Source organism: Vibrio sp. S234-5 (genome assembly GCF_000960595.1).
Taxonomy (GTDB): domain Bacteria; phylum Pseudomonadota; class Gammaproteobacteria; order Enterobacterales; family Vibrionaceae; genus Vibrio.
Map to the genome: position 1 here is coordinate 57,672 of NZ_JZAM01000128.1, position 57,671 is coordinate 115,342.

At 49.1% G+C, this 57,671-nt stretch carries 53 protein-coding genes and 1 pseudogene (2 of these 54 cut by a window edge); 23 read left to right on the plus strand and 31 right to left on the minus strand.

The features are described from left to right. Both UF06_RS05045 and UF06_RS05050 read right to left on the minus strand, forming a co-directional pair. Positions 1 to 950, minus strand: the 5' portion of a protein-coding gene (locus tag UF06_RS05045; RefSeq protein ID WP_045569475.1) for a CoA-acylating methylmalonate-semialdehyde dehydrogenase. 544 nt of this gene lie to the left of the window's left edge; 950 of the gene's 1,494 nt are visible here — the first part of the coding sequence; its start codon is at positions 948 to 950; its stop codon lies beyond the left edge, outside the window. An 89-nt stretch (positions 951 to 1,039) separates the two neighbouring features. Further along, a complete protein-coding gene (locus UF06_RS05050) occupies positions 1,040 to 2,254 on the minus strand; it encodes a thiolase family protein (RefSeq protein ID WP_045569476.1) in 1,215 nt (404 codons plus the stop codon). Positions 2,255 to 2,545: 291 nt separating this feature from the next. Here UF06_RS05050 and UF06_RS05055 point away from each other — a divergent pair, with 291 nt between their 5' ends. From UF06_RS05055 to UF06_RS05075, 5 genes are all read left to right on the plus strand, one after another. After that, positions 2,546 to 2,917: a MerR family DNA-binding transcriptional regulator gene (locus UF06_RS05055; protein WP_045569477.1), complete on the plus strand. Its 372-nt coding sequence runs from the start codon at positions 2,546 to 2,548 to the stop codon at positions 2,915 to 2,917. 62 nt (positions 2,918 to 2,979) lie between these two features. Then, positions 2,980 to 4,149 carry an isovaleryl-CoA dehydrogenase gene (locus UF06_RS05060; RefSeq protein WP_045569478.1) on the plus strand — a complete coding sequence of 390 codons (1,170 nt, stop codon included), beginning with the start codon at positions 2,980 to 2,982 and terminating at the stop codon, positions 4,147 to 4,149. 14 nt (positions 4,150 to 4,163) lie between these two features. Beyond that, on the plus strand, positions 4,164 to 5,765 hold the full coding sequence (locus UF06_RS05065; protein WP_045569479.1) for a carboxyl transferase domain-containing protein: 1,602 nt from the start codon (positions 4,164 to 4,166) through the stop codon (positions 5,763 to 5,765). A 32-nt stretch (positions 5,766 to 5,797) separates the two neighbouring features. Next, a complete protein-coding gene (locus tag UF06_RS05070; RefSeq protein ID WP_045569480.1) occupies positions 5,798 to 6,625 on the plus strand; it encodes an enoyl-CoA hydratase-related protein in 828 nt (275 codons plus the stop codon). A gap of 8 nt (positions 6,626 to 6,633) precedes the next feature. Continuing rightward, complete coding sequence (locus tag UF06_RS05075; RefSeq protein WP_045569481.1) at positions 6,634 to 7,566, plus strand: hydroxymethylglutaryl-CoA lyase; 933 nt, start codon at positions 6,634 to 6,636, stop codon at positions 7,564 to 7,566. 10 nt (positions 7,567 to 7,576) lie between these two features. On the opposite strand, the gene UF06_RS05080 is transcribed toward UF06_RS05075, so the two are convergent. Next, on the minus strand, positions 7,577 to 8,359 hold the full coding sequence (locus tag UF06_RS05080; RefSeq protein WP_045569482.1) for a hypothetical protein: 783 nt from the start codon (positions 8,357 to 8,359) through the stop codon (positions 7,577 to 7,579). A 235-nt stretch (positions 8,360 to 8,594) separates the two neighbouring features. Here UF06_RS05080 and ahpC point away from each other — a divergent pair, with 235 nt between their 5' ends. From ahpC to UF06_RS05095, 3 genes are all read left to right on the plus strand, one after another. Further along, positions 8,595 to 9,152 (plus strand): alkyl hydroperoxide reductase subunit C, encoded by a 558-nt coding sequence (gene ahpC / locus UF06_RS05085; protein WP_039427200.1) that lies wholly within the window; start codon positions 8,595 to 8,597, stop codon positions 9,150 to 9,152. 160 nt (positions 9,153 to 9,312) lie between these two features. After that, positions 9,313 to 10,881: an alkyl hydroperoxide reductase subunit F gene (ahpF, locus tag UF06_RS05090; RefSeq protein ID WP_045569483.1), complete on the plus strand. Its 1,569-nt coding sequence runs from the start codon at positions 9,313 to 9,315 to the stop codon at positions 10,879 to 10,881. A 371-nt stretch (positions 10,882 to 11,252) separates the two neighbouring features. Continuing rightward, positions 11,253 to 13,739 (plus strand): hypothetical protein, encoded by a 2,487-nt coding sequence (locus UF06_RS05095; protein ID WP_045569484.1) that lies wholly within the window; start codon positions 11,253 to 11,255, stop codon positions 13,737 to 13,739. A gap of 116 nt (positions 13,740 to 13,855) precedes the next feature. Here UF06_RS05095 and UF06_RS05100 read toward each other — a convergent pair whose 3' ends face one another. From UF06_RS05100 to ectA, 4 genes are all read right to left on the minus strand, one after another. Further along, the gene (locus UF06_RS05100; RefSeq protein WP_045569485.1) at positions 13,856 to 15,283 is read right to left on the minus strand and encodes an aspartate kinase; all 1,428 of its coding nucleotides are present in this window, start codon (positions 15,281 to 15,283) and stop codon (positions 13,856 to 13,858) included. 76 nt (positions 15,284 to 15,359) lie between these two features. Beyond that, a complete protein-coding gene (locus UF06_RS05105; RefSeq protein ID WP_045569486.1) occupies positions 15,360 to 15,746 on the minus strand; it encodes an ectoine synthase in 387 nt (128 codons plus the stop codon). 13 nt (positions 15,747 to 15,759) lie between these two features. Beyond that, positions 15,760 to 17,025, minus strand: a complete 1,266-nt coding sequence (gene ectB, locus UF06_RS05110; RefSeq protein ID WP_045569487.1) for a diaminobutyrate--2-oxoglutarate transaminase — start codon at positions 17,023 to 17,025, stop codon at positions 15,760 to 15,762. A 24-nt stretch (positions 17,026 to 17,049) separates the two neighbouring features. Then, entirely contained in the window at positions 17,050 to 17,592 is a 543-nt protein-coding gene (gene ectA, locus UF06_RS05115; protein WP_082069581.1) for a diaminobutyrate acetyltransferase, read from the minus strand. A gap of 391 nt (positions 17,593 to 17,983) precedes the next feature. Between ectA and UF06_RS05120 the strand changes: the two genes are divergently transcribed. Further along, positions 17,984 to 18,856: a hypothetical protein gene (locus UF06_RS05120; RefSeq protein ID WP_045569488.1), complete on the plus strand. Its 873-nt coding sequence runs from the start codon at positions 17,984 to 17,986 to the stop codon at positions 18,854 to 18,856. A gap of 48 nt (positions 18,857 to 18,904) precedes the next feature. On the opposite strand, the gene cyoE is transcribed toward UF06_RS05120, so the two are convergent. The 5 genes and pseudogenes from cyoE to cyoA all read right to left on the minus strand — a co-directional run bounded on the left by cyoE (position 18,905) and on the right by cyoA (position 23,609). After that, positions 18,905 to 19,771, minus strand: a complete 867-nt coding sequence (gene cyoE / locus UF06_RS05125) for a heme o synthase (RefSeq protein WP_045569489.1) — start codon at positions 19,769 to 19,771, stop codon at positions 18,905 to 18,907. Between the two features lies 1 nt (position 19,772). Continuing rightward, positions 19,773 to 20,093: a cytochrome o ubiquinol oxidase subunit IV gene (gene cyoD / locus UF06_RS05130; protein WP_039436599.1), complete on the minus strand. Its 321-nt coding sequence runs from the start codon at positions 20,091 to 20,093 to the stop codon at positions 19,773 to 19,775. Then, positions 20,093 to 20,683 (minus strand): cytochrome o ubiquinol oxidase subunit III, encoded by a 591-nt coding sequence (cyoC, locus tag UF06_RS05135; RefSeq protein WP_045569490.1) that lies wholly within the window; start codon positions 20,681 to 20,683, stop codon positions 20,093 to 20,095. Before cyoC ends, cyoD begins: the two co-directional genes overlap by 1 nt. A gap of 43 nt (positions 20,684 to 20,726) precedes the next feature. Then, positions 20,727 to 22,706, minus strand: a pseudogene (cyoB, locus tag UF06_RS05140) (cytochrome o ubiquinol oxidase subunit I); the annotation flags it as partial. 3 nt (positions 22,707 to 22,709) lie between these two features. Further along, positions 22,710 to 23,609, minus strand: coding sequence for a ubiquinol oxidase subunit II (gene cyoA / locus UF06_RS05145; RefSeq protein WP_082069579.1), 900 nt, complete (start codon positions 23,607 to 23,609; stop codon positions 22,710 to 22,712). A gap of 759 nt (positions 23,610 to 24,368) precedes the next feature. Between cyoA and UF06_RS05150 the strand changes: the two genes are divergently transcribed. The 3 genes from UF06_RS05150 (at position 24,369) to UF06_RS05160 (ending at position 27,870) form a co-directional block, all read left to right on the plus strand. After that, positions 24,369 to 25,724 carry a diguanylate cyclase gene (locus UF06_RS05150; protein ID WP_045569492.1) on the plus strand — a complete coding sequence of 452 codons (1,356 nt, stop codon included), beginning with the start codon at positions 24,369 to 24,371 and terminating at the stop codon, positions 25,722 to 25,724. A gap of 96 nt (positions 25,725 to 25,820) precedes the next feature. Then, positions 25,821 to 26,555 (plus strand): transporter substrate-binding domain-containing protein, encoded by a 735-nt coding sequence (locus UF06_RS05155; protein ID WP_045569493.1) that lies wholly within the window; start codon positions 25,821 to 25,823, stop codon positions 26,553 to 26,555. Between the two features lie 46 nt (positions 26,556 to 26,601). Next, on the plus strand, positions 26,602 to 27,870 hold the full coding sequence (locus tag UF06_RS05160; RefSeq protein WP_045569494.1) for an HD domain-containing phosphohydrolase: 1,269 nt from the start codon (positions 26,602 to 26,604) through the stop codon (positions 27,868 to 27,870). Here UF06_RS05160 and UF06_RS05165 read toward each other — a convergent pair. Then, entirely contained in the window at positions 27,867 to 28,793 is a 927-nt protein-coding gene (locus UF06_RS05165) for an EamA family transporter (protein ID WP_045569495.1), read from the minus strand. The genes UF06_RS05160 and UF06_RS05165 overlap by 4 nt on opposite strands. A 273-nt stretch (positions 28,794 to 29,066) precedes the next feature. Here UF06_RS05165 and rnk point away from each other — a divergent pair, with 273 nt between their 5' ends. The 3 genes from rnk (at position 29,067) to UF06_RS05180 (ending at position 31,223) form a co-directional block, all read left to right on the plus strand. After that, positions 29,067 to 29,474, plus strand: coding sequence for a nucleoside diphosphate kinase regulator (gene rnk / locus UF06_RS05170; RefSeq protein ID WP_045569496.1), 408 nt, complete (start codon positions 29,067 to 29,069; stop codon positions 29,472 to 29,474). 249 nt (positions 29,475 to 29,723) lie between these two features. After that, positions 29,724 to 30,542 (plus strand): transporter substrate-binding domain-containing protein, encoded by an 819-nt coding sequence (locus UF06_RS05175; RefSeq protein ID WP_052702524.1) that lies wholly within the window; start codon positions 29,724 to 29,726, stop codon positions 30,540 to 30,542. Positions 30,543 to 30,686: 144 nt separating this feature from the next. Continuing rightward, entirely contained in the window at positions 30,687 to 31,223 is a 537-nt protein-coding gene (locus tag UF06_RS05180; protein WP_045569497.1) for an RNA methyltransferase, read from the plus strand. A gap of 15 nt (positions 31,224 to 31,238) precedes the next feature. On the opposite strand, the gene UF06_RS05185 is transcribed toward UF06_RS05180, so the two are convergent. Beyond that, a complete protein-coding gene (locus UF06_RS05185) occupies positions 31,239 to 31,745 on the minus strand; it encodes a hypothetical protein (RefSeq protein ID WP_045569498.1) in 507 nt (168 codons plus the stop codon). A 348-nt stretch (positions 31,746 to 32,093) separates the two neighbouring features. Between UF06_RS05185 and UF06_RS05190 the strand changes: the two genes are divergently transcribed. Then, the gene (locus tag UF06_RS05190) at positions 32,094 to 33,032 is read left to right on the plus strand and encodes a LysR family transcriptional regulator (protein WP_045569499.1); all 939 of its coding nucleotides are present in this window, start codon (positions 32,094 to 32,096) and stop codon (positions 33,030 to 33,032) included. Between the two features lie 2 nt (positions 33,033 to 33,034). On the opposite strand, the gene UF06_RS05195 is transcribed toward UF06_RS05190, so the two are convergent. The 3 genes from UF06_RS05195 to UF06_RS05205 form a co-directional block, all read right to left on the minus strand. Beyond that, positions 33,035 to 34,492 carry a glycoside hydrolase family 32 protein gene (locus UF06_RS05195; protein WP_045569500.1) on the minus strand — a complete coding sequence of 486 codons (1,458 nt, stop codon included), beginning with the start codon at positions 34,490 to 34,492 and terminating at the stop codon, positions 33,035 to 33,037. Positions 34,493 to 34,573: 81 nt separating this feature from the next. Beyond that, entirely contained in the window at positions 34,574 to 35,758 is a 1,185-nt protein-coding gene (malE, locus tag UF06_RS05200) for a maltose/maltodextrin ABC transporter substrate-binding protein MalE (RefSeq protein ID WP_045569501.1), read from the minus strand. Between the two features lie 521 nt (positions 35,759 to 36,279). After that, positions 36,280 to 37,326, minus strand: a complete 1,047-nt coding sequence (locus UF06_RS05205; protein WP_045569502.1) for a GMP reductase — start codon at positions 37,324 to 37,326, stop codon at positions 36,280 to 36,282. 491 nt (positions 37,327 to 37,817) lie between these two features. Here UF06_RS05205 and UF06_RS05210 point away from each other — a divergent pair, with 491 nt between their 5' ends. Continuing rightward, entirely contained in the window at positions 37,818 to 38,372 is a 555-nt protein-coding gene (locus UF06_RS05210; RefSeq protein WP_039427167.1) for an outer membrane beta-barrel protein, read from the plus strand. A 31-nt stretch (positions 38,373 to 38,403) separates the two neighbouring features. Here UF06_RS05210 and UF06_RS05215 read toward each other — a convergent pair whose 3' ends face one another. From UF06_RS05215 to narQ, 6 genes are all read right to left on the minus strand, one after another. Continuing rightward, the gene (locus UF06_RS05215) at positions 38,404 to 39,900 is read right to left on the minus strand and encodes a bifunctional ADP-dependent NAD(P)H-hydrate dehydratase/NAD(P)H-hydrate epimerase (RefSeq protein WP_045569503.1); all 1,497 of its coding nucleotides are present in this window, start codon (positions 39,898 to 39,900) and stop codon (positions 38,404 to 38,406) included. Positions 39,901 to 39,986: 86 nt separating this feature from the next. Beyond that, complete coding sequence (locus UF06_RS05220; protein WP_039427165.1) at positions 39,987 to 40,430, minus strand: PAS domain-containing protein; 444 nt, start codon at positions 40,428 to 40,430, stop codon at positions 39,987 to 39,989. Then, positions 40,430 to 41,434, minus strand: coding sequence for a response regulator (locus tag UF06_RS05225; protein ID WP_045569504.1), 1,005 nt, complete (start codon positions 41,432 to 41,434; stop codon positions 40,430 to 40,432). The genes UF06_RS05220 and UF06_RS05225 overlap by 1 nt, the downstream gene beginning before the upstream one ends. Before the next feature lie 249 nt (positions 41,435 to 41,683). Further along, positions 41,684 to 41,929 (minus strand): hypothetical protein, encoded by a 246-nt coding sequence (locus UF06_RS05230; RefSeq protein WP_039445121.1) that lies wholly within the window; start codon positions 41,927 to 41,929, stop codon positions 41,684 to 41,686. Positions 41,930 to 42,005: 76 nt separating this feature from the next. Further along, a complete protein-coding gene (locus UF06_RS05235; protein ID WP_039427161.1) occupies positions 42,006 to 42,638 on the minus strand; it encodes a response regulator in 633 nt (210 codons plus the stop codon). Continuing rightward, positions 42,635 to 44,350: a nitrate/nitrite two-component system sensor histidine kinase NarQ gene (gene narQ, locus UF06_RS05240; protein WP_045569544.1), complete on the minus strand. Its 1,716-nt coding sequence runs from the start codon at positions 44,348 to 44,350 to the stop codon at positions 42,635 to 42,637. The genes UF06_RS05235 and narQ overlap by 4 nt, the downstream gene beginning before the upstream one ends. Positions 44,351 to 44,591: 241 nt before the next feature. Here narQ and napF point away from each other — a divergent pair, with 241 nt between their 5' ends. The 6 genes from napF (at position 44,592) to UF06_RS23735 (ending at position 49,179) form a co-directional block, all read left to right on the plus strand. Further along, complete coding sequence (gene napF / locus UF06_RS05245) at positions 44,592 to 45,074, plus strand: ferredoxin-type protein NapF (protein WP_045569505.1); 483 nt, start codon at positions 44,592 to 44,594, stop codon at positions 45,072 to 45,074. A gap of 14 nt (positions 45,075 to 45,088) precedes the next feature. Continuing rightward, entirely contained in the window at positions 45,089 to 45,394 is a 306-nt protein-coding gene (locus tag UF06_RS05250; protein WP_039427157.1) for a chaperone NapD, read from the plus strand. Beyond that, positions 45,391 to 47,880: a periplasmic nitrate reductase subunit alpha gene (napA, locus tag UF06_RS05255; protein ID WP_045569506.1), complete on the plus strand. Its 2,490-nt coding sequence runs from the start codon at positions 45,391 to 45,393 to the stop codon at positions 47,878 to 47,880. Before UF06_RS05250 ends, napA begins: the two co-directional genes overlap by 4 nt. Positions 47,881 to 47,953: 73 nt before the next feature. Then, on the plus strand, positions 47,954 to 48,427 hold the full coding sequence (locus UF06_RS05260; protein WP_039427155.1) for a nitrate reductase cytochrome c-type subunit: 474 nt from the start codon (positions 47,954 to 47,956) through the stop codon (positions 48,425 to 48,427). Between the two features lie 30 nt (positions 48,428 to 48,457). Further along, positions 48,458 to 49,033 (plus strand): NapC/NirT family cytochrome c, encoded by a 576-nt coding sequence (locus UF06_RS05265; RefSeq protein ID WP_045569507.1) that lies wholly within the window; start codon positions 48,458 to 48,460, stop codon positions 49,031 to 49,033. Between the two features lie 11 nt (positions 49,034 to 49,044). Next, on the plus strand, positions 49,045 to 49,179 hold the full coding sequence (locus UF06_RS23735) for a TIGR02808 family protein (protein ID WP_061895957.1): 135 nt from the start codon (positions 49,045 to 49,047) through the stop codon (positions 49,177 to 49,179). Between the two features lie 325 nt (positions 49,180 to 49,504). Here the strand turns inward: UF06_RS23735 and phaC are convergent, their stop codons facing one another. From phaC to UF06_RS05305, 8 genes are all read right to left on the minus strand, one after another. Further along, positions 49,505 to 51,277: a class I poly(R)-hydroxyalkanoic acid synthase gene (gene phaC, locus UF06_RS05270; RefSeq protein ID WP_045569508.1), complete on the minus strand. Its 1,773-nt coding sequence runs from the start codon at positions 51,275 to 51,277 to the stop codon at positions 49,505 to 49,507. A 61-nt stretch (positions 51,278 to 51,338) separates the two neighbouring features. Then, the gene (locus UF06_RS05275; RefSeq protein WP_045569509.1) at positions 51,339 to 51,686 is read right to left on the minus strand and encodes a phasin family protein; all 348 of its coding nucleotides are present in this window, start codon (positions 51,684 to 51,686) and stop codon (positions 51,339 to 51,341) included. Positions 51,687 to 51,725: 39 nt separating this feature from the next. After that, on the minus strand, positions 51,726 to 52,934 hold the full coding sequence (locus UF06_RS05280) for an acetyl-CoA C-acetyltransferase (protein WP_045569510.1): 1,209 nt from the start codon (positions 52,932 to 52,934) through the stop codon (positions 51,726 to 51,728). A 12-nt stretch (positions 52,935 to 52,946) separates the two neighbouring features. Then, positions 52,947 to 53,687, minus strand: coding sequence for an SDR family oxidoreductase (locus UF06_RS05285; protein ID WP_045569511.1), 741 nt, complete (start codon positions 53,685 to 53,687; stop codon positions 52,947 to 52,949). Between the two features lie 556 nt (positions 53,688 to 54,243). Further along, a complete protein-coding gene (secF, locus tag UF06_RS05290) occupies positions 54,244 to 55,146 on the minus strand; it encodes a protein translocase subunit SecF (protein WP_045569512.1) in 903 nt (300 codons plus the stop codon). Positions 55,147 to 55,148: 2 nt separating this feature from the next. Beyond that, positions 55,149 to 56,978: a protein translocase subunit SecD gene (gene secD, locus UF06_RS05295; RefSeq protein ID WP_045569513.1), complete on the minus strand. Its 1,830-nt coding sequence runs from the start codon at positions 56,976 to 56,978 to the stop codon at positions 55,149 to 55,151. A gap of 71 nt (positions 56,979 to 57,049) precedes the next feature. Further along, positions 57,050 to 57,517, minus strand: a complete 468-nt coding sequence (locus UF06_RS05300; protein WP_045569545.1) for a hypothetical protein — start codon at positions 57,515 to 57,517, stop codon at positions 57,050 to 57,052. Between the two features lie 116 nt (positions 57,518 to 57,633). Beyond that, on the minus strand, positions 57,634 to 57,671 hold the 3' portion of the coding sequence (locus tag UF06_RS05305) for a hypothetical protein (RefSeq protein WP_045569514.1). The gene runs 625 nt beyond the window's last position; the window shows 38 of its 663 coding nt (coding positions 626-663); the start codon falls outside the window, past its right edge — the gene reads right to left on this strand; the stop codon is at positions 57,634 to 57,636.

The window sequence follows — 57,671 nt, forward strand, 5'->3', positions numbered from 1 at the left end:
TCACTGTCGTTCCACGCGCCGGGCTGAACGCGACTCATCGCCGCTTTTAGCTCAGGAAGCCACGCTTTCGCCCCGCCCACCAGCACCGCGACCGAAATCGCCATGCAGCGCTGACCGGCTGCGCCGACCGAGGCTCCGACTAAGTTATTGATCACTTGATCTTTGTTGGCATCTGGCATCACCACCATATGGTTTTTCGCCCCAGCAAACGCTTGTACCCGTTTAAAATGCTGCGTGCCTTGCTGATAAATGTACTGCGCCACCTTCACCGAACCGACAAAAGAGATGGTTTTGATCTCTGGATGTTGCAGCAGAAAATCGACCTGCGCTTTTCGCCCGTGTACGATTTGCAATACGCCTTTCGGTGCGCCAGCCTGCGCAAACAGCTCGGCCAAACGCATGGAAGTGAGCGGCACTTGCTCGGAGGGTTTAAGGACAAACGTGTTGCCAGCGGCAATCGCCAGCGGGAACATCCACAGCGGGATCATGGCCGGAAAGTTAAACGGGGTAATGCCGCAACACACACCGAGCGGTTGGATCACCGAGTAGGTGTCGATGTCGGTCGCAACGTTTTCTACCATTTCGCCCATCATATTGCTGGCAATATTGGCCGCCTGCTCCACTACTTCGATGCCGCGCCACACATCGCCTTTCGCGTCAGCCAGCGTTTTACCTGTCTCTTGAGACAGGGTCTGCGCTAGCGAATCATGATGTTCTTTGAGCAGATGTTGATAACGTAGCATCAGACGAGCGCGCTCAGGCAGTGCGACGTGTTTCCAAGTTTGAAAAGCCTCTGCTGCGCTGGCAACCGCTTGTTGCATCTCTGCGTCGCTGGCGCAAGGCAGCGAGGCGATCACCTCATTGGTCGCAGGATTAGTGACCTCTAACCATTCGGTGGTGGCCGACTGACGAAATTCGCCATCAATCAATAAAGGAACCGGGTTTAGCATAACGTTGTCCTTGTCAGTGTTAGGCGCTGCACGCGAGTAATGGCTTTATCGTCCAGCGCATTCAGTTTCACGATGTGGGTGATTGGTCTTCAGGGTAATGGGATCTCAATGCCGATAGCGGTCGCTTCACCGCCGCCGATGCACAGTGAGGCGACACCACGCATCACTTTGGGCTGGGTGCGGTCACCATCAACGCCGAGCGCTTGCAACTGGCGCAAACTGTGGATCAGCGTGACCAGAATGCGCGCCCCGCTGGCACCGATAGGATGGCCTAAGGCGCACGCTCCGCCTTTGACGTTGACTTTTTCCATCTCCAAGCCAAGTTGTTTGACGGCGATTTGCGTCACCACGGCAAATGCTTCGTTGATCTCCCACAAATCCACTTCGTCGCTCGACCAATCGAGTTTGGAGAGCAGTTGCTCGATGGCGTAAACCGGCGCTAAAGTAAATTCGGCCGGTTTTCTCGCATGGGTGCTGTGGCCGCGAAGAATGGCGAGTGGCTCTAAGCCTTGTGAACGGGCCGATCCTTCATCCATCAACAGCAGCGCAGCGGCACCATCAGCAATGGCGCTGGCGTTAGCGGCCGTGACACTGCCGTCTTCGGCAAAGGCGGGTTTGAGTAACGGGATCTTTTCAAGTGTGATCGAACGTGGATGCTCGTCGTAATCCAGCAGCTCGCCATTTTTACCAAAGGCGAGCGGCGCCATCTCCGCGACAAACAGCTGTTGCTCTTGCGCTTCCCAAGCACGCTTGGCCGAGAGCGCTGCCCATTCATCCATCTGCTGACGGGTAAATTGCAGCTTGTCAGCGATCTGCTGCGCATAAACACCCATCAGATGGCCTTCATAGGCATCTTGCAAACCATCATAAAACATGTGATCGAACGTGGTTTGATGGCCCATACGCATGCCGCTACGCGCATTGCTCAGTAGGTACGGGGCATTGGTCATACTCTCCATTCCGCCAGCAATAACCGATCGCGCACTGCCCGCTTTGATCAGATCATGTGCCAACATCACCGCTTTCATGCCAGAACCGCACACTTTGTTGAGCGTGGTCGCGCCCACCGAAAGCGGTAGCCCGGCATTGAGCGCCGCTTGACGGGCAGGCGCTTGTCCGCAGCCTGCGGGCAGCACACAACCCATCAACACTTCATCGACGTTTTCAATTGCTTTGCTGGTGGCGCTCAGTGCTGCTTTGATCGCAAAGCCGCCCAGCTGAGGAGCAGAATACTCTTTGAGTGCGCCTTGGAACCGCCCTTGCGGGGTTCGTTTGGCCGACACTATCCATATGGCTTTTTCCATGTCTCGTTCTCTTGTGACGAAAGTGGTGACCACAAATTGATAGCGATGCGGGTAAAACTGAATACGGCGACGGACGGGCAATGCCCTGTCTAGTCATTTCAACCCGGCGATTTTTCGCCCTGTGGTTTCTTGACGTTTACGTAAGCATAGCACTAACATTTACGTAAACGTAAAGAAACAAAATAACAACAACGATAAATTTTCACCTGAACTGTAACAGGTGATTGACAGTACCGTCGTTCCTCATCGCTGAAAGTCGGACAGCTACAACCAACCGTTGGAGGAGACCAGGTGGAAACTTTTAAAATCAGTGATCTCGCGAAAGAGTTCGAGATTACCACCAGAAGTATTCGCTTTTACGAAGATATGGGATTAATACAGCCAGAGCGCAGAGGCACAGCGCGCGTTTACTCACGCCGGGACAAGATTCGTTTGAAATTGATCCTGCGCGGCAAACGTTTGGGCTTCTCTCTGGCGGAGATTCGCGAATTGTTTGAGCTTTACGATGCTCAACAAGGTGAAACACAGTTGGTGAAAATGCTCAACATCATCGATGAAAAGAAGGCGCTATTGCAGCGCCAACTTGACGACATCGGCGTGGTGATGGGTGAACTGGATGCGGCAAAAGAGCGCTGTGAACTGGCGCTCAAAGGCGCTCGCTGACGCATTTTTACCTTTCGTTCCCCTCTCCTGCACCACTCAAAACAGGAGAACACGGAGGTGTTATGAACAGCCAGTATCAGATGCTCAACTTTGGGCTTGGTGAAACATTAGAACTACTGCGTGAGCAGGTCAGCGCATTTGCCAGCGAGCATATCGCACCGATCGCCGCGCAAATTGATAAGGAAAACCAATTTCCTAATCACCTATGGCCATTGTTTGGCGAGATGGGTTTGCTGGGCGTCACAGTGGATGAAAGCGATGGCGGCGCGCAAATGGGTTATCTCGCCCACGTAATCGCGATGGAAGAGATCAGCCGCGCCTCGGCCTCGGTTGCTTTGAGTTACGGCGCGCACTCCAATTTGTGCGTCAACCAACTGTTTAGTAATGGCACAACCGAGCAGCGCAAAAAGTATCTGCCCAAATTGCTTGATGGCTCTTGGGTGGGCGCGCTGGCAATGAGTGAACCCAATGCCGGCTCGGACGTGGTCAGCATGCAGCTGAAAGCGGAGCGCCATGACGACCATTTTGTGCTCAACGGCAGCAAAATGTGGATCACTAACGGCCCGGACGCCAACGTTGTTATCGTCTACGCAAAAACTGACCCGAGCGCCAAATCCCGCGGCATCACCGCGTTTATTGTCGAGCGTGATTTCCCCGGGTTTCACCATGCGCAAAAGCTCGACAAACTCGGCATGCGCGGCTCCAACACCTGCGAGCTGGTGTTTGAAAACTGCCGCGTTCCGGCTGAGAACGTGCTGGGCGAAATCAACCGCGGCGTTGAAGTGCTGATGAGCGGGCTTGACTATGAACGGGTGGTGCTCGCGGCTGGGCCGCTCGGCATTATGCAAGCCTGTCTCGATCTGGTTTTGCCCTATGTGCACGATCGCAAACAGTTTGGTCAGGCGATTGGCGAGTTTCAGTTGGTCCAAGCCAAAGTCGCCGACATGTACACCCGCTGCAACGCGGCGCGCGCTTATGTCTATACCGTCGCGGCGGCGTGCGATCGCGGTGAAGTGACACGCAAAGATTCCGCAGGCGCCATTTTATACGCCGCCGAACTCGCCACGCAGATGGCACTGGATGCGATTCAACTGCTCGGTGGCAACGGCTACATCAACGAATTCCCGGCAGGTCGTTTGCTGCGCGATGCCAAGCTCTACGAAATTGGCGCGGGAACTTCCGAGATCCGCCGTATTCTGATTGGCCGTGAGCTGTTTGCAGAATCGCGCTAAAGAGGCAAGAAACAATGGCAGTCATTACCAGCAAAACCAAACTCGAATCGGATTTGTACCAAGCGAACTTTGCCCGCATGAGCGAACTGGTGGACCAGCTACTCACTCACCGAGAAGCATTGAAACTCGGCGCGGGAGAAAAAGCCATCGAACGCCAGCGGCAAAAAGGCAAGCTTCCGGTCCGCGAACGCGTGCAGCGCCTACTCGATGCAGACTCAACTTTTCTCGAAATCGGCCAGTTTGCCGCGTGGCAAGTGTACGATGAGGCCATCCCCTGCGCAGGTGTTGTCGCCGGAATTGGCAAAATTCACGGCATAGATTGCATGGTGATCGCCAACGATCCGGCGGTCAAAGGCGGTACTTATTATCCTCTGACCGTGAAAAAGCACCTGCGCGCGCAGCAAATTGCCGAGCGCTGCCAACTGCCTTGCGTCTATCTGGTCGACTCTGGCGGGGCAAACCTGCCCCATCAGGCGGAAGTGTTTCCTGATCGCGACCATTTTGGCCGCATTTTTTATCATCAGGCGCGCATGTCGGCAAAAGGTATCCCGCAGATAGCCGTGGTGATGGGGCTGTGTACCGCAGGCGGCGCGTACATTCCGGCGATGGCGGATGTGGCGATCATCGTCAAACAGCAAGGGACCATTTTTCTCGCGGGCCCGCCGCTGGTGAAAGCCGCGACCGGGGAAATCGTCACTGATGAAGAGCTGGGCGGCGCGGATGTGCACTGTAAAAAGTCTGGCGTGGCCGATTACTATGCACAGGACGATGCGCACGCGCTGGCGCTGGCACGTCAGGCGATTGCCAGCGCCAATCAGTCCCCTTCTCCAGTGAATCACGATGTCTTGCCGCCACGTTACGATGCCAAAGAGATGTACGGCATCGTTAACGCCGACCTGCGATTGTCATTCGATGTGCGCGAAATCATCGCCCGTTTGGTCGACGATTCAGCGTTTGATGAGTTTAAAGCGCTGTATGGCAGCTCACTGGTGTGCGGCTTTGCCCAACTTCACGGCCATCGCATTGGCATTGTTGCCAACAACGGCATTCTGTTTTCCGAATCGGCGCAAAAGGGGGCGCACTTTATTGAGCTCTGTGCCAAACGCAAGATCCCGTTGCTGTTTTTGCAAAACGTCACTGGATTTATGGTGGGGAAAAAAGTCGAAGCGGAAGGCATTGCCAAGCACGGCGCCAAGCTAGTAATGGCGGTTGCCTGTGCCGATGTACCGAAATTCACCGTGATCATTGGCGGCTCCTACGGCGCGGGCAACTACGGCATGTGTGGGCGAGCGTACGATCCGACCATGATGTGGATGTGGCCGAATGCGCGTATTTCTGTGATGGGCGGCGAACAGGCGGCGGGGGTACTGACGCAGGTGCGGCGCGAAGTCAAAGCACGTCAGCAGGAAGCTTGGCCCGATGAGGAAGCCAAAGCGTTTCGCGATTCGATTGTCGAGCTGTACGACACCCAAGGCAGCCCCTACTACGCCAGCGCAAGATTATGGGACGACGGCATTTTGGATCCGGTCGAAACCCGCGATGTACTGGGCCATGCACTGAGCGCTGCGCTGCGCGCGCCCATCCCTGAAAGTGAGTTTGGTATCTTTCGCATGTAAGCGAGCCATAGAGCTCGACCAAGGAGGCAAAGATGAACGAGCGCCAACACGATGTGCTGTGTAACGTATCCGCTCTGGGCGTGGCAAGCCTCACGCTCAACCGAGTCGAGAAACACAACGCTTTCGATGGGGTGATGATCGCCCATTTGCTTGTCGAGCTTGAACGCTTAAGCGCTGATCCGTCGGTGCGTGTATTAGTCCTGCAAGCCAACGGTCAGCATTTTTCCGCAGGTGCCGATTTGTTGTGGATGCGTTCAATGGCTGGGCAGTCAAAAGAGCACAACTATCAAGACGCGTCCGAGCTCGCGCGGCTGATGCAAACGCTCGATTGCTTCCCTCATCCCACCATTGCGCTGGTGCATGGTAGCGCTTTTGGCGGGGCGCTCGGGCTGATTTGCTGCTGCGATATCGCCATCGCCACCCAAGATGCACGCTTTTGCCTCAGCGAAGTCAAGCTTGGCCTGATCCCTGCCACCATTGGACCTTATGTATGCCGTGCCATCGGCCAGCGTCAAGCAAGGCGCTATATGCTGAGTGCGGAAACCCTTGACGCGGCCAATGCACTGCGTTTGGGGCTGCTGCATCAGGTCGTGGGTTCGCAGCCACATGCGCTGCACGAGGTACTGGATGAGCTGTTGCATCGCTTGCTGCACAATGGACCAAACGCGTTGACTCAGGCCAAACGCTTGTGTCAGCAGTGCGATAACCAGCCCATCACTCCTGAACTGATTGAACACACCATCGCCTTGATAGCCCAGATCCGCGTATCGCCAGAAGGCCAAGAAGGACTTAACGCCTTTTTCAGCAAGCGCGCGCCTGCTTGGGTGCCAAAAGATTGGTCAGCGAAAGACACCCCGTGAGGTAGCCTATGAACAGTTTGTTAGCAAAATCGGTCAAGATTGTCGAAGTCGGCGCACGTGATGGCTTGCAAAATGAAGCTCGCATCAGTACCCAGAGTAAGATCGCGCTGATAGATCAACTGTCTCGCACCGGCCTTAGGCAGATCGAATCGGGTGCGTTTGTCTCGGCCAAATGGGTACCGCAAATGGCCGACTCGGCAGAAGTATTGGCCAAAATTGAACGCCGCGCAGGAGTGGTTTATTCGGCGCTGACCCCCAACCTGCAAGGTTTTGAGCAGGCACTCGCCAGCGGCGCTGATCAAGTGGCGATTTTCACTTCCGCATCACAAGGTTTCTGCCAGCGCAACATCAACTGTTCCATTACTGAAAGCCTCAAACGCTTCGAGCCTTTGATGCAGGCAGCAAAAGCGCATCATATTCCGGTGCGAGGCTATCTCTCTTGCGTCGCTGACTGCCCTTATGACGGCGCGACGAAACCCGAGCAAGTCGCCAGTGTGGCCAGCGATCTGCTGGCGTTGGGCTGCTATGAGATTTCCCTTGGCGATACCATTGGCACTGGCACGCCGCTGCGCATTGCGCGCATGTTAGACGCCGTTAAAAAGGAAGTCTCTGTGGCACAACTAGCGGTGCATTTTCACGATACGTGGGGACAGGCACTGGCTAACCTGTATCAGGCGCTCACCATGGGCGTTGCCACCATCGACAGCAGTGTGGCAGGCCTTGGCGGCTGCCCGTATGCCAAAGGGGCAGCAGGCAACGTGGCGACCGAAGATGTGCTTTACCTCTGTCAAGGGCTCGGCATCGAGACTGGCGTCGATTTACCCGCGGTTGCCGAAGCTGGTTGGCAAATCTGTCAAGCACTTGGACGCCTTCCGACCTCCAAAGTCGCGTTAGCGTTAGCCAGTCAACGCATGAATCGCGCAGCCAAGCCCCGGCAATAAGTGACGCCTATCAAACCATCTTCGGCAACTTAAGGTAGGCCAGCACGGCTTGGTCTCGAAACAGCAAGTCTTGAGAACGATCTTGATACTCGATGCACATTTGTTCGCTATCTCCCGCGTCCGTAAGCAAAGGGTCAAGCTCGGCATTGGCGTGGCTCAACCATTTTTGCGCAATCGTCTGAGGTAGCGTCGGCAGCTGTTGCAGTATCTGTTGGGAAGCCGAAAACTGGCTGTTCATCGCCACGGCAATCATGTCGTCGTTAGCGGCAGCGAGCCAACTGGCGCCACTCTCTTTACTCACACACACTAAAGGAAAGAAGGGAGCCAACGCCGGAAAGAGAGTGTTCTTATACACATCAACCTGCCAGTACTTCTCTGCTACTTCGATAAATTTCTCAAACGAGCGGATGGGATGAAAATCGGCCTCACTGAGGCGCACAATCTCGACGCGAGGCTTGTTGGGATTGACGGTATCGTTGGAAACATCAATGTACCACTCCCCGAGCACCATGGCATTTTGAAAGTACTCATCCCGCAGAGAACCCCAGACAGGCACTAACTTCTCGCCATTTTTCAGCGCCTCACGCAGCGGCTGCAATACCTCATCGTGCTTGGTCTCCAAATGCACTAAAAGCATCTGATAGACCAGATCGCGGATCTCTTTGCAACGCCCAAGCGGATAGGGTTTGCCCGCAAAGTGGGTATATTTCGGCAAGAGGGTTAAATCGGCTTCAATTCTGATCTTGGCTAAGGCACTGCAAATTAGGGGAATTTGTTCGGCTTGCAACTGCATGTTGATTTCCTTATCTCTCAAAAGCGTTTGGCTGCTTATCCTAAAACATCTCAGCCAACAAAGCGGCTAGTAATCTTGTTTCATCAGAAAATTGTGACATCAATGATTTTTACTTTTATAGATAGCATCTATCAATAGAATAGCCACAAGCGATTTTCCAAAACGGCGTTCGGATGGGAATATACATCCCGAAGACAAAACATTCCAAACCAATAACTTAAAGGAAACTCGCAACATGATTAATACTAAAATCAAACCATTTAGCGCAACGGCATTCAAACAAGGTGAGTTCGTTGAAATCACTGAACAAGACGTTCTGGGCAAATGGGCAGTATTTTTCTTCTATCCAGCAGACTTCACTTTCGTATGTCCAACCGAACTTGGCGACCTAGCGGATCACTACGCAGAGCTTCAATCACGTGGCGTTGAAGTGTACTCAGTATCGACTGACACGCACTTCACTCACAAAGCATGGCACGACAGCTCTGAGACTATCGGCAAAATCAACTACTACATGGTAGGCGACCAAACTGGCAACATCACCAACAACTTCGGTGTGATGCGTGAAGGCCAAGGTCTGGCAGACCGTGCAACCTTCCTGATTGACCCACAAGGCGTGATTCAGGCAATGGAAATCACAGCAGAAGGCATCGGCCGTGACGCAGAGGACCTGATGCGCAAAGTGAAAGCCGCACAGTACGTTGCTTCTCACCCAGGCGAAGTATGTCCAGCAAAATGGAAAGAAGGCGAGCAGACTCTGGCTCCTTCACTAGACCTCGTTGGCAAAATCTAACCAAGCCTGACCAGTAATCTTCTGATTAAGACGATCTTTTGATTACTAATGAGTTCGAGAGCGAGCTGGGTATTTGACCTGACGACCTAAATGTCCGGTTCGCTCTCCCCCCTTTTATCCAGAGTGACCACTCTCATAATTAATAAAAAAGGTATTTCGTATGCTAGACCAAGCGATCAAGCAACAACTCTCACAGTATCTAACCAACTTAAAAGAACAAGTCCGTTTAGTGGTCAGCCTAGATGAAAGCAAAGGCTCACAAGACATTTTGGCACTGGCCAATGAAATCGCGGAACTTAGCTCACTTATCAGCGTAGAGCGTGACGATACCGCGAGCGATCGCAAGCCAGTAATGACGGTGACCAACCCAACCAAAGGCACACAACTGCGTTTTGCGGGTGTGCCGATGGGGCACGAATTTACCTCTCTGGTTCTGGCGCTGCTGCACTCTGGCGGTCACCCAATCAAACTGGAGCAAGAAACGATTGAGCAAATCGCCAAACTCGGCAAAAAGCTTGACGTCGAAGTGTTCATTTCTCTGTCTTGCCAAAACTGTCCTGACGTGGTGCAAGCGTTCAACATGATGGCGGCGATCAACCCGGACATTCGCGCAACCATGATTGACGGCGCGCTGTTCCAAGATGAAGTTAAAAATCGTGACATCATGGCCGTGCCAAGTGTGTTCATTAACGGTGAACTGTTTGGCCAAGGCCGTATGACGCTGACTGAAATCCTCAACAAGCTGGATGACGGCGCAGCAGAAAAAGCAGCCGCCAGCCTCAACGAAAAAGACCCATACGATGTACTGGTCGTCGGCGGTGGCCCTGCGGGTGCAGCGGCAGCGATTTACGCCGCGCGTAAAGGCATTCGCACCGGTATCGTGGCGCAGCGTTTAGGTGGTCAGGTGATGGACACCATGGCGATCGAAAACTTCATCTCGGTGAAACACACGGAAGGTCCAAAGCTGGCGGCGAACTTGGGTGAACACCTGAAAGAGTACGGCGTGGAGATCATCACAGAGCAGCAAGCTGAGAAGCTGATGGGCGCTGAGTTCACGGCAGATGGCAAAATCCACGTCAGCCTGCAAAGCGGCGCGACACTGAAAAGTAACAGCGTCATCTTAAGCCCGGGAGCTCGCTGGCGTGAAATGAACGTTCCCGGCGAACAAGAATACCGTAACAAAGGGGTGGCTTACTGCCCGCACTGTGACGGCCCACTGTTCAAAGGCAAGAAAACCGCGGTTATCGGTGGTGGTAACTCAGGTATCGAAGCGGCGATTGACCTGGCGGGTATCGTCGAACACGTGACCGTACTGGAATTTGCTGACGTGCTGCGCGCTGACCAAGTACTGATCAACAAAGCGAACTCAATGCCAAACATCGACATCATTACCATGGCTCAGACAACCGAAGTGGTCGGTGATGGTACTCGTGTGACTGGCTTGAAATACAAAGACCGCAACACGGATGAAATTAAGCAGCTTGAGCTGTCTGGTATCTTTGTGCAAATCGGTCTGGTGCCTAACACCGAATGGCTGAAAGATTCCGCGGTTGAACTCTCTGCTCGTGGCGAGATTGAAATCGGCAGCCGCGGTGAAACGAGCATGGATGGTGTGTTTGCGGCGGGGGATGCAACCACAGTCCCTTACAAACAGATCATCATTGCGATGGGTGAAGGTGCGAAAGCAAGCTTAGGCGCTTTTGACTACCTCATCCGTAAACAAAGCTAAATCGTTCTTTATTGAACACCGTCCTTTATGACCAAAAGGTGTCGATCGCTCGACACCTTTTTTATTTCTTTCAATAGCTTGTCTTCTGATGCTTATCCGTATTTCATCTGCCAACAACGTCAAGCATTGATGTGGCAATGTTAATATATTTATGTGCGAATAGTGCAAAGATTGTTTTTAATCATCAATCGCTCAATCTTTATTCTTTTCAACGTCAACCGATACTTTGTACCTTGGGCAGTTAATGCTCATAACTTGAACTCACTTCACACAAACCAGCCAAAGCAATCGATTACATATTAACCCCGTCAATATGGCGATGGTTTTATATACAGAAATTACTTTTTATAAAAACATCAAGCGAGAAAGTCATGCTGAAAAAAACCTTACTGGCGACAACCGTCAGCGTACTGAGCGCCTGTGGTGGTGGCTCCGGAGGCTCTGCCGATAACCCCGCCACACCGCAAAACCGCCCACCGTCAGTTGAACTGGGCCAAGATATCACCACCGAACCTTTACAACCGATCGAATTACTGGCTCAACACAGTGATCCTGATGGCGATGTACTAACATTCCAATGGAAACAAATTGAAGGCCCTGCTCTCAACCTTCAAGGCATCGACAGTGAACAACTAACCTTTGAGACACCTCAAGTGGTGGTTGATACCCGTTATGCCTTCCAATTAACCGTCACCGACCCGAAAGGGCAGAAAGCGACCGACACCGTTGCCGTCATGGTCAAATATCAGCCAGACAACAGTCAAAACCAAGCGCCCGTTCTTTATCTTGAAAAACCTTTTGCGGTGCAAGAAGAAACCCAAGAAGTGCGCTTACATGCCCGTGCCACCGATAGCGACGGCAGCATCGCCAATATCTATTGGCAGCAAGTTGGCGGACCACCAGTCACACTTTCAGATCCAACCTCATTTAACACCACCTTTACGGTTCCCGACGTCGATGAAGACGAACTCATTCAGTTTGATGTCAAAGTGACCGACAATCTTGGCGCCAGCGCCAATTCTGGTCAGGTGATTACGGTGCACGCCAACAACGGCAACCAAAGACCCGTCGTTTCACTTGGTGACAACCTCACGGTGCAAGAAGGCACCCTGTTGACAGTAACGGCCAACGCGAGTGACAGCGACGGCACAATCACAGAGTACAGTTGGGCGCAATTATCAGGGCCAGAGGCAAGCCTGAGCAATAAAGATAGCGCTGAGGCTCAACTGACTGTCCCCGCGTATCAAACCGGGGCCGCCAATAAAATCCGCATCTCAGTGCAAGTGGTCGACGATCAACGCGGGCGCAGTGTGAGTTCGGTTGATCTCACCATTGTGCCCAAAAATGGCAGTTTCTCTTCACTCCGCTATCGTGACCCAGAAATGCAACGCTGCGTCGAAGACCTGCGAGATTTTCATCACTGGAGCGCAATCACCGACGTGGTGACTCTTGAATGCCCTATCCGGTATGAAATCAGTACCACCATGGATCTCGCCGCTTTTCCGAATCTGCGTAATATGATCATCCGCTCACCTAAACTCAGCGATTTCAATGCCAACTACACCCCTGACATTGAGCAGCTTACCCTGTATCTCAGTGCGTTGAGTCATGTCGATCTGAAACCACTGGCCGACTTACAAAGCTTGAGAATACAAAAACTCGCACAGTTGCAAAGCGTTGACTTGTCTTACAACAGCGCACTGACTCATTTAGACATTCGTGAATCAAAACTACCTGCGCTCGACTTGACCAACACAACCGCATTGGAAGCAGTCGAGATTCGCTCCACGGAATTAGCCACGCTGCAATTGGCTGACATGCCTTCTTTGCAGCGTTTAGTCTTGACGCAGAACCAGTTGTCTGAGCTCAATTTGACTAAAATGCCGGCTCTGACTGCGTTGGCCGTCAATGGTAATCAGCTCACTGAACTTGATCTTTCAGAGCTCACCGCGCTGACAACCTTCTCCGCATCCGATAACCAACTCACTGCCCTTACTTTTGCCGAGGGGCTGCCACTGAAGTATCTCATGCTGGATAAAAACCCAATCAGCACGTTAAATCTGCGTCCTTTTGTAGAGCTGGAACAACTATTGGCCAGTGACACCAAGCTGAAAGCGCTCGATTTCAGCCACAACGAGAAACTGACAACCTTGCTAGTGGAAAAGATGCCAAGTTTGACTCAGCTTACTGGCGATGTAACGCAGTTGCACAGTTTGGATATCAGTTACAGCAGCGTGACCAGTGTGGATTTTGCCGCGCTAAACAATCTAGAAATACTGGGGGCGTCCGGAATGGGCCTTAAGCAGTTTGATGCCAGTAAGCACCCTAAGTTGCAACAACTGATGTTGGCAGACAATCAACTGTCGACGCTGGATATCTCCGCTAATCCTGATCTGGTCGTGCTTGATGTAAAAGGGAACCAGCTCAAAACGCTGGATCTGACTCACAATCCTGAAACCTTTGAGCTGACCGCAAACGATAACCAGCTAGAAAACGTGACATTGCCAGAAGGCAGCCGACTCAGTTACCTCTCTTTAGCTAATAACCATTTGAAGAATGTGGATGTCGTTAAGGCGATTAACGTGTATGAAGTGGAACTAAACAATAACCCATTGACCAGCCTAGATATTGGCGAGCTGCTTCAACTGCGAGCGCTGGATATCTCCAACACGCCGATCAGCGATTTTGAGTTGGCCGTATCAAGCGGCTTCTGGTGCTTGGTGGCCGAAAATCATCAGTTCAGCACCGCGATGCAAGATAAAGTGGCGGAGTTTGCGGCGCAATCTGGGCATCTGTTTTCTACTCGGCCCCGCGGCGAGCTAAACGTGGCCGATTTTTGCCATCAGCAGTCACAGTAAACGTGTTTTAGGGCTGAAACGCATTGACCATGCGCGATCAAATAAGGGAGGCTTGCGATAGGCAAGCCTCCCTTTTTTTACTAGCACAATCTGGATGAACCTTGTAACTAGGCGGCTTATGCCACCTGTTCGGTTTTGATTGGCGCGGCCATTTGCGCTTCAAAAAACGTCTCATGCAGGGCACAGATCGCTTTGCGATACTCTTTGTCACTCACCACAAACTGCACATTGACGTTGCGCATAGACGAGTGCAGTGCCGCTGGCGTCACGCCGTTATTCATTAAGCAGCTCACCCCTTTGGCCAGCGTTTTATTGGTATCCATTTGCGAGCCGATGGCGGAAATCAACGCCACCATGCGCCCTTTTGTCGATGCTTTGGGATAGCGTTTTTCCGCTTTGTACAGCACTTGGTTAAGATTTTCAGCACTGCCCCCCAGATAATAGGTGATTGAGTTAGCGTTCATCTCTTTACCAATCAAACTCACTCGTGCCTCGGAGATGATTTCCATCAACTCATAGCTGACATTATCCACCTGACCGACCATGGTTTGATCAAAAAGATGCAGTGCAAATACCTTCTCTTTGCCTGCAATGATCTCCACTTTCTCCGTTTGTGGTACGTAGTCTGCCGAGATCAGCGTGCCCGGATGTTCAGGTTCAAAAGTGTTTTTGATTTGCAGCTCAATACCACTTTCACGCAGACCCGCCGCCGCATTGGGGTGGATCGCTTCCATACCCAAATTCGCCAACTGATCGGCGACATCATAGTTGGTGTGGCCAATGGGTAACACTTTGCCCGGGCCAACCATACGCGGATCGGCGGAGCTCAAATGGTACTCTTTGTGAATCACCGCCAGATCAGCATTGGTGAGTGAGGCAATACGGCTAAAAGTCATCTCGCTGTAACCGCGATCATAGGTGCTCATCAACCCCTCTTTACAATACGCGTAGCCGGTGACGATCGGCAGCTCTTGTGTCAGGTCGATGCTGGCAAACGCCGCGTTGATCGTCTCATCCAAAGATTTGGGTTCTTCGGTATTCCAGCCAGAGAGATCGACAAAACGCGCGTTGATGCCGACGCTTTTTAACTTGAGCGCGGTATTAAACGCACTGTGCGCTTCACCAATTGAGGCGAGAAACTCGCGAATTTGTGGTAAATAGTGGCGCAAAGAAAACTGCCCGTACTGACAGGTTTCCAAAATATTGGTAATGCAGTTACGCGCTTCGGCGATGCGCGAGCGGATGAACTTGTCAGCACGCAGTCGATTCATCGGATCGGCAAAGATGTTTTCATTCGTCAGCAGCATGCGCTGCTCCACTTCACACAGCGACTCCTGCCACTCGTCGTTGCGTTTGGCAATGTGTTGGTAAACGCCCGGTTTGGTGGTTTTCTTGCCTTCGAGGAGCGCGTCAGTCATGCCGCTGTAAGCCGAAACGACAAACACGCGATGATAAGGATTTGCGGGGCGCAGGATGATGTTGTCTAACACAGCGTCAAACGCTGTCATTGAAGTACCGCCGATTTTTTCTACGGTATAAATCATGAAGATTCCTTGGTTAGTTACTAACGTGGGGAGAGAGAAGAAGTGGAACAGCAAGACGCTCCACTTCAAGGTTGAATCAGTCAACCAGCGGGTAGACGCCGTGCTCGTCGTGCACCTCTGCGCCAGTGATTGGCGGATTAAACACACACGCCATCACCATCTCTTTGTTTTTATAGGCGCGCAGGAAATGTTCGTCATGCTTATCGAGGATGTACAAAGTGCCGGGTTTGATTGGGTAGGTCTCGCCACCCACCACTTCGATCTCACCTTCGCCGCTGATGCAGTACACCGATTCAAGGTGGTTTTTGTAGTGGATATGGGTTTCGCTATCTTGATAAATCGTGGTGATATGGAACGAAAAACCCATATTGTCGTCTTTAAGTAGCATGCGCACACTTTCCCAGTTTTGCGCAACCACACGACGTTCACTGTTTTGGCACTCTTCTAGCGTTCTTACAATCATTGTTCTTCCTTAGTTAACCGACGTTTTTAAAATGGCTGGCTGCGACGGATTCGACCGCCTGTTCGAAAATCTCTAGCCCTTGTTTGAGCTCGCTTTCGGTGATGGTCAGAGGCGAGAAAAACTTCACCACTTCATCATTTGGCCCGGCGGTTTCAATCACCATTTTTTTCTCAAAGCAGCTGGCGGCAATGGCTCTAGCGACTTCACCGTTTTGGCACTCAATGCCACTCATCATGCCGCGCCCTTTTTGACGTACGAACAGTTCTGGAAAGCGCTGCACCGCTCTAGTGACAACGTCACTCACTTGCTGCGCACATTGCTGAATGTGACGGCTAAAGTCATCATTCGACCAGTAGATTTCCAGTGCGCTGGTCGCAGTGACAAAAGCGTGGTTATTGCCGCGAAACGTGCCGTTGTGTTCACCGGGTTTCCAAACATCAAGCTCAGGTTTGAGCAGCACCACCGCCATCGGTAAACCATAACCGCTGAGTGATTTCGACAGCGTCACCATATCTGGCACGATGCCCGCAGGTTCAAAGCTGAAAAACATTCCTGTGCGACCACAACCCGCTTGAATGTCATCGACAATCAGTAAAATATCGTGGCGCTTACAGAGCGCACTGAGGCGTTTAAGCCAAGAGCTCGACGCGGCGTTTAAGCCCCCTTCCCCCTGCACGGTTTCTAACAGAACCGCCGCTGGTTTATCCATACCCGCAGAGTTGTCACCGAGCATGGTTTCAAACAGCGCCAGACCGTCGACGCCCGCATAGCCTTCAAACGGAATACGAGTGATGTTAGGCAAAGTTATGCCCGCGCCTTGACGATGGTGCTGGTTACCTGTCGCCGCCAGCGCTCCTGCGCTACAGCCGTGAAAACCGTTGGTGAAAGCCACCACATTGCTTCTGCCTTTCACTTTACGCGCCAGTTTCAGCGCCGCTTCCACCGCGTTGGTCCCTGTTGGACCTGTAAACTGCATTTTGTAGTCAAGCGATCTAGGTTGCAGAATTAAGCGTTGGAAGGTGTCCAAAAAGGTGGCTTTGGCACTGGAGTGCATGTCCAACCCGTGGGTTAAACCGTCCATTTCAATGTATTGAAGTAGCGCTTGTTTTAGGACAGGGTTGTTGTGGCCGTAGTTGAGAGATCCTGCACCGGCAAGGAAATCTAAGTAGCGCTCTCCATTTTCCGTTTCCAGCCAACACCCTTTAGCTTTGTGAAAGACCACCGGAAAGTGGTTTGAATATGAACGAACGTTGGATTCTTGCTGAGTAAAAATATCCATGTTGAGACCGTTTTTGATTCCTATTTATTGAGGAGTGTCTAGCGGAATACGATAGAGATATTCCGTATCGTGTTTGCCTTTGAAATGGGCGTCTTCATCGAGAAAAGTAGTCACTTTGCCTCGTTTGCCGTGCTGCTCATCCAGCTTTTCAAACAGCGCCCAAGAGGCTTGATTTTGTTCGGTAATGGTGGTTTCGACCGCTCGAACCTGTTTAAGCTGCTGACGATTGAGTAGCTTGTCGAGCATGCGAAATGCCAAGCCCTTACCGCGATAGCGAGGCGCCACCGCAACTTGCCAAACGAACAGTACGTCAGGCTCTTCCGGTTTCTGATAGCCGGAGATAAAACCCGCGACATCGCCTTTGTGTTCGGCAACGATGCAGGTTTGGCGAAAGTGGGTCGATTGCAGAAAATTGCAGTAGGATGAGTTCATATCCAGTGGCGGACAATCGGCGATCAAACTGTAGATCGCATCGCCATCGGTCACTTTCGGTTGTCTAAAGGTCCATTTATTGGCTGAGTGTTGTGCAATTTCAGGGTACATCACCCAGGGAGCAGAAGTAATCATATGCAGATACATTTCCATCGAGCTCTAATTAAAATTCCTATTTATTATGGCCATTATCGGCGGTTAAAAAAAAAAAAAATGGCCTTTTCATTGCCAAAATCGTGATAACTATCACACAAAATAACCCATAAACGCAAATTAAATAATTAGAACACAAAACTTTAATCTAACAACAAAACGCTTATTAAAAGATGAGGGAGGATTATCTAAGTGACTTGATTACTCAGAAAAATCCTTTATACCTTAACGTTAAACACCTCATTTCGTGACTTAGATCACACTTAACGGGATGGTTGTCCGTTTTTAAAATGATTCGTACTCTAAATTTATTATCCTAATCAGAAGGGGTCACTCTCAGAAAACAATCAAGACAAAACAATGGGATATCGATATGCGAATTTTACTCACTCTGATCGCGCTGATGAGCTTGCTCGTGCCAGCCATCGCAGAAGAGCAAAGCTATTCACAAAGCGAACTGCTCGACCGACCACTGATGGAAAGGTACATACTGGATGAACTCAAAGCGCTGCGCCAAGACCAACAGGATTTGGAAAGACGCCTAACGGTACAGATCACCGATCGCGAGCTGACCGTGGCGGATAAATCACTCAACTATGCCAACGTCACGGTCACCTACTTTTTCTACATTATCGCTGGGGTTGCGTCGCTGATCGCTTTTGTCGGTTGGCAATCACTGCGTGAGTTTAAGCACAACACCATAGAGATGGCGGACAAGCGTTTGGAAACCATTGCAGAAAAATACGAGAAGAAGTTCATCGCGCTTGAACGAGATTTGAAGCGTAAAACTCGCATCATCAGCGAAAACAACCGAGAAATTGAGATCATCAACGAGATCCACAACTTGTGGCTGCGCGCACAAAGCATGCCTACCGCAGAGCAAAGAATCGATGTGTACGATGAAATTCTTGCCATTCGGCCGGGCGATTTGGAAGCGTTAACTTATAAAGCCGACGCTGCGATGGAGATCAGAGAATACAACTGGGCACTGAGCCTGTGTAATCGTGTGTTGGAGATGGACAACACCAACGGCCCGGCGCTCTATCAACGTGCTTGTGCCTATTCGCGATTGGGGGTGGAGGAGCAAGCGATTGAAGATCTGCAACGTGCGATTGACGCCAGTCCTTCCATCCGCGATTTGATCAACAATGAGCCCGATTTAGAAAGCCTGCAGGGCAATCCGCATTTTGACCGTCTGTTTAGTCGTAGCAGTGAGCGAATGACGCAAGAAGGCAGTTTGGAATGAAGCGATGGGCGCAGCGAAACACGCTGCGCCCATGTAAAAGCGGAAAGTTTAGATCGAGAGCGGCAACAGTTCCATGCCTAACACACCGCTGATGCTCATCACCACCAGCAGCGAAATTTTAAACACCGAGCGCGCCCAGCTTTCGTAATTCTGCTGCGTTACAGGTTTAAATGTAACAAGCAGCCAATAGCCACTCACCAACGACGCCACGGCCAGATACTCATACCCCGCACTGCCAAGTGCAAACAAGGCGAACGCCACAACGGCAAACGCCACCACATACGCCTTCATATGGCGCTGCGCTTTTTCAATCCCGTCAATCACAGGCAATACCGGAATGCCCGCTTGGCGATAGTCATTTAAACGGAACATGGCGATGGCGTAGGAGTGCGGCATTTGCCACAGGCAGAACAAGACGAACAGCAGTACGGCTTCAATATCGATGTAGTTGGTGACGGCTAAATAGCCGACCAGCGGCGGTACGGCACCAGAGATGCTGCCCACTAGCGTGCCGTACACTGAGGTGCGTTTGTATATCATGGTGTAGAAAAAGACATAAAACACGTAGCCAAGCAGCACGATCACCGTCGAGAGCGGATTGACCAAGGTATACAAGGTGGCGGTCCCGGCCAGCAGCATCACCAAAGCATAGACAAACGCGTGGTCGCTGTTGACTTTACCCAGCACTAAGTCGCGCTTCGCAGTACGCGCCATTTTGACATCGATATCGCGATCAAAAATATTGTTGATCACGCAACCAGAGGCAATCACCAGCGCCACGCCAAGTAAGGTTGGCCACATCAGATCCCAGTTCGCCCCTTCCGTTTTTGCAGCGAGGAAAAACCCCGCTGCAACGGAAATCAGATTACCGAAAATGATGCCTGGCTTAGTAATAGACAGGTAACTTTTCAGCATCTCACACCTTTAACATCATGTTTTGATGCAAGTGCCACATGATCCACAGAGAGCCCGCGACCAGAATAAGCACCACAATGGCACTGAACACTAAGGAGACCATGTTCCAACGGCCATCTTCACTTTTCACTTCCATGTGTAGGAAGTAGGCAAAGTGAACGACGATCTGCACCACAGCGCAGCCAAGCAGCACAGCGTAGGTTACCGCTTGTGGCAGGCTTTGTGACCACGCAAAATAGAAAGGGATCACGGTTAGAACCAGTGCAAACACAAACCCTTTCACGTAGTCACGCGCACCTGTATCTGCATGTTGATTGCTCATTACATTACTCCTAACAGGTAAACGATGGTGAAGACACAGATCCAGACGATGTCAAGGAAGTGCCAGAACAAGCTCAAGCATTGGAAACGCGTTTCCATCATGGCGTTGAGACCTTTAGTGCTCAGTTGGTGGTAACACACCGCCAGCCAGATCAAACCAAAGCTCACGTGCAGACCATGCGTGCCCACCAGCGTGAAGAAAGCAGAGAGGAACGCGCTGCGCTGCGGGCCAAACCCTTCTTCAATCAGGTGATGGAACTCGTAGATCTCCATGGCAATAAAGCCCAAGCCGAGCAAGAAAGTGATGGCGAGCCAACGCTTCATCATCGTCACATCGCGACGTTTCATCGCGATCATGCCAAAACCAAAGGTGATACTGCTCAGCAGCAGTAACATGGTTTCGGTGAAGACGAACGGCAATTCAAAAATATCTTTGCCGATCGGCCCGCCCGCGTTGGCAGAAACCAACACGGCGTAAGTGGCAAACAGAGTGGCAAACAGAATGCAGTCACTCATCAGGTAGATCCAGAAACCGAATAGCTTGTTGCCACCGGTATCGTGGTGATCGTGAGCGTGAGCATCAGCGTGCATAGGTCACCTCCATCTCATCTTTCTTCTCTGGCGCGTTGTGAGCCTGCTTCGCTTGTGCCCATTTTGCACGTCGCTCAGCTTCAATCGCTTTGATTTCGTCCACTTGCACGTAGTAGTCCACGTCGTCGTTGTAGCAGTGTCTGATACAGGTGATCACAATACCGACCAAGCTTGCCGCCGCCAGCCACCAGATGTACCAGATCATCGCAAAACCAAAGGCCATTGCCCACGCGGAAACATACATCCCCGTTGGGGTATTTTTCGGCATGTGGATTGGCTCGTACTCGACCTCGTTCATTGGATCAAACTCACCACGCTGCTTCTGATACCAGAAGGCATCAATCTCGTCGCCTTTCGGCAAAATGGCGAAATTATAGAATGGCGGTGGAGAAGAGGTTGACCACTCCAGCGTACGTGCATCCCACGGGTCGCCAGTCAGGTCAAGGTTCTGCTTGCGATCGCGAATGCTGACAAAAATCTGCACGAACTGGCACAAAACGCCCAGCGCGATCACTGCCGTACCTGCTGCGGCAATCGCCAACAGAGGGAAGAACTCAGGGTTAAGATCTTGGCTGATACGACGCGTCATGCCCATAAAGCCGAGCGCATACAGCGGCAAGAAGGCCATACAGAAGCCGATAATCCAGCAGTAAAATGCACGTTTGCCCCACGCTTCGTTGAGCGTGAAACCGGTCGCTTTCGGGAACCAGTACGTTATCGCTGCGAAACAGCCAAACACGACCCCGCCGATGATCACGTTATGGAAATGCGCAATCAAAAATACCGAGTTGTGCAGCACGAAATCGGCGCCCGGAACAGACATCAACACACCGGTCATGCCACCAATGGTAAAGGTGATCAAAAAGCCCACCGTCCAAAGCATGGGCGTGGTGAACTTGATGCGGCCTTTGTACATAGTGAACAGCCAGTTAAAGATTTTCACCCCGGTCGGGATGGAAATGATCATGGTCGCGATACCAAAGAAGGCGTTCACGTTTGCGCCAGAGCCCATGGTAAAGAAGTGATGTAACCAAACCACGAAAGCCAGCACGGTAATCACAATCGTTGCCCACACCAAAGAGGTGTAACCAAACAGTTTCTTGCGCGCAAATGTCGCGGTCACTTCCGAGAACACACCGAACACTGGCAGCACAAGAATGTACACTTCTGGGTGGCCCCAAGCCCAAATCAGGTTGACATACATCATCATGTTGCCGCCCATGTCATTGGTGAAGAAGTGCATGCCGAGGTAGCGATCCAGCGTCAGCAGCGCGATCGTCACGGTCAGGATCGGGAACGAAATGATGATCAAAATGTTGGCGCAGAGAGAAGCCCAAGTGAACACGGGCATCTTCATCATCGGCATGGATGGCACACGCATACGCAAAATGGTGACAAAGAAGTTCACCCCAGAGAGCGTCGTTCCCACACCGGAAATTTGCAGCGCCCAAATCCAGTAGTCGACCCCGACGCCCGGGCTGGCATCAATACCAGACAGCGGCGGATACGCCAGCCAACCCGTACGGCCAAATTCACCGAGACCAAGCGACAAGTTCGTCAGCACCACACCGACCATGAACAACCAGAAGCTCAAGTTGTTCAGGTATGGGAAGGCAACGTCACGGGCACCGATCTGCAGCGGAACAATGATGTTCATCAGACCAATCACCAGCGGCATGGCAACAAAGAAAATCATAATCACACCGTGCGCGGTGAAGATCTGATCGTAGTGGTGCTGCGGTAAGTAGCCCGCCTCGCCTGCCGAGGAGAGCAGTTGTTGGCTACGCATCATTACCGCATCGGCAAAACCGCGTAGTAGCATCACCATCGCAACGGCAATGTACATAAAGCCCAGTTTTTTGTGGTCTACCGAGGTAAACCATTCATTCCATAAATATTGCCATTTGCCTGCTTTGGTGACTAAAGCCACCACTGCAAGACCCGCAAGGGCAACTACGGCCAACGTAATCATGATGATAGGTTCATGATACGGAATCGATTCAAGCGTTAATCTACCAAACATGGGTTATCCTTCATCTTCGACCAGACAAGCCGCATCAAAGCTCGCGTTCATTGAGCCCGGATACTGAGTCACCACGTTGGCGAACAGTTCTGGGACGACGGTGGAGAAGTACTTCACTGGTGCATCAATGGTTGGCTGCGCCAACGCCTTGTATGCAGGCAGATCCGGCAATTGATCGGGGCTCGATTTCACTTGGTTAACCCAAGCATCAAAGCTCGCCTGATCGGCCGTTGCGGTCGCGGTAAACTTCATGTGCGAGAACCCTTCACCGCTATAGCTCGCGGCAACACCATCAAAATCACCATCATGATTGGCAATCAAGTGCAGGCGCGTCACCATGCCTGGCATCGCGTAAATCTGGCTGCCCAAACTTGGAATGAAGAAGGAGTTCATGATGTTGTCTGAGGTGAGTTTAAACTCGATAGGCACATCTTTAGGAAAAACAACATGATTGGTGGTCGCGATATGCCGCTCTGGGTAGATAAACAGCCACTGCCAATCCAAGGAAACCACTTCGATGGTCATCGGTTTGACATCGCTGACCAGCGGTTTTGAGGGCTCCAATTCATGGGTAGAACGCCAAGTGATGGTGGCAAGCACCGCGATGATGATGATAGGAATCGTCCATACCACCACCTCAATTTTGGTCGAATGAGACCATTCAGGTGCGTACTCTTCTTCCGTATTCGCTGCGCGGTATTTGAAGGAGAAGTAGATAGTCATCAGGATCACGGGGATCACCACAATGAGCATCAACAACAGAGCTGTAATGATCAACTCTTTTTCCTGAACACCAATAGCGCCTTTCGGATTGAGCAAAGCATAATCGCATCCACAGAGCATGAGCGCGGCAATAGCAAGCCCAGCCCTCGACAAGATGCGTATATATCTTGAGGCTTTCATTTACTTTCTCGATGTCTTGATGACCTTTATTGGTTGCGCTTGTACGTTGCAAGCTCAGTGCAATAAGGTCGTTATAGTCATTAGAATTATATTTTGTTGAGCATATGCAACATCGACAATGAATCGTTCACAATTGGCAACATGAAATAAAAACCTATATTTCATGTGGTTAAATTGTTACACGATGCAATACTTTGTTACATTCGCGCAATTATGCTTGTATCAAAAATGAAGCTCACCACCTGATTGCGAAAACTTACATTTCACAAATAGTGTTTTAAACGTTAAAAACATTACTTTTTAGAAGGAAATTCTTCATCACCGAACAGATTTGCTTGCAAACAAACAATTCACCCTATGTATTGATTGCAAGTGCAATATTGAAAATAAAAATCCCCTGTCGAAAATAAAATCTTTCTCTCTTTTAGAAAAGCAGGTAAACACTCATCTTTCATTGCTAATAAAATAGAAATCGCCTAAAAGAAATAGGTAAAAACATCATCAATACTATCTGATAAATTAATTTTATTTTAAGAGAATAACGTTTTTAACTGTTCATATAGGAGCAAGTAATTCGATTCGTTATCTTCTTTGCATGGCAGATCTACCCAATATTTACTTTTAGTGATCATTTCCACTGACTTGGGTTATCAAATAGCCTTCACCTGAGATACCTGACTGAAATATTTACGCATTTTAGCAAACTAGACTATACTCAACACATTTCAATCATCGCGAAGAGAGAAAGGACAAACAAGCATGATAAGACTGGTTGATCGCAGCTTTGTTTCCACAAGATCTGTGTTATCCGTTATCTCTTGGCTATTTTTCATGCTCGCTGTCGCTATCATTGGCAGCCTCTATTACCTCCTTATTTCTTTGGACGATATGTCTGCATCTGAGTTCAAACAACGCGTTTCACTGGCATTAGACGTAGAAAAAAAGCATCATCAAGATATATTGAGTGAATATACTTATTGGGATGAAGCCTATTTTAAAATATTTCACGAAAACGACGAAGAATGGGTAAGAATCAATACTGGTAGCTTTTTAATTAATAGCTATAATTTATCTTTTAGCTTGGCATTTGAAAAAAGGCTCAATAAGTCACTGTTAGTCAATAATGAAAATAGTCAAGCATTAACCGTTGATGAGATTATGAACGATGATTTTAATCAACTCAGTGACACAAACTATCCAAATGAAGAAGAAAAAAAGCTCACCAGCGGCTACATCACGATCAATAACGATCTCTATCTAATCGTTGTTGGTCCTTTTATTGACGAATCCACCTACCAGCCACGGGAAAACGGTTTTCTGGTGATTGGAATAAAGATGGACAGCGATTACATTTTATACTTAGCCAAAAAGTATAATTTGGGTCATCTTAGTGTTGCGTCAAGCACTCACGTTGCCAGCAAAGATGAAGAGAGCATGATACTGCTTTCACCAACAGGCACACCAGCGGCGAAGATCATTTGGATGCCGAATTTGCCCAGCACCGCCGTGCTGCCAAATATTACGCTGATCATTATTCTCTTTTCACTAGTGGCGATTGTTGTTACTCGCTATATTCTCTTGGCTGAACAGAAAAATCGCACCGCCTACGAGAATAAAATTTATCTCGAAGCCACACGAGATAGCCTGACCAATATTAGTAATCGGCGTCATTTTATGGAGCAAGCCAACAAAGAGTTCACCTCCGCACGTAAGAATAATGAACGTTTCTTTGTGCTTGTTTTAGACCTCGACCACTTTAAAGCCATTAACGATACCTATGGACATAGAAGTGGTGATAAAGCGCTGATTCATTTTGTCCGCTTGTGCGAACAACATTTATCTGAAAGAGACATTTTTGGTCGCATTGGCGGTGAAGAGTTTGCACTAGTACTCTCTCGTTACAATCGCAGCCACGCGATGTACAAAGCTTATGCCATTCGCAAAGCGGTGATGGAAAACCCTCTTCACGAAAAACGTCAAACCATCAGCATGACCGTCAGTATCGGTGTGGCTGAATGTACCAACCAAGCTACGCTGGATGAACTGTTGGAAGAGGCAGATAAGGCCATGTATCAGGCCAAACACGCTGGTAGAAACCAAGTAATCCAACTTTGACAATAAGCTTTTAAGAAATCGAAAAGTGACCAGCAAGCGTTTGATTCTCGTCTAGCTTTAACTATGCTCAAAGAAACCCTGACTGAGGAAAATCGTATGACACTATTAAAACAGACATTGATTTCACTGGCCTTGCTCTTTTCTCCCTTGCTCAAAGCCGATGTACTGACTCTCACCTCGCTTGACTGGCCGCCTTACTCTTCTCAACAGCTAAAACAGAAAGGTGCTTCGATCGCGGTCGTTAGCGCTGCGCTTAAAGAGATGGGGCATGAACTGAAAGTCGAGTTCTATCCGTGGGAACGGGCTGTTCATTTGGCAAAAAACGACGCTCGCTACGCAGGTTACTTTCCTGAATATTTGTTTGAATCCAGTGACCTACTTTTTTCAGATTCCATTGGCCTTGGTCCTCTAGGCTTTGCCGAAAACAAAGCTATGCCTGTGCAATGGTCCACACTAGCGGATCTTAAGCCGTATACTATCGGCGTGGTACGCGGTTACGTGAATACTGATGAGCTCGACCAAATGATCGCCAACGGCACGTTGAAATCCGAAGCGGTAAACAGCGATAGCCAAAACCTAACTAAGTTAGGGCACAAACGTATTCCGCTGGCCGTCATCGACAGTAACGTTTTCCAATATTTGATCGACAACACGCCCTCTTTGCAAGCTTTCAAAGCCGATTTACAGATGAACCCGAAACTGCTGGTCGAGAAATCTCTCCACGTTGCTTTTACTAATAACCAAGATGGCCAACGTTGGCAGGAGATTCTAAATCAAGGCCTAAAACGCATCGACGTCGACAAAATCATGGCGGATTATTTGGCAAAATAGCGAGTGTCGTTTGCAATGGTTTCACTAAATCAGGGAGAACATATTCATGCATTTTGCTCGAGAGGCTTTGAAGCGGATAGTCGTCTCTAGCCTTTTTATCAGCGTGTTAGCCGGTTATGTCGCATGGACGATTGCCGTCGAGAGCGCAGAAAAGGAGACGGTCAATTTAGCCATAGAAGCCTCTTATGGAGCCGTCGCGCATTTTCAACTTCCCGTTTCGAACGATGCCGAATTTAAACAAAAGGGGTTACAGACTACCAACAGCTTAATCTTAGATTGGTTTGACATAGCCGAAATGTATGACCGCTCAGGCAAAAAAATCGCAGAATCTTTAACACCAACAGGGCACGCGATCGAGAGTGCCCTTCCTCATCATGTGACTCCCACCAACAACACCGCATCCTATGAAAGCCTTCATCTAAAGAGCGGAGAGTGGATTTTGCGCACATTCGTTCCGCTTGAAACAAACAACCAGCGCTGGGGTTACCTTGAAGGGGTACGGGTGGTTCCTGATTGGCAACGCAATGACATACGCAACTTTTCACTTTGGGTGTCCGTGATTGCAGCCAGTTCAGCTTGGCTTTGTGCCATCATCATCTATCCCCTTATCCTCTTCCTCAACAAACAGAATGTCCGCTACACTGCTGCGATGAAAACAGCCAATATCGATATGATGTTCACGATGGGGAAAGCGATTACCCTCAGAGATTGCGATACGGGCGCTCATAACTACCGCGTTGCATGGTTAGCCAGTGAGCTGGCGGAAGAAAGTGGCCACGATCTCAAAGCGATGAAAGCGCTCATTTTAGGTAGCTATCTTCACGATGTCGGGAAGATTGCTATTTCAGACCGTATTTTGCTTAAGCCCGGAAAGTTGTCTGACAGTGAAATGGACATCATGAAATCCCATGTTAATGAAGGTGTTAGAATGATAGAAGGCATTCCTTGGCTCGAAGACGCCAAACCCATCATTGAATCACATCACGAAAAATGGGACGGCAGTGGCTACCCGAACCGACTTTCTGGCGAAACCATCCCACTGAACGCACGTATATTTGCTATTGCCGACGTCTTTGATGCCTTATGTGCTAAACGGCCCTATAAAGAACCCTTTAGCTTTGAGAAAGCACTCTCGATCATTGTTGAAGGGAAAGGTTTCCATTTTGATCCCACCCTAGTTGAACACTTTCATCGCATCGCTAAACGCCTGTACGACACTATCTGCATGGCAGACGAAGAAACCTGTCGGAGCCTAATGAGCGCGAAAATAGAGCAATATTTCTTTATTGATAACCACGGCGACACTCTTCGTTAATCGCTATTTTTAACAGCCAAGACTTCCTTGTTGGTGACTTTGCGAGAAAACAGCGATTGCCCGAACACGTTAATCACCAGACCAAGCGCAATCACCACAACGCCGAGTATTTGGAACACGCTGAGGTTTTCGTCCAACAATACCCATGCACTAAGCAAACCAAATACCGGAACCAAGAGTGAAAGCGGAGCAACCATGGCGGTTGGATAGCGGCTTAACAAGTTGCTCCAGCCGCCATAACCAACGATGGTCGCGAGCAACGAAAGGTAAACAATTGACAGCACATTATGCCACTCAATATGCACCAATGAATCGACGATCTGCGACTGCCCTTCGACCACAAAAGAAGCGATAAAAAATGCAACGGTTGGCACCAAAGCACTCCAAACGATCAGAGACATCGTCGGTACTGCGTAACGTTGCATGATCACCTTGTTGGTAATGTTGCCCAGCGCCCAGCACGTCGCAGCCCCCAAAATCAGCACCAAGGTAAACAGCGTGACAGAAGCACTGCCTTGCTCTTGAGCAGCCGCCAGTAAATAAATACCAATACCAGCAATGCTCACCGCAATAACATTGTGCATGCGAACGCGCTCTTTAAGCAGCACTACACCCAAAAGCAAGGTGATAAAAGCTTGTGCTTGCAATAGTAGCGATGCTAACCCAGCCGCAAGTCCCACATTCAACGCCCAGAAAAGCAGCGCAAATTGCCCAAAGCTGATGGTCAGCCCATAAGCGCACAGCCATTTAAGGGGTAGCTTGGGACGTGGAATAAACAAGATCGCCGGGAAAACCACCACAGCGAATCGTAAGCCCGCCAAGAGTAGCGGCGGCATGCCCTGCAAACCCACTTTGATCACCACAAAATTCACGCCCCACACCATCACAATAGTTAAGGCCAATAATCGGTCACGAAAAGACATGTTTATCCTTATGTAAAGTGCGGTATCTGAAAGTAGAACGCGAATCTCACCGGCCTTTAACAAACCTTGCGCTCAAACAACTGATAGGACAGACTGCCCTATTTACAATTGGATAACAAGCCATCAGGCCGTTGTACAGAGATAGAAAACAAAACACATATCGATTACAATGGCACGGCTTGTTTGTGTTACTCACATGAAGTGACAAAATTACCTGTATTTCCTATGCCGCCCTAATTTTATTGGGGCGGCATTTCATTTAGGAGCAAATCAATGACAAACAAACCTTCGATCATCGTATCGACACTCGATATGGACCGTATTAGCACATTACTGGAAAAGGCAACCCAATGGTCTGTAGAGCTAGAGAAATTGGAAGATGAGCTCGACCGAGCAACCGTAATGGCTTCCAGTGACATGCCAAGCGACGTGGTTACCATGAATTCCACGGTCTGCTTTAAATTTGTTGGTAGCGATAACAGTATGGAAAAAACGCTGGTTTACCCTGATCAAGTTCGCAGTAGTGAAGACATCTCGATCTTTGCCCCTGTCGGAAGTGCCCTGCTTGGCTTGTCGGTCGGCCAACAGCTAACCTGGCCAATGCCAGGCGGACAAGAAAAAACCATCGAAATCATTGATGTCGTTTATCAGCCAGAGCGTGCTGGTGATTTTCACCTCTAAACGTTAGGCTGTCTGGTGCAAAGAACAACCGCTTTGCACCAGGAGAGCTCAATTACAATCAACATTAAACCACTGGTTCAATGTACTGCATAGCATTCATGCAGACTCCGTCCTGATACTCACCGAACATTCTCAAGTTAACTCTTTGACGCTGTGATAGATTTATCAAAAACACAACCGCCTAAGCTCGCTAATGTGAAACATCAGCAGTAGACTACACTTAGTAAAAATCAGATACGGGCGTAATTGATGAAATACATATCGAATACAAGTGCCGTTCTGGCCATTTTTTTAGGTGCCGTTACCAGCGCGGCAGCTTCTGCCCGTCAACCCGTTGCGCTGGATCTCTACACTCAAGAGTTCCCGCCACTGCAATTTATGCTGGATGGTAAACCGCAAGGTTATGTGATCGAGTTTGTCACTGCACTCGTGCAAGACGCGTCTAAAACGATACCACTTGAGATCAAACAGATTCATTTCGCGCCTTGGAATCGCGCGATAAAGACCACCATAGAGACAGAGAACACGCTGTTTTTCTCCGTGTCACGTACTCCCGAGCGTGAAGATAAATTTCAATGGATTGGCCAAGTTTCGCCTTACAAAGTCGGCTTATATCGGCTGGCAAGCGGCCCTCAAGTCAGCGCCAAAAATTTAGAGGAATTGAAGGGCTATCGTTTCGGTTCGCAGGTCGGCAGCTCGTTTAGTGAACTGCTGGCAAAAAACGGCTTAGGTCAGGTCATTCCGGTAGAAAAGGGCAAAGAAGCCATCAGGCTGCTGCACACTCACCGCGTCGATTTTGCTCCCATGGTTGAGGCCAGTTTCCACTATCGAATGCAAGAATATGGCTACGACCCACATGAGTTTGTCAAAGTCATGAACGTTACCCCTTTGTGTCAGGATCTATGGCTGGTCACGGGCAATCACACTTCCGCTTCCGTGGTTGAGGCTTTGAGAAGCAGCTATAACAACTTGCAGCAACAAGCCTATCTCGAGCGACTCGTGGCAGAATTTACCCCGACCAGCGCTATCATGCTGCGCTACAGCGAGAGTAAGGCGACTCCGCGATAATGCCTTCACTGCTTCATTTTGACTCTACCCTGAAGTGAATTCATCACTGGCACTCCTACCCCGTTAGAGCGATAATCCCGCCCTTTGCGAGCAACCAGCTCAACGATAGCAATACATAAGCAATACAGAAGTAGAAAGAGAGCAATGACAACTGAGCCAACGGTCATAATTGGACTGCATAATCCCAAAAGCCCCACCAATGTCGGCGCGGTAATGCGCGCGGCGGGTTGCTACAACGCCACTCAGGTGCGATACAACGGCAGCCGTTATAGCCGCGCGGCAAGATTTCAGACCGATACACAAAATAGTCATGAGCGGATTGCTTTGCTGGAGATGGACGACCTCACCGCCAGCCTCGAAAGCAATGTGGAAATCGTCTGTGTCGAACTGGTGGTCGGTGCCACTGCCCTGCCGCATTTCGCTCATCCTGAAAAAGCCATTTATCTGTTTGGCCCGGAAGATGGCTCATTGCCGCAAGAGGTGGTCGACAGAGCACATCATGTTGTTTATGTACCCACTCACGGCTGCATGAATCTCGCCGCGACCGTCAATGTGGTTATGTACGATCGCTTAGCAAAAACACTCGGCGCGATTGACGATAACGCGCAAGTCATCGCCAACCGCGATAACAAAAACCGTTTACGAGTCAAAGAAAGCGGTTATAAAGAAAGCGGTTATTAGGGTAGCTCTAATAAATCAAAGCCACGACATCTCTCTGATCCATTTTTGCATATAAGGGTAGCCTTTTTCTGAGTCCGTCATTTCCCAGGCGACCAGTAAAGGAAAACCGAACCCTTTCCCTTGTGAGAATGCATCAATTAAACTGTTGCTTCCACCTCGATAACCTTCTTCATGGAAGACGAGATTCAGCGGTAGCTCTAAATGCGTTACGGCCGCGACCGCCCATGCTGTTGCGGCCATCTCTTCCCCATGCATACGTTGCGATTCACGCCCGTTAAGCAAACCATTTTTATAGATGTCGCCATGTAGGAACTGGCGCTCTTGTGGCTCACAAACGGCAATGTGCCCGGCTTCATGCAAAATATCCCCCGCAAACGCCAATTTATCGAGATCAATCTGCAAAACGCCATGGTGTAAATGTAAACCGGGCAAAAACGTTTTTTGCTCTATCGAAGCGCGCTCAAAAGGCACACCAATTTGAGTCAAAAAGCCCATGATTTTTTCTGCTATCGCCCTATCCATCTGCCGTTCCTTTGCCTTCACGCTGTTGTATTTCTGACCATTACCTTCGCGTATGCGTGGCGATTTTTCAATTCGACAGCGGTGTTGTCGTCAGATTTAGCCGGACATATCTCGTTTTTAGTTGCCTTTTGGGCCAATTAATCTAGTTAGGCTAACGAGCCTTGCCAAGTTTGCAAGACTCTAAATAGTTGCATTTTTATCACCCATAATCACCGTTGGGGAATCGATGCAATATTACTTAATGTTGATGCCTCTATGTAGACCTTATTAGATAGTGCGTGCTATCGATAGAAATGCTATTTTTTGCATCTATTATGTAAAAACAGACATCAAAACATAGCGAAAATCATGGACAGAATTTGGCGTCAATATTTGGAAGTGGCTTCTTGTAAAAATGTTAGCCACGCTGCAAAAAAACTCTGCATCAGCCAGCCTACACTGACCCACAATATGAAGAAGTTGGAAGCCGAGCTTGATATTGTCCTGTTTAACCGTTCATCAAAAGGTATCACATTGACAGAGAGTGGCGAGTTACTGCTTGAGCAGACTCGGATCATGCAGCGCCTTTATGACAACACTCTGAGTAAACTGGCTCATGTTAACAAACGTCAGGAACGAGAACTGAAAGTTGGTACCGGCCATGCCTGGTGGCATCTTTTCCTTAGAGAGGCCGTAAAAGATTACCGTCAAAAACACCCTGGAGCTAATATTACGATTGATGTGGGAAACCATTTACCACAAATGGACTTGCTACTAAGTGGTGATATCGACTTGTTCATTGGTCACGAAATTACCGGATTAAGCAGAAAGGCAGAAGTGAAGTTTCTCCCGTTGCGTATAACCGAAAACAGCGTATTTGTTCGCAAAGAGCATCCACTGACGTACAAAAAAAATTGCACTCTTCAAGATCTCGTCGAATTCCCTACACTGGAAGTAAAACCAAGCGAAGATCGGTATCAACATCTGATAGAAGATCCTCAAGAGATCAAACTGTACCGCTCCATACATCAACTGACCGAAAAAATAATCTATGCCAGTAATTCACTCAGTGTCAGTATGGACCTAGTCAAAGACAGCAATGCCTTGCTGCCTTTTCCTGAAGTCATGGCGGACTATTTTTCTGATTTTGGATTAGTTCCATTACCATTGAACGAAACGTACTCAAAGGCATCCTTCGGTATCTACTTACTTAGAGAATCCAGTGAAGATAACCATATATGTGAGCTCGTGGCACTGATAAATCATTATATAGATGGAAAATTTGGTTATCTTAAAGCGGCAAACTAATTCTACGTTACTCGCTGAAAGCGACTTTCCGCCACTGAAACCGAGCCTTTAGTACAAGCCAATCTTGGTGATAACGGCTCCGGGCAGAACACGAGGTTAGTGAAAGAATACAACCCATCTAACAACTGCATTTCACTGGAACAGGCATCAGATACATGGAGTAAATCCACAAGTTCACGAGCCGGCAGTTTTAGTTCACTCTCATAAGCGAAATGAATCTCGTACTTATTGCTTCCGTTCTGATCAAGAACATTTCGTTTGGTCGTCACGGTTAAACCGGACTCACTGCGGGAAAATGTATAGCAGATTGCGTCATTGCCGAGAGGGTAATATTCAATATCACTACCGACACTAAGTGACAACGAGAACCTTGTGATACCTACTTGAAAATCACTTGATAGCTGTAAAGTATTACCTTCACTTAATAAGACATTACTCTCAAGATCCGAAGGTTGTGCATCTAGCCACTGATGAGGGAGCTTACTAACCAAGCGTAGTCTACCCTCTATGTTCGTTAACTCTAGTTCTCTCGGGACACTCATCGCTCCTCGCCAATGGGAGGTAGGGATGCTATCTGCATATAAATTATTGCTCATCCAAGCGATAGCGATACGTCGACCATCCGCAACATCAGACCAACTTTGTGCTGCATAGAAATCACGGCCATGATCCAACCACAGCACACTTTCATCTGAGTTTTCATTCACAAATTGATACCCATCGAAGGCACCTACAAAATACTGAGTACCAGTTCCGCCCGTCGGTCCGCAATGCTGCACACCGGCAACCAATACCCAATATGTTTTATTCTCAAATGTAAGCGGAAAAAGATCAGGACATTCCAGTGCACTCTCGTCATGAGCTCCAGCAGTAGCACCAAATACGCTGGATTTCTTCCAATTTTGCATGTCTAGTGAGCGGTAAATTCCAATATCCTGTCCTTCTGAAACAACCATAATCCATGCCTCTGACTCATCATGGCGGAACACCTTGGGATCACGAAAATCAAGTAACCCAGGATTCTCTAATACAAGGCTGCTTTCCTCCTTGATCCAACTTTTGCCACCGTCACGGCTGACGGCAACATGTTGGCTCTGAATCCAAGCTGAGCCGTCTTTGGGCTGAAAATTTGCCGTATAAAATGCAACTACACCTGGGTGAGTATTCTGCTTATCAAAAAAGCCACTTGAATTTTTCCAGTCAATAACAGCGCTACCGGAAAAACAAGCACCAAACCTATCCGGTTTAAGCGCGACTGGCATATGAATCCAGTTTAAAAGATCTTTAGATACTGCATGTCCCCAGTGCATGGGCCCCCATACAGTGTCAAAAGGGTGATACTGATAAAAGAGATGATATTCGTCATTAATACAAACTAGGCCATTGGGGTCATTCAACCAGCCAAAAGGCGGTGTAAAGTGAAACTTAGGGCGATAACTATCGCTGGTTAGAGGTCTCATCGAGGTATCCTTAAACCAATAAGAATTGGCCCGCAAAGAAAATTGCGGGCTAAAGCGAGTGGATAAGTGAAATAACGTTGATTATTTGGTCATTTGTTTTTTGGCATCTTCAAGAGCCGCGTCTACAGTTTGACGGCCATCAACAATATTAACAATGGCACTCTTAACCGCACCCCAGAACCCATTCATTTCTGGTATATTGGGCATAATTTCACCATTGATAGCATTATCCATTGTCGCAGCTATACGTGGATCTTGTTCAAGTTCTTGCTGAAAAGACTTTAGTGCTACTGCCCCCAAAGCGGAATCGTTATTAACCGTTCGTAAACCTTCTTTGGTTAGCAGGTAGTTCTCCAAAAATTCGATCGCCAGATCTCGATTGGGAGAGGCAGTGCTAATACCTGCAGCCAACACACCTACAAAAGGTTTTGAATCTTGACCATTGAACTTCAGCAACGTGGTTACACCGTAGTTTACGCCTGATTTGTCCATATTGGTCCAAGACCAAGGACCGTTGATCGTCATAGCAACACGCCCCTGATTAAATTCAGCTTCTGATACGGAGTAATCCATATCGGCGGAGATGACTCCTTTGCTTACCAAACTTTTCACCAGTGACATTGCGTTTTTTGACCCCGAATTCGCTACACCAGCATCCTTGACGTCATAACCAAAAGCAGTTTTCTTAAAGGCATAACCACCATTTGCAGCCATCAAAGGCCAAGTGAAATACGGCTCTTTCAAATTCCACATAATGGCTTTCTTGCCATCCTTTTGCAGTTCTTTATCTAGAGCTTCAATTTCTTCCCAGTTCTTTGGAGGATTAGGAAGTAGGTCCTTGTTATAGATAAGAGATAACGATTCAATTGCGATTGGATAGCCGACAATCTTACCTTTGTAGTCCACTGCATCCCACGCAAAATCTACGATACCCTCTTTAGTGGCTTTTGAAGGCTTTATTTCGACTAGAAGGCCAGCTTCAGCATATCCACCAAACCGATCGTGGGCAAACAGCATGATATCTGGACCATCTCCTAATGCTGCGGTTTGAGGAAATATATCTTGCAGAGAACCAGGATGAGCAACTGTCACCGGAATACCCGTATCTGCCTCAAAGCGTTTACCGACCTCAGCCATTCCCTTATAGCCTTTATCACCACTCATCCAGATTGTTAACTGCCCCTCTTGAATCGCTGCAAAAGAGTTCATTGGACTGATTGCTACAAAAGTACTTAGTGCAATCATGCTTAGGTTCATCTTCTTCATCATTGGATTCCATTTCACGTATATTATCGGTTTGCAAAAATTCGGTTAAGACCACTGTTTATTGTATGTTAAATAGCCAACCTTGATTTCCCACCCATAATATGAAATCTACTCAAGGGGATGAAATGCATATTTCCTAGCACTTCCATAGAAAAATTCTATATCAAACCTAAATTAGGTGATCGTTGGCAAGGTATTCTTATTTAAATGGCAGGAGTTCAATCTAAAAAGCGTGAATTGTTTATCAAAATGTAGGCCTGCTAGCAGCGCATGGGCAGGAAGGGAAGTGATTGCCAGCAGTTCCTTGAAGGAAAGTTAAAGCTCACTCTCACCGTCGAAAAGCCATCTCAAACATAGGCACTGGGGCTCCTTATCTTTGAGGTAGAAGTTATCTACCAGCTTCGGTGATAAGTTCCGAAAAATAGTAAAAGCTTGTCTCTGTCGCCACTTACCCTTTTTGACGTAAAAAAGAGCCGCAAAAAGCGGCCCTTAATTGTGCATTATTTTTTCGATGTGTTGGCTTACTTCTCTTTACCAAACACATTGTTCTCTTGCTCAAGAACTCGGATGAAAGTGGTGCGTTTGGTAAGCTCGCGAAGCTCTGCTGCGCCTACGTAGGTACAGGTTGAACGCACGCCACCAAGGATGTCTTGAATGGTGCCGTGGACACTGCCGCGGTATGGCAATAGTACGGTTTTTCCTTCCGCAGCGCGGTAGCCCGCAACGCCGCCGGAGTGCTTGTCCATCGCGCTCTTTGAAGACATGCCGTAGAACTTCATGTAGCTTTCGCCATCTTTCACCACTAACTCACCGCCTGATTCCTCATGGCCAGCGAGCATGCCGCCTAACATCACGAAATCTGCGCCGCCGCCGAAGGCTTTCGCGACATCGCCAGCACATGCGCAGCCACCGTCACCGACAATGCGGCCACCAAGGCCGTGCGCGGCATCGGCACACTCAATGATGGCAGAAAGCTGTGGATAGCCAACGCCCGTTTTCACGCGAGTGGTACATACTGAACCTGGGCCGATACCCACTTTAACGATGTCTGCGCCAGCAAGGATCAGCTCTTCGCACATATCGCCAGTGACAACGTTACCTGCTGAGATCACTTTGTCTGGGAATGCGGCACGCACTTGCTGAACGTACTCCACCAAATGCTCAGAGTAGCCGTTAGCGATATCGATGCAGATGAAAATCAGCTCGTCAGAAAGCGCCATCACATCTTTGGTTTTTTGAAAATCCGCTTCTGATGTGCCGGTTGAAACCATCACTTTGTTGAGCGTTTCACGGTTCGCCCCTTTGACGAAATCGGCCCAATCTTGCACGGTATAGTGTTTATGAACGGCGGTCATGACACCATGTTCAGCCAAGGCTTTCGCCATTTCGAAGCTACCCACCGAGTCCATATTGGCGGCAATCACAGGTACACCAGACCATTGACGACCACTATGTTTGAATGTAAACTCGCGGGTTAAATTTACTTGAGAACGGCTTTTCAGGGTAGAACGTTTCGGGCGAAACAGGACATCTTTAAAACCTAACTTAAGTTCTTGTTCGATACGCATTGTGTAATTCCTTGATTCATAACTGTATGTGTCATCGCAGAGTGCGTAGTAACCAAGTTGGCAGACGAGGTTACTGTTTTTCGGACACAAAAAAACCGGAGCGTTGGCAGACGCTCCGGTTTTCAGCATTATAGGTTGTGATTTTTTTTCGACAAGTCTGATTTTTCACTTTTTTTTGTGCTACCATTGCCGAGTTTTCATACCTTAAACACCCTCAGTTTTCTTTCTTCCATTTTTCCTTTTTTATTTCAGTACGTTATCATCAAACACCTGAGCAATCGCTTGCGCAATCCTTTCCCCGCTATTTCTAATCACTTGATGGTTTTTGTCAAAGTGCGCAGTAAGTCGACGCGGCTTCGATGTGCGTAACAAACTTCTCTCCGAGAAAAAATAGGCAATTTATAGGAAAAAAGGACTGATTCTTGCTAAGTATTATTTAACGTACCTATTTTTTGCCACTCGGCAAACGGACAACGAAGGCTGTGTTGAATATGAAAAAGATGACTCTTGTAACGCTGGCATTGCTGGCTACCCTACCGACAGCGATGGCGCACGCCAAAGGACAACGAGGTGCTCTGTATACCAATGTCGGAGCGACCATGGTCACCAACAACTCAAATGATGAACTCGCTTACTTTATTCAAGCCGGTTACAACCACCAACTAACCGACTTTCTCTCGGCCGATCTGAGCTACAAAAAAGTTGAAACCTTGAACAAAAGTGTCTCGGCGACTTCTAACGATTTCGCGCAAACATACAACTCTTACGGCCTTGGCCTGCGCGTTGACCAACACCTCGGCATTTTGAGCGTGTATGGAAAAGCAGGGGCGAGCTACATTGAGTCAGAGCTGACGACGTGGGATGCAACCAATTCGGTGGAGAAAGTGGATAAGGACAGCAGTGTCAAGCCTTATGCCAGCGCCGGGGTCAGTTTGGCGTCGCCGTTTGACCAGCGCTTGACGCTGGATGCGGCGGTCACATACCAAATGCTACCAAACGATGAGCATGCGACCTCGATCAGCGCGGGCGTTAACTTCTCGTTCTAATGTTATACCTTGTTGCCTGATCGCCGATTGATCAGGCTTTTCCATTCAGTAAGCGGCGAATTTCATCCGGCAAATCGGAAGCGAGCAGCCCTATTTCACCGTGGCGCTGCGCGCAAAGATCGGCAGCGCAGCTATGCAGCAACACCCCAAGCCTAGCCGCCGACAGCAGTGGTAACTTCTGCGCCAGCAATGCGCCAATCACTCCAGCTAGCACATCCCCCATGCCGCCACTGGCCATGCCGGGATTGCCTGCATCACACACGTAGGTTTTATTGCCATCACAAATCAGAGTCCCTGCCCCTTTCAACACCGCTACGCCGCCATATTGCGCTTGCAGCACTTGAACAGCAGCAAAACGATCCGCCTCGATTTCCGCGACACTGCAACCAAGTAAACGCGCCGCTTCGCCGGGATGGGGCGTAATGACGCGCAGATCATTGTGATCCGGGTGCCTTGCCAGCCAGTTGAGCCCGTCTGCATCCAGTACACACGGTCCATGGAACGCTTTTATCGACAACCAAAGACTCTTCGCCCACTCATCCAACCCCAATCCAGGCCCTGCGACCAACACATCAGCCCAACCGATGCGCTTTTCCAACTCCGCCGAGTTTTGCATCCAAGCGGCGGTCATGACTTCAGGGCAACTCACTTGCAGCGGCAAAGCGGATTCAGGGTGCGTCAACGCCACCAACAAGCCAGCGCCACTTCTTGCCGCCGCACCGGCAGCAAGGCGAATGGCCCCCGCCATACTGCGATTTCCGCCCATCAAAAGCAGTTTGCCATGATCGCCTTTGTGCGCAACGGGCGAGCGTTTTGGCAGCCAATCCGCCAAGCTGTTTTTGTCCATCGCCTCAATGTACGTCTTCACCTGCCGAGCAAAGTGATCAGCGACCTCTAATCCAGCAAAATGGAGCTTGCCGCGGCATGCTCTCGCTTGCCCGGTCATGAGGCCTTGCTTGATACCAATAAATGTGATGGTGTGTGCTGCGTGCACCGCTGCGCCAAGTATTTGCCCGCTATCGGCACACAAGCCCGACGGAATATCAATGGACAACACAGGTTTACCACTGTGATTGAGCATGTCGATCAGTGTCACCAGCTCACCGCGAACCAAGCCGCTTAACCCCGTACCAAGCAGCGCATCCACCACCACATCACATTGATTCAACAAAAGTGGTAACGCTTTTTCACTCATGATGGTTCCGCCGCCGCGCTGACATGCCAGCATCGCCTCACGCGCATCGCCTTGCAATCGTTCCGGCTCGCCAACTTGGACTAAATGCACCACCATTCCGTGCTCTTTCGCCAAACGAGCCACTACATAGCCGTCACCACCGTTGTTGCCTTTGCCGCACACCACGCACAGCTCACGCAATGATGGGTACTGTTCCATCATCAGGGCAAAGGCCGCCGCTCCCGCGCGTTCCATCAACTGATATAAGCTGACGCCCTGCGCTTTGGCGACCACAACTTCTCCCTCTCTCACTTGACGAGCTTGATAAAGGCATTGAGTGTTTTGTGATGGCATACCATCGCTCTCCCGAATCCGTGACTGGTGATGAAGTAAAAAGCCAAGGAGTTCCTTGGCTTTTGCTGGCATTTGACGATTTTTTACTACGAGTTCTGCTGCTGGGCCATGATCGCCTCGGCAGTCGCATCCTGAATCGATAGAAAGAGCGATTTCACTTGGCCCGTAGGGGTGCGCATTGGATTGAGCGTCACGTTCTGATACATGAAGTCGGCCTGCTGGGTAACAGGGCGCACGTTGCGACAACGGAACAAATAGGGGCGCTGACGCCAAGTGATAAAACTGCGACAGCCTAAGTTATACACTGGCTTCGTTTTCAGCCTAAACCACTCTTGTGGGATCTCAGGAAACAGCTCAAAAATCGATTTGCCAATCGCATCATGCGCTTGCTTGCCACTGTGGTGGGTCATAAAACCGTTCCATACCTGCACATTGTACTCGGTATCCAGCACAATCAAGCCCATGTCGACATTTTGTACCATATCCACCATCCAGTGGAATTGTTCAAACTCTGCAGGAAGATTAAGCATTAAAAGTCCTCCATCAGGTACGCGAGTTTATTGTCTAAAAGCGGTAAAGACTCATCAACGAACATAAACAGCAGATCGCAACGTATGCTTGTGCCTTCGATGGTGTAGCTCACTTCAAAAGTCATGGTTTTGGTAAAAGAACCTGTGGTATTTTCGATAACGGAATCAATCGAAATATGTTGCCCTAACAACACCGGTGAGCTTTGGAAAAAACGCACTTCCGCCTGCTGGCCAAGGCCGTTGAGAAAGGAACCAACCAGAATGTTAGAGACATCCATCAGCAGTTCCAACTCCTCTAGCTCTTCACTGTCGGCGGGCACCTTCATCAGTTTTTTCAGGTCGGCCACACTGGAATCACTGAGCAGAACCAGCGCTTCACCAGCAATCCCTTCACCGCTAAACCCTTGGCACACTCCAGAAACGTTGGCGCTTTCTGCTAAATCTCTTAGTGCCATGTGCAGTTCACTGAGCTCAAAAATATTCACATTGGGCAGCGGCAAATGGACAAACACGTCAAAATGTCGCGCCAGTGCATCGGCTGCACGACCAATCGAAACGTTCGCCACTTCCATGTAGATATCTCTTCGACGCAGAATGGGCAGTTCCAGCGTTTTCGGCGTGATCACTTGCGGCACTGAGTCTGGCTCAACCAACTCTCTCAGCGTCGCTTTAAGTTCGTCTGGCGCAATCGGCTTTTGAATAAACGCTTTCGCCCCGAGGGCAAACACCCTCTCTTTCGCTTTGGGCTGGATATCACCGGAAACAACAATCACCGGGGTGTCATCACCTCGGCTGCGCATGGCTTCAAGCGTTTCAAATCCATCGAGCTCTGGCATGGTGAGATCGAGGAACATAAACTTAAATTTTTGCTTGCCCAACTCCTCTAGCGCATTGAGTCCATGCACTGCAAAGGTTATGTCGGCATTAAGTGAAGCAGGCAGTGAGCGTGCCATCTGCTTTCTTGCAAGCGCTGAATCATCACAGATGAGAACAGGAAAAGACATTCAACCACCCTTTTTAATAATTATTGCCTGTCTTTAAGTGTAACAGACAACTCAAGAATTACGTGTGGAACTGACGTGATTGTAGTTATTGTTCGGTTTTAAGTATGAACCGAATTGGCAAGAATACGAAATTAGATCCGGCGTGAAAATGAATTTATATGAAGGCGATAACAAAAATGTTTTAAATAAGAATTAGTTACATACCGAGATGTATCAAAACAGGCAAAACCCGCTCAAAAGCGGGTGAAGTTAAAGCGTGTAAACGGGAAAGATGACCATTAAACCAATGCGCATCACTACCGCAAACAGACACAATCCAATGCCAAGACGGTACCATTTATATTCACTCACCGACATCGGAATGCGTTTGTAAAACATGGTCACTACGCCTCGCCAATCTTGGCTGCGCTTGCCATATTGGATGATGCCAGTCAGCACAAACAGTATCCCCACCAACAAAAAGCCTTTTTCGGCCCAGAATAAACCGACTTCCATGTTATCCCTCTTCTACCATTGCGCTGTTTTATTTATAGTAGCGGCAAGCAAGCGACAGATCTGTTGGACTTAAGTCTTATCTCACCTCACCGTAGCGCTCTAGATAGAGAATAGTCGCGGCAGTGCGAGAAGGCACATTGAGTTTTTTCAGCAAACTTTTCATGTGCACTTTGACGGTCGATTCAGAAATAAAGAGACGATCGGCGATCTGCTTATTACGAAATCCTTGCGCCACCTCTTGCAAAATTTGCGTCTCTCGGTCGGTGAGATCGTCAAACGCATCGTGGTTATCGTGACGAGCCTGTAAGTAGCGAGCCACCGCTTGACTATACGCTTTATCGCCTAGTCGAGCCTGTTTAAGCAGTTCGACTAACTCATCCGGTTCGGTGTCTTTCAACAGATAACCGTCAGCGCCCGCTTTCACAATCGCTTCAATATCGGCCGGGCTGTCGGAAACGGTGAGAATAACGATCCTCGCTTCACAGCCGTCAGCGCGCAGAGCTTTTAGGGTATCTAAGCCCGACATGCCTTTCATATTGAGATCAAGCAGAATCAAGTCCAGCTCGGTTTCGTGCGCTTTGGCAACGGCGTCGGCTCCAGTTCCAACTTCGGCAATCACCGCAAATTCATCTTCGAAACTCAGTAACTGGCTGATGCCACGACGCATCAATGGGTGGTCATCGACCAACATTACTTTGCACACTGTCACGCTTTTTCTTCCTTCATTCTCTGATACTTCAATACTACCTTACAACCTTGCCCCACTGCTGCGCTCACAGTCAAATCCCCATTAAGTCGTGCAGCACGCTCTTGCATAATCGACATGCCGTAATGGTTGAGCTTGCTGTTGTTGGGATCAAATCCCGCTCCATCATCGGTAACCGACACCGTGACCCAATTGTTCGCTTCTTTACACTCAATATGAATCGTGCTCGCGTGGGCATGCTTGATGGCATTAAGCGTCGCCTCCCGAATGAGTTGCAACAAATGCACTTGCTGATGCGCATCCAGCTCAACCGAGAGCAGTTCATTGTCTAACGTAAGTTCAGCCTCCGTCTGTTCGCCCAACTGTTCGACCATTTGCTGCAGCGCCTGACCAAAGGTTCCCTCTTTAATCGCAAGACGAAAGGTGGTGAGCAACTCACGCAGTTGGGTATAAGCGGCATTTAACCCCGTATCCAGTTCGGCGATGACTAAGTTGGTTTTCTCGACCTGTGCATCCACGCTGATCTTACTGATACAGCGTTTCAGTAAGGAAACCTGAATTTTCAGATAAGAGAGCGATTGTGCCAATGAATCATGCAGTTCCCGAGCGATAGTGGCCCGTTCTTCCATCAACAACAGTTGCTCTGCCTGTCGCTGGGCATGATTGTAATAAACCGCCCGCGAGAGGATCTGCACAAAGTTGTCGATCAGCGCTTGGTCCGGGCAAGGAAGCCCCGCACACCAGTGCAAATAGCCAAGATGCTGACCATCCAAGGTGAGCGCTTTTTTGTTACAGCGGTTGGAACACACTTTGCCTTCCTGTAACACAAGGCTACGTTCGCCCACCTCAACAATTTCGAGTTTAGCGGCGACAATGCCTTCGATGCTGACAAAATGTCGCAAAATGGCGTGAAAATTTTCCTGACTGATACGGGATGCCGTCAGTTCTTGCGAGGATTGGTACAACACCTGCAACGATTGATTGGCATGTTGCAAACGGTGTGTTTTCTCATTCACCGCCTTTTCCAAACCGTGATAGAGCTTACCGAGCTCCGCCGCCATAGTGTTAAAAGTGCGGGTTAAAATGCCCATTTCGTTATCACTGGAGACGTTCAAGGCCACATCGAAGGAACGAGATTGAATTTGCTTGCTCGCCACCACCAGTGCATTGAGCGGATGAACCACTTCACGGCGCACAAAATGGACCACAAATACGCTTACCAGCAAGATTCCACCAAGCCCCATACCACCGATCCAAGCCAGTTTGATCAGCTTTTGTTCAGAAAAGTGCTGCAATTTAAAAACAAACGCGTCGATTTGCCCGACAAACCCAGCCACCAATAGCAAATAGCGTTCGCGCTCCTCGCTTTGCAGCACAGATTTCAATTCATGCCAGCGCATGATCAAACGGTAATAATCGTCGGTGATGTCTTGAGGGACAGTCCAGTTCTGCAAAGCTTTCATCGACGGGGAATAGATGGAACGCTCAAACAGAAAGATGTGCGAGGCGTAGTCAGCCGCATTCGTTTGGATGTCATGTGCCAATCGGTAACTTTGCATGCGCATCGAGCCCGCAACGTTAACCGCTTCGGCGTCATTGAGGCTCGATGCCAAAGTCACGATAGCAAAGCCCGTGGTGACAACAGACAGCAGCAAAATCAACCCCATCGCCTTGGCAATCGTTCTAGTGACTGACTTCTTCACTTGTTTTTTCAACACAACCTCTGATCTGATTTTGCCATTTGTGCCCTCAGCGGGAGCACAATATGAGCCGGAAGAGTGAGGAATTTATTGATCCAAAACAAGCCTCACCCGCAATTACCCCCTAAGAGGTATTTATACAAATATGTCAAAAACTACAATTTGTGTACGGTTAAATGACAATTTATGAACAAAACCGTGACGTTGACTAACGATATGCATCATTGACGATTGTTGAACAGCCATAAGGTGAACCGTGACCGATCTTTCCCGCCGTCGTTTTTTTACCCGACACACCGCCAATCAAGAGGCGGTTGCTCTGCCTTGGTTGGCAAATCGGCAGCGCTTTAGCGATGAGTGTACTCGTTGCGGGAAATGTGTTTCGGCCTGTGAAACAGACATCATAGTGATAGGCGATGGCGGTTTTCCGCGTGTCGATTTCACCCAAGGCGAATGCACGTTTTGCTATCAATGTGCGGCTGTGTGCCCTGAAGCCTTGTTTGTCAGCCAAGAAAATCCACCTTGGTCAGCCAAAGCCAGCATTGATGAGGCTTGTCTGACCAAGCGCAATATTGAATGTCGTAGCTGCGCGGAGGCGTGCGAACCTCAGGCGATCCGTTTTTCTCTACAGATCGGCAAAGTCGCACAAGCGCAATTGAATCTGGATGAATGTAACGGCTGCGGCGCTTGCGTCTACATCTGCCCGGCATCATCCATCCATGTGAGCACAACGAATTAGAACGAGAGCAAATTATGGCGCTAAACGAAGTGCACATCTCAAGCTTAGTGGTCCATGTCGTCGCCGACTCTCTTGCTGTCGTCAAAGCGCAGATTGAGGCGATGGACAACACCGAGATTTATGGAGACAGCCCAGAAGGAAAAATTGTCGTGGTACTTGAAACCGTCAATCAAGGTTTCATTACCGATACGATCGAAGCCATCAGCCACTTACCAAACGTTCTCAGCACCGTTCTGGTTTATCACCAGATTGAATCCTTGACGGATGACAAGGACGAAGACACTGGAACTCAACAATCCCAACTCGAGGGTGAAGTATGAAAATGACAAGACGCGCGTTTGTAAAAGCAAACGCAGCAGCCTCAGCCGCGGCAGTCGCCGGAATTACCCTGCCCGCATCGGCAGCCAATCTGATCGCCAGCTCTGATCAAACCGCTATCACTTGGGACAAAGCGCCATGTCGTTTCTGTGGCACGGGTTGTTCTGTTTTGATCGGCACACAAAACGGCAAAGTCGTCGCGACACAGGGCGATCCTGAAGCGCCGGTGAACAAAGGCTTGAACTGCATCAAGGGCTACTTCCTCTCGAAAATCATGTACGGGCAAGATCGTCTCACACAACCTTTACTGCGCATGAAAGATGGCAAATTTGCCAAAGATGGCGATTTCACGCCCGTTTCTTGGGATATGGCGTTTGATGTCATGGCGGAGAAGTGGAAAGCGTCGCTGGCGAAAAAGGGCCCCACCAGCGTTGGGATGTTTGGATCGGGCCAGTGGACCGTGATGGAAGGCTACGCCGCCGTGAAAATGATGAAAGCGGGTTTTCGCTCCAATAACATCGACCCGAACGCGCGCCACTGTATGGCTTCGGCAGTGGTCGGCTTTATGCGCACGTTTGGCATGGATGAGCCGATGGGCTGCTATGATGACTTTGAGCACGCTGACGCCTTTGTGCTTTGGGGCTCGAACATGGCCGAGATGCACCCTGTGCTTTGGACTCGCATCACCGACCGTCGTCTCAGCCATCCGCACGTCAAAGTGAACGTGCTGTCAACTTATTACCACCGTTCTTTTGAGCTGGCGGATACCGGTTGTATCTTTAAACCGCAGACCGATTTAGTTATTGCCAACTACATTGCCAACTACATCATTCAAAACGACGCCATTAACTGGGATTTCGTTAACAAACACACTCACTTTAAACAAGCCACTACCGATATTGGTTATGGCCTGCGTGATGACCATCCGCTACAGAAAAAAGCCAAACACGCCAATTCAGGCGATATGCAGTCGATCAATTTTGAGCAGTACAAAGCGTCCGTTGCACCGTATACACTGGAAAAATCCGCCGAGATGTCTGGGGTTCCCGCAGAGAAGCTGCTTCTTTTAGCTAAGCAGTACGCAGACCCAAATACCAAAGTGATGTCGCTTTGGACTATGGGTATGAACCAACATACGCGTGGCGTGTGGATGCAAAGCTTAGTGTATAACCTGCACTTACTGACCGGCAAAATCGCCACTCCGGGCAACAGCCCATTCTCACTGACCGGTCAACCGTCGGCGTGTGGCACCGCGCGCGAAGTCGGCACCTTCGCTCACCGCTTGCCTGCCGATATGGTGGTCGCCAATCCAAAACACCGCGCCATCGCGGAGAAAATCTGGAAACTGCCTGAAGGCACTATTCCACCTAAACCGGGCTTCCATGCGGTATTGCAAGATCGCATGCTGAACGACGGCGTACTCAATTGCTACTGGGTGCAATGTAACAACAACATGCAAGCTGGCCCAAATATCAATGGTGAACGTTTACCGGGCTATCGTAATCCTGAAAACTTCATCGTGGTGTCCGATCCCTACCCAACCGCAACAGCGCAAGCGGCGGATCTGATCCTGCCAACCGCTATGTGGATCGAAAAAGAGGGCGCTTACGGTAACGCTGAGCGTCGTACCCAAGTTTGGTATCAACAAGTCAAAAGCGTTGGTCAGGCTAAATCGGACTCTTGGCAGGTGATGGAGTTCTCCAAACGCTTCAAGATGGAAGAAGTATGGCCAGAAGAGCTTTTGGCTAAGATGCCTCAATACCGTGGCAAAACCATGTATGAGGTGCTGTTTACCAACGGTCAGGTTGACCAATATCCGCTTTCTGAAGCGCGCGAACTCAATGACGATGCGCACCACTTTGGTTTCTACGTACAAAAAGGGCTGTTTGAGGAGTACGCCAGCTTTGGTCGCGGCCATGGCCACGATTTAGCGCCGTACGATGTGTATCACCAAGTGCGTGGCCTGCGTTGGCCAGTAGTCGACGGTAAAGAGACCAAGTGGCGTTACAAAGAAGGCAGCGATCCTTACGCGAAGAAAGGCTCAGGTTGGGATTTCTACGGAAAACCGGATGGTAAGGCGCTGATCATTTCTGCCCCTTACGAAGCGCCACCTGAATCACCGGATGCGGAATTCGACATGTGGCTATGTACTGGCCGTGTGCTGGAACACTGGCATACCGGAACCATGACTCGCCGTGTACCTGAACTGTATAAAGCGGTGCCTGATGCGCTCTGTTACATCCATCCCGATGATGCCAAAGCGCGTGGATTACGCCGTGGTGATGAAGTGCTGATCGCCAATAAGCGCGGGGAAGTACGCGCTCGCGTTGAGACACGTGGACGCAACCGCCCGCCACAAGGCTTGGTGTTCGTACCGTTCTTTGATGCTCGCATTCTGATCAACAAGTTGATCTTAGATGCCACTGACCCACTGTCGAAACAAACCGACTTTAAGAAGTGTCCGGTCAAGATCACTAAGGTCGCGTAGCAGGAACCGAATGCACAGGCTGCCTACAAGGGCAGCCTGACAAAGAATTTAGCCATTAGGCGGAGATGAAACGATGAAAAAATTAGTCATGACGCTGTTTTCCATCAGCGCACTTTCTTTAGTTGCCCTGCTCAGCAGTGTTGCGCAAGCCGAGTTAGAAAACCCGGGGGGCACGGGCGGTCTTGAGTCCCTTCGTGGCAACACACCTTTAGAGGATACTCGCCCTGCTGATGTGATGAAAAAATACCCGCGTGAGCAAGTGTTAGAGAGTGATTACGTTTATCAGCCACCCTTGATCCCTCATAACATTCGCAGCTATGAAGTGTCACTCAATGCCAACAAGTGCCTTGCATGCCACAGCTGGAAAAATGCCAAAGAGATGGGCGCAACCAAGATCAGCGTGACCCACTATATGAACCGTGAAGATGCGGTGCTGGCCGATGTGTCGCCGCGTCGCTACTTCTGCCTTCAGTGCCACGTGCCTCAGGCGAGCGCTAAACCGCTGGTCGAGAATGAATTTGAACGCGTTGACTCACTGCGTAAGTAGTAGCCAATTATTGAAACGAAGAGGCTATCTATGAAAATATTGAAAGCGTTTTGGAAGCGACTAAGCACGCCGAGCAAAGCGGCCGCTGGTGTGCTGCTGTTTATGGGATTTGCTGGCGGTCTGCTGTTTTGGGGCGCATTTAACACTGGGATGGAAGCGACCAACAGCGAAGCGTTCTGCTCGGGTTGCCACGCCCCGATTGTGGCGGAAATCCAAGAAACCATTCACTACTCGAACCGCTCTGGGGTGCGTGCGATCTGCTCTGATTGCCACGTACCGCACGAGTGGACAGACAAAATCGTGCGCAAAGTACAGGCGTCCAAAGAGCTGTTCGCCCACTTCATGGGCAATATTGATACACCGGAGAAATTCCAAGCACGTCGCGCGCATCTGGCTGAGCGTGAATGGGCGCGGCTGAAAGGGAATGATTCGTTAGAGTGTCGCAACTGCCACCAGTTTGAGTTCATGGACTTCTCCGAACAGAGCGAACGCAGTGCCAGCCAACACTCCACCGCGCTGGCTTCGGGTGAAAAAACCTGTGTCGATTGTCACAAAGGCATTGCCCACAAACTGCCTGATATGCACGGCGTTGACGGCTGGCAATAAGGAGAACAAGCATGAGTACATTAGAATCGGTTATTTGGCATGTTCTCGGCTACAGTGCCATGCCCGTAATTATTTTAGCTGGCTTTGCTGGCGTGGCCGCCATTTCACTATGGCTGCTGTCACTTAGCAAAGACAAAGAGCTCTGAGCTCGTCTCGACCTAGCTCTGTTTCGAAAACAAAACACCAAACGATCGCTCGTTTGGTGTTTTTGTGCAGAGAGCTCAAAGTGGCTCCGTGAGTATGATTTAACCTTGCTGCTGGTCACCAATCCATAACTGATAAAAATCGCTGTAGCCCGTTTTCTTCACCTGAATACCTTGCACCTGTTGCGCTTTGGTCACCGCTTCTTTGCCAGCAAACAGAGGTAAAATACGTTTGTGCTGGTAAATTTGCGCAGTTTTTGCATGATTTAGATAAATTTGATGGGCGTTGAGAAAATGCGCTACGAAGAGCCGTAGCGCATTGAGCTGGTTATTCTAAAATAGGTAGGACTTGCTTAACGTACTCACCCGGTGCCTCTTTGAGGATGGGGTTGAGTTCAGAACCTTGTCGATAAGGTGCGACTTTTTCTTGCGGATTGTACTGCAGTAGCCATTGATCCCAATGCGTCCACCAAGAGCCGTCTTTGCGCTGTGCATTACTCAGCCACTCTTCTGCCGACTCATCAAGATTGTCATTCAGCCAATAACCATACTTGTTTTTCGCCGGATGATTAACAATACCTGCAATGTGCCCAGACTCGCCCAGAACGAAGGTTTTATTCCCGCCCATATTCAAAGCACCGCGATAGGTTCCTTGCCATAAGGCGATATGATCTTCCTTAGTCGAGATAAAGTAGCTTGGGATGCGGATCTTATTCAGATCGATCCACACTCCGCCAACCTTGACACCACGTTCCTCAACCAACTTGTTGTTGAGATACAGTTCACGCAACATGAAATTGTGCGTTGTTGCGGCAACGTTGGTGCTGTCGCTATTCCAGTACAGAAGATCGAAATCCACCGGACTACTGCCTTTGAGGTAGTTATCCACGTAGTAGTTCCAGTACAAGCTATTTTCCCGCAGCAAACTGAATGTCACACTGAGCGAACGACCATCCATATAACCCTTAGCGGTATTTTGCGCTTCAATTGCACTGATGATGGTGTCGTTAATGTAAGCACCTACTTCGCCTGGCTGAGAGAAATCCAAAAGCGTGGTGAAAAAGGTCGCCGACTTGATGCGTTTTTTCATCCGCTTCGCCGCGTAGTAACCCACCGTACACGCCAGCACCGTACCACCAATGCAATAACCTGCTGCGTTGATCTCTTCTTGACCCGTGATCTCTTCAATTGCGGTCACCGCTTTGACCACACCCTCGGTCACGTAATCGCCAAACTCAACGTTCGCCTGCGCTAGACCAGGGTTACGCCAAGAGATCATAAATACACTGTGGCCTTGCTCTAAAAGCCAGCGAACCATCGAGTTCTTAGCGGTTAAATCAAGGATGTAGTATTTATTGATAAACGGCGGGACGATCAGCAGCGGGGTGGCATTGACTTGCTCTGTCATGGGGCGATATTGAATCAACTCAAAGAGTTCATTCTGATAAACCACATCACCTGGCGTGGTCGCAATATCGGCGCCGAGACGGAACGCATTATTGTTGGTCATGCGAATTTTAAGGATGTCCGCACTCGCAGCCACATCCTCTTTGAGTAGCTCTAATCCGGTGAGCAGATTTTCGCCATTCTTCTCAATCGTTAGCTTAAGCAACTCAGGGTTGGTTGCGATAAAATTCGATGGTGAAAGCGCGTTAATCGCTTGGCGAGAGAAAAAAGTGATACGTTCTTTGGTTTTCTCATCGAGCCCTTCAATGGCGTCGATGGTATCCATGTACGTTTTGCTAAACAGAAGGTAGGACTGTTTGATGAAGCTGTACATCGCTTCTGCTTGCCAAGCTTCATTAGAGAAACGTTTGTCTCCCTGCTCAGCTTCAATAACACTTTGAGTGTTGCCGGAAAGCGCCACATTTTGCCAAATTTGCAGTTGTTGTTCCCACCACTGCGTCTGCAACTTCAGCAATGCTGCAGGCTGATTTGCCGCTTTTTCAACAAATCTTGCCGCATCCTCAAAGTTCACTTCTTGCATTGCCTTGTTCAAAGGAGAATTGACGGCTGCCTTGCTTGCTTCAAAGTCTTGCCACCATTTTTGATTGGTCTCTTGGAGCTTTACAAGATAGTCCGAAAAGAAGTGTTGCAACATAATGATACTCCCTTACTCGGAAAAAACGCCGCCTAGATAGGCGGCGTGAACACAGAACAAATTACGCAGGTGTAACTGTTTTGATATTTTCCGAAGTCATCTTTTCAACATCGTCTTTGAACTCTTTGGCGATCGCTTGCAGCTTGTTGCTGTCGTCCAGCATTTGCTGAGATAGCTTAGTCAATACACCCAGTTGCTGACTGTTAAATGTGGCCAGTGAAGTAACATCTTTAATTTCAGATGCCGCTTTCATTTGCGCCAAACCCATTTCGCTGTAGGTGCGAATCGCGTTTAGTTGCAGTTCAGTCAGAACTTCAACGTTTTTCGTTACCAGCTTGTTGAACTTGAAGTAAGGTTGTAGGTTTTTCTCTGTTTGATCAGTAAAAGTTTTGAAAAAATCCGTGTACATGGTTTATCTCCTAACGAAATGTAGAGGTTATTAATCGAATTACTTAACTGTTTTCACTATCACGGCAGTACCCATACCACCGCCGACGCACAACGAAGCCACACCAAACTGACCATCTTGTTTGTGCAGCTCGTGAATCAATGTAACCAAAATACGGTTACCAGACGCTCCTAGTGGATGCCCCAATGCAATCGCGCCACCGTTAAGGTTTGCTTTATCTTGAATGGAAGCAACCGATACCTGATGTTGCTCTGCCAACTTGTGAATAACGCCAAGTGCCTGAGCTGCAAAGGCTTCATTGAGTTCATACACATCAATGTCATCGGTTGACAGTTGCGCTTTCGCCAACGCTTTGCTTACCGCTTCAACGGGGCCAAGACCCATAATTTCAGGCGCTAATCCAGACTGCGCGTAGCTCACAACTTCCGCTAAAGGCTGCAAGCCATAGGTTTTCACTGCGTGTTCTGAAGCCAAAATAATCGCGCTCGCGCCATCGTTAATGCCAGAAGCATTTCCCGCTGTCACACTACCTTCTTTGTCAAATGCGGGACGAAGACCTTTCAGTCCTTCCAACGTCGCATTGGCTTTGGGATATTCGTCGGTATCAAACAAAACTGTCTCGCGACGTTGCTTGACTTCAACCGGAACAATTTCTTGCTTAAATTTGCCAGCTTCGATCGCGGCAACGGCTTTTTGCTGACTCGCAAGCGCGTATTGATCTTGCATTTCGCGGCTAATACCTACCTGTTTGGCGACATTTTCCGCCGTCACACCCATGTGATATTGATTGAACACATCGGTCAAGCCATCTGCGATGAGCAAATCTTGCATCGATAGATGACCCATCTTGTTGCCGTCACGCACACTACCCGGCATTGCAAATGGGATCTGCGACATCACTTCAACCCCAGCCGCAACGACAATCTCGGCATCACCGCTTCGGATATGCGAAGCGGCATCCATCACGGTTTTCATCCCGCTGCCACACACCATATTTAATGTATAGGCAGGGACACTGGCGGGAATACCTGCATAAACAGAGGCTTGGCGTCCAACACCCATTCCTTGACCTGCACTCACCACGTTGCCCACAATGACTTCGTCGATATGTTCGACATCGACCTTAGCTTGCGCCAACGCACCTTTGATCGCAACCGCCGCTAACTCGCCCGCTGAGGTATTTTTTAACGCACCACCAAATGAACCGATTGGGGTACGTTTAGCGGCGACAATGTATACTTTTTCCATTAGGTTGATCCTTTAATGCATGTATAAGCCGCCGTTGACCGACAGTGTCTCACCCGTGATATACGCACCTGCGTCACTCATTAGAAAAGAGACCGCTTTAGCAATCTCATCTGGCGTAGCTAGGCGACGCATTGGAATCTGAGCCTTGATGTTTTCAAGTACTTCCGGATTCATCTGCTCAACCATTGGCGTCAATGTGTATCCAGGCGCAATCACGTTGACCGTGACACCATTTCTAGCCCCTTCCAGCGCCAATGCTTTGGAGAATCCGATCATGCCGGCTTTTGCTGCAGAGTAGTTAGTCTGGCCAAATTGACCTTTTAACCCATTTACGGAGGAGATGTTGATAACGCGGCCATTACCTTTTTCACACATGGCGGAGAAAAGCGGTTGCGTCACATTAAACACACTGTTGAGATTAGTATTAATGACATCATGCCACGCCTCTGCTCTCATCTTTTTGAACACACCATCACGAGTGATACCCGCGTTATTGATGACGGCGTCAATGGTGCCTTCCTCTTCAAGGAGTTGGCTCAAACGCTCAGCACACTCTTGGGTGTTCGTTACATCAAGCTCAAACAAGCGCACTTGCTCTTCGGTAAAGCCTTTTTCGTTAAACCAATCTAGCGCACATTGATAGTTACCTGTGAAATAAGTAGCCACTACGCGATAGCCATCTTGTACAAGTTGAGAAGAGATTGCAGAACCAATTCCGCCTTTTGATCCGGTGATCAAAGCGACCTTTTTCATCTAAGAACTCCATTCTTAACAGCAAAAAATCTAGCACATAGACCGATTGGCAAATATTTGCCAACTGACAATTTAAATATTATTTGTGACGTCTTCATCTAACGTTCACCTATTTAAATAAGCTAACTTATAAATATTACATTTCAAATAAAATTTTAAAAATTACACCTAATGTTGAGCTAGATCTCATAAGGGATGAAATGTTATAAAATGGTTAATGAAAATATAATTCATTGAATTAAAATGAATTTATAATCTTAATGTTGATGAGAAGATTCGTAAGTGATTGTATTAAATAGGACTTGATGTTTTTTCTTGTTTCATCGCTGAAGTGTATAACTTACAGACACTCTCAACGAATTACCGATATATTTCCTTCATCTATCTAAATTCTTATTTATCAATAAATATCCAACTAAAATCCACACTAATTGATATATATTTTTTAAGATTAAATTTTTAAATAAAATAAAGCCACATTATTCTGTGGCTTTGTTTTATGTATTCACTATTTTATCGCGTAACGCTATTTACCGTTCGACGAATGCTCTGTGAGCTAAGGAGCTGTGTCGATTTCTGCCGGCAAGTAATGGACTGGTTTAAGCTGCCACCATTCTGGTAAGACCGTACCAATAGAAATTGACGACCAAGTACCAGAGAGCACGCCAATAAACATCGCCGTTGAGAAACCCAGCAAGGCGCTACCGCCCATTAACCAGAGTGCAGCGATGGTGATGAGCGTGGTCCCCGACGTGACCATGGTACGCGAAAACGTGCCTATCACGGCTTGATCGTTGATCTGCTCCGTGGTGTCGTCTTGTTTAGCGATCAACAGTTCACGAATACGATCAGCAATAATGATCGAATCGTTCAGAGAGTAACCCAATATCGCTAAAATGGCAGCGAAAACCGTCAAATTAAATTCCATCTGCGTGATAGCAAAGAAACCCAGCACCAGTACTACATCGTGAAGCAAAGCCACTAAAGAGCCGCCGGCTAGACGCCATTCAAAGCGCAGACAGAGGTAACCCAAAATCGCCAAGAGACAAACCAGCATGGCCATGCCGCCTTGTTCAAGTAAATCCTGCCCAACTTGTGCCCCAACCACACTATTGCTAATCACCGATACCTGCGAGGAGACAGATGCCAACCCACTGGATAGATCTGGAAGGCTGGTTTGCTCCTCAGGTAATGAGTAGCGAATCACCCATCGCCCCTCTTCTCCCGCCTTAGTCACCGTAGCCGATTCACCCAAAATCGGTTGTACTGCATCGAGTAACTGATGATTGGTCACCGTGGGCGCTAACGCCACTTCAGTGACCATACCTCCGGTAAAATCTAACCCTAGATTTAAACCGCGTACCGCCAATGCTCCCAAAGCAACGAGCATCAGTGCGAGTGAAATGACGCTGGTCAAGTAACGGATCGAACGGATGTGCTTTTTCATAGAATTGATCATAGTTAAACCCTCACACTGCGGCGGCTATCTCGTCCCCAGATCAGATTGATCATGGCTCGAGAAGCAAAAACACCCGTGAACATACTGGTCAGCAGGCCCAATCCCAACGTTAATGCGAAGCCTTGAATTGGCCCATTGCCGATGGCATAGAGCACGACGGCGGTAATCATAGTGGTGATATTGGCATCGAGAATGGTTGAGAAAGCGCTGTCAAACCCAGCATCAATCGCTTGCGCGAAGCTGCGTCCTTCACGCATCTTGTCTTTAATTCTCTCAAAAATGATCACGTTGGTGTCGACTGCCATCCCGACCGTCAATACTAAGCCAGCGATGCCCGGTAATGTCAGTACAGCGCCCGGAAGCAAAGCGATGAGACCAAGTAAACAAAGCATGTTGGCGACAAGTGCAACATTAGCCACCCAGCCCAGACGACGATACCAGAGCGCCATGAAAGTTAGCGTCAGCCCCATGCCTAATGCCAGAGCGGCAAAGCCGTTTTCGATGTTTTCCGCTCCGAGTGACGCGCCAATGGTGCGCTCTTCAACAATCGAGACGGGAGCGGTCAACGATCCCGCTCGCAGCAACAGAGCCAGTTGCTGCGCCTCATCCATGCTGCCAGCACCGGTGATGCGAAATTGGCTGCCCAGTTGAGACTGAATCGTGGCCACACTGATCACACGCTCACTGCGCGAGATCTCACCATTTTCTTGTGTAATGTATTCGCGGTAAACCGTCGCCATCGGTTTACCCAAATGTTTGGCGGAGAAATCGCTCATCTTCTTGCCGCCACTATGGTCGAGTGAGATGTTCACTTCCGACATGCCCATCTTATCCACGCCAGCGCGGGCGTTGACAATATGCTCTCCGGTTAGCACTGGGCGTTTATCCAGAATCACTTGACGGCCATCATTGTCACTGAGGATAAGATCTTCTGACGAAGACACTGCGCCCGGAGCTTTCACTGCATAGAAAGCCAGACTGGCCGTTGCGCCAATCACATTTTTCGCTTGAGCAGGGTCTTGCACTCCGGGTAGCTCAATGCGAATACTGTGCGCACCTTGACGCTGCACCAAGGCTTCCGTAATGCCAAGCTCTTCAATGCGATCGCGCATGATCTTAAGATTTTGCTTGAGCGTTGTGCTTTGGAACTCGCTCACGTAGGCCTCTGATGGCTTAATGACTAAGGCTCCAGCTTCTGTGCGCGTTTGCCAATTGGCATAATTGGTTTTGATAAACGACACCACTTTATCCTTGGCCTGCACACTCTCGCTGAGCACTCGTAGCTCGGAAGTTTTGCTCGCCTGGATTTGCACGGAGCGCAGTTTCTCGCTACGTAGCATCGCACGAACTTCATCAGCTAAGGCGTCCCGTTGCTCTTCAAACGCTTTGTCTACATCCACATTGAGCAGAAACTGTACCCCGCCACGTAGATCTAACCCGAGTTTGATCGGATTGAACCCTAAGTCGCTCAGCCATTGCGGCGCGATCGAGAGGTAAGAAAACGTGAGGGTTGCATCAGCATGTAAGACGCCATCTAGACGTTTTCTAGCGAGGCTTTGCGCGTTTTCGTCGGCAAATACCAAGGTCGTTACGCCGTTTTGCTGGGTGATCTTATCCACCGTGATCTCTTGTGAAGCCAACCATTTTTTCAATTGCAGCAGATCATACTGAGGCGTCGTATCTTTCGCGTAGGCAATCTGGATTGAGGGTTGCTCGCCATACCACGTTGGAATCGCGCTTAAAGTGAGAATCACTAGGGTAGTAATCAACACCAAGTACTTCCAAACGGAATAGTGATTGAGCACCTTGGCCGATTTGTGTTTTTTTGTCATAGTTTTCCCCTCCGTCTAGAGAGACAGAGTCAATTCAGTTCAAATAAATGTTTTTTGATTAGAAAATTGAGTCAGGAAAATTGACTGTTGAGCGCGACGTACATGGCATTGGTTTCTTTCCAACCCGCCAAACGATGGTTGGGAGAAAAATGGTAGGCTCGTAATAGCTCAAGCTGTCTTAAACAATCGTAAAGACGAAATAAGTTGCCATGAATGTTAGGTTGATCAAGGCCACTAAAGAAGAGCGGGTCGCTGTTCCGCGGTGAGTCTTCACGCTGCGCAACACTCCAACGATTCGCATGCAAGATAGCGGCAGCATCATGTCGTTGATACGATTGTGAAACGGGAAAAGAAGCACTGTCCTGCTCGCTACGGCTTTCACCAGCAAAGTGATTGGTCAGCTTGAGGTGTGCGCTAGCAAGACGTCCGCTTAATGAGTTGGAACGTTCTATGTTCTCGGCAATCGATGCAAAGGCTTCTACTGGTGTCATCACCAGTGTTAACAGCAAAGCCAATAGTCGTAAAAAGTTTGAATGCATCGCGGTACTCAAGATCAAAAAGCAAGCCACAGTGGCTTGCTTGGTCATACTATGCCTAAGGTGGATCTAGCTCAACTAAAAAAATCTAAAATCTGCGCCGATGGGTAGCGTTCAATCTATCGATAGAAAATATCTCCGCTATTGATATCGAGAT

Coding starts and splice junctions, on each gene's coding strand:
- UF06_RS05190 (WP_045569499.1), top strand. CDS start 32,094: ATGGACAGAATTTGGCGTCAATATTTGGAAGTGGCTTCTTGTAAAAAT.
- ahpC (WP_039427200.1), top strand. CDS start 8,595: ATGATTAATACTAAAATCAAACCATTTAGCGCAACGGCATTCAAACAA.
- UF06_RS05150 (WP_045569492.1), top strand. CDS start 24,369: ATGATAAGACTGGTTGATCGCAGCTTTGTTTCCACAAGATCTGTGTTA.
- cyoD (WP_039436599.1), bottom strand. CDS start 20,093: ATGAGCAATCAACATGCAGATACAGGTGCGCGTGACTACGTGAAAGGG.
- UF06_RS05230 (WP_039445121.1), bottom strand. CDS start 41,929: ATGGAAGTCGGTTTATTCTGGGCCGAAAAAGGCTTTTTGTTGGTGGGG.
- UF06_RS05285 (WP_045569511.1), bottom strand. CDS start 53,687: ATGAAAAAGGTCGCTTTGATCACCGGATCAAAAGGCGGAATTGGTTCT.
- napA (WP_045569506.1), top strand. CDS start 45,391: ATGAAAATGACAAGACGCGCGTTTGTAAAAGCAAACGCAGCAGCCTCA.
- cyoE (WP_045569489.1), bottom strand. CDS start 19,771: ATGCTGAAAAGTTACCTGTCTATTACTAAGCCAGGCATCATTTTCGGT.
- UF06_RS05160 (WP_045569494.1), top strand. CDS start 26,602: ATGCATTTTGCTCGAGAGGCTTTGAAGCGGATAGTCGTCTCTAGCCTT.
- UF06_RS05050 (WP_045569476.1), bottom strand. CDS start 2,254: ATGGAAAAAGCCATATGGATAGTGTCGGCCAAACGAACCCCGCAAGGG.
- UF06_RS05075 (WP_045569481.1), top strand. CDS start 6,634: ATGAACAGTTTGTTAGCAAAATCGGTCAAGATTGTCGAAGTCGGCGCA.
- UF06_RS23735 (WP_061895957.1), top strand. CDS start 49,045: ATGAGTACATTAGAATCGGTTATTTGGCATGTTCTCGGCTACAGTGCC.
- phaC (WP_045569508.1), bottom strand. CDS start 51,277: ATGTTGCAACACTTCTTTTCGGACTATCTTGTAAAGCTCCAAGAGACC.
- UF06_RS05300 (WP_045569545.1), bottom strand. CDS start 57,517: ATGCATTCAAACTTTTTACGACTATTGGCTTTGCTGTTAACACTGGTG.
- malE (WP_045569501.1), bottom strand. CDS start 35,758: ATGAAGAAGATGAACCTAAGCATGATTGCACTAAGTACTTTTGTAGCA.
- UF06_RS05205 (WP_045569502.1), bottom strand. CDS start 37,326: ATGCGTATCGAACAAGAACTTAAGTTAGGTTTTAAAGATGTCCTGTTT.
- UF06_RS05100 (WP_045569485.1), bottom strand. CDS start 15,283: ATGATTTATACCGTAGAAAAAATCGGCGGTACTTCAATGACAGCGTTT.
- rnk (WP_045569496.1), top strand. CDS start 29,067: ATGACAAACAAACCTTCGATCATCGTATCGACACTCGATATGGACCGT.
- UF06_RS05220 (WP_039427165.1), bottom strand. CDS start 40,430: ATGCTTAATCTTCCTGCAGAGTTTGAACAATTCCACTGGATGGTGGAT.
- UF06_RS05080 (WP_045569482.1), bottom strand. CDS start 8,359: ATGCAGTTGCAAGCCGAACAAATTCCCCTAATTTGCAGTGCCTTAGCC.
- UF06_RS05155 (WP_045569493.1), top strand. CDS start 25,821: ATGACACTATTAAAACAGACATTGATTTCACTGGCCTTGCTCTTTTCT.
- UF06_RS05180 (WP_045569497.1), top strand. CDS start 30,687: ATGACAACTGAGCCAACGGTCATAATTGGACTGCATAATCCCAAAAGC.
- UF06_RS05060 (WP_045569478.1), top strand. CDS start 2,980: ATGAACAGCCAGTATCAGATGCTCAACTTTGGGCTTGGTGAAACATTA.
- UF06_RS05175 (WP_052702524.1), top strand. CDS start 29,724: ATGAAATACATATCGAATACAAGTGCCGTTCTGGCCATTTTTTTAGGT.
- UF06_RS05260 (WP_039427155.1), top strand. CDS start 47,954: ATGAAAAAATTAGTCATGACGCTGTTTTCCATCAGCGCACTTTCTTTA.
- secF (WP_045569512.1), bottom strand. CDS start 55,146: ATGATCAATTCTATGAAAAAGCACATCCGTTCGATCCGTTACTTGACC.
- UF06_RS05215 (WP_045569503.1), bottom strand. CDS start 39,900: ATGCCATCACAAAACACTCAATGCCTTTATCAAGCTCGTCAAGTGAGA.
- UF06_RS05095 (WP_045569484.1), top strand. CDS start 11,253: ATGCTGAAAAAAACCTTACTGGCGACAACCGTCAGCGTACTGAGCGCC.
- UF06_RS05225 (WP_045569504.1), bottom strand. CDS start 41,434: ATGTCTTTTCCTGTTCTCATCTGTGATGATTCAGCGCTTGCAAGAAAG.
- UF06_RS05250 (WP_039427157.1), top strand. CDS start 45,089: ATGGCGCTAAACGAAGTGCACATCTCAAGCTTAGTGGTCCATGTCGTC.
- secD (WP_045569513.1), bottom strand. CDS start 56,978: ATGACAAAAAAACACAAATCGGCCAAGGTGCTCAATCACTATTCCGTT.
- cyoC (WP_045569490.1), bottom strand. CDS start 20,683: ATGCACGCTGATGCTCACGCTCACGATCACCACGATACCGGTGGCAAC.
- UF06_RS05265 (WP_045569507.1), top strand. CDS start 48,458: ATGAAAATATTGAAAGCGTTTTGGAAGCGACTAAGCACGCCGAGCAAA.
- ectB (WP_045569487.1), bottom strand. CDS start 17,025: ATGGATATTTTTACTCAGCAAGAATCCAACGTTCGTTCATATTCAAAC.
- UF06_RS05105 (WP_045569486.1), bottom strand. CDS start 15,746: ATGATTGTAAGAACGCTAGAAGAGTGCCAAAACAGTGAACGTCGTGTG.
- UF06_RS05195 (WP_045569500.1), bottom strand. CDS start 34,492: ATGAGACCTCTAACCAGCGATAGTTATCGCCCTAAGTTTCACTTTACA.
- UF06_RS05070 (WP_045569480.1), top strand. CDS start 5,798: ATGAACGAGCGCCAACACGATGTGCTGTGTAACGTATCCGCTCTGGGC.
- cyoA (WP_082069579.1), bottom strand. CDS start 23,609: ATGAAAGCCTCAAGATATATACGCATCTTGTCGAGGGCTGGGCTTGCT.
- UF06_RS05120 (WP_045569488.1), top strand. CDS start 17,984: ATGCGAATTTTACTCACTCTGATCGCGCTGATGAGCTTGCTCGTGCCA.
- ectA (WP_082069581.1), bottom strand. CDS start 17,592: ATGATTACTTCTGCTCCCTGGGTGATGTACCCTGAAATTGCACAACAC.
- UF06_RS05275 (WP_045569509.1), bottom strand. CDS start 51,686: ATGTACACGGATTTTTTCAAAACTTTTACTGATCAAACAGAGAAAAAC.
- UF06_RS05210 (WP_039427167.1), top strand. CDS start 37,818: ATGAAAAAGATGACTCTTGTAACGCTGGCATTGCTGGCTACCCTACCG.
- UF06_RS05185 (WP_045569498.1), bottom strand. CDS start 31,745: ATGGATAGGGCGATAGCAGAAAAAATCATGGGCTTTTTGACTCAAATT.
- UF06_RS05065 (WP_045569479.1), top strand. CDS start 4,164: ATGGCAGTCATTACCAGCAAAACCAAACTCGAATCGGATTTGTACCAA.
- UF06_RS05280 (WP_045569510.1), bottom strand. CDS start 52,934: ATGGAAAAAGTATACATTGTCGCCGCTAAACGTACCCCAATCGGTTCA.
- ahpF (WP_045569483.1), top strand. CDS start 9,313: ATGCTAGACCAAGCGATCAAGCAACAACTCTCACAGTATCTAACCAAC.
- UF06_RS05165 (WP_045569495.1), bottom strand. CDS start 28,793: ATGTCTTTTCGTGACCGATTATTGGCCTTAACTATTGTGATGGTGTGG.